The following is a 57671-nucleotide window of genomic DNA, read 5'->3' as shown; positions in this document are numbered from 1 at the left end:
CCGCCACTGCGAGCACCCGTTTCGGTGGCGAGGCGGACTGCATTGAGCAGCGGTAACGGCGCGGACCAGATTGATATTCGCGCGCAAGAGAGCGTTCTGTGCCTTCGACGCGGATGTTGAGCGGTTCTGACAGCTGTCCCTTGACGAGGTCAAGAACACGGCCATTTCTTACCATCAAGTGTTCCAAATTCGTCCTCCGATAGATATGTAGTCCTCGCATCGGCGCCGTCACTGGAAGTGCACGGACCGATGGCTTAGATTGAGTCCATGGTAAAAATTAAAAAATTCCATGCGAAGTGATTCTTTCTCATGACCCGATTCCTCAAAAGCATTGGGTAGTCACCTTGATCGATCTATCTATGCAGCGCGTCAATAAGAAATCAGACAGTACATATGTATAGGATTACATATCTATTGATATCCAGTATCAAAAAACAGATCGTCGGAGGGGAATGAACTGCCGGTCTTGATCGCCGTGCGCAGGCTCAGGTTGAGCGATTTGATGACAATCGTAACCGGCATGACATAGCCACTGACTCACGGTCCCGCGACGAACGGTTCAGGCATTTGGATGTGACCATCCGCGACAAGGGGTGCTGGGTAGCACTTCGGGTGGGATTGCGTTCTTTCACGTGAGCCGCGAGTTCGAATTAGCACTTGGCAGCCCCTGCGACCCGCTGGGTTGCGCAGTGAGCGCGAATCCGTCGCTGTCCTGCTGTCCCACCGGCTCCTGACAGTCATCTGAACGGGAGACGATCATGCCAATCCACTATGCGGTGGACAAAAGTTTTAATCCGATACCGAAGTAGCAGGCATTGGCGCGCGGTACGATGGCTTGACGGCTTACGAAGCTCGTAAGCAAGGATCGGTCTCTTGAGATCGACTTTGATGACGCTCCGGCAATCGCTGACAAGACACAGTTTTGAGTGTCCTAGTGCCCGCAAGCTATTGCTTGTCGGCCTGAACAGCTATCGGATGCTGCTTCCACGTGTACCTGAAAGCAACCACACGCTCATCAGTCCACAAGGCCAACCTTGAAGCGCTCTACAGCGAAGTCGACGAAAGCTCGGACCTTCGGTGTCATCTGCTTACTGCTTGGCCACAGAATCCAGAATACGGTCGACCGGGTCATGTGCCTGTCGAGCACCGTCTTCAACCGACCAGCGGCGAGTGCCTCTTTTATCGCAAAATCGGGAAGACACGTTATTCCACGACCGGCTTGCGCAAGGTAGAGCAGTGCTTCAAGGCTGCTAACCACCACGGTCATTGGCAATGCTAATTCTCCTGCGGCCGTTCGCGAGTGACGAACGGGCCAAGGCTCAAGCCTGCCAGAAGAGGGGTACCGGTAGTGCAAACAAGCGTGATTCGTTAGTTCGGCGGCCTTTGTTGGTTCACCTCGTTCGGCCAGGTAGGCTGGAGCCGCCACCAAATGCAGCCTGAACGCCCCTAGCCGCTTTGACATCAAGCGCGAGTCATTCAGTTCGCCGCCACGGATGACGACATCCAGGCCCTCATCAATGACGTCGGAGACGCGGTCGGTAATGTCCAGGTCTAGTTCAATGTCGGGGTAAGCCTGCATAAACGCCGAGATCACCGGTAATGGCAAGCCACCGGCCAACGGGAGACCTATTTTCAAGCGCCCGCGCGGCTCGTCCGACATGGCTGAAAGTTCGTTTTCCGCGCTGTCGATTTCTACCATGATGCGTTGGCATCGCTCCAGAAATACCTGGCCCTCCGAGGTGAGCTTGACGGAGCGCGTGCTGCGTTGAAAGAGGCGAACGCCGACCCGCTCCTCTAGCCGCGAAATACTTTTGCTGACAGCGGACGGGGTCAGACCTAAGGTGCGCCCCGCGCCAACGAAGCTCTCAGCCAACGCAGTCTGTACAAACACTTCAACGCCACTTAATTTATCCATGCTCTACCTTTAATGACAAAAACTCACTTAAATAATGAAGGGGCACCCACTTTATCTATCAGTGGCGTAAGCCTAGCATTGGACTTGGAAAAGGGCTATGCAACCTGGCCGCGGCAAAGAACGGGGGCGAACGTAAATGTCCGCCGTGGACAAAAACAGTCAGCATAGCCGTGAGCGTCCGAGGACGTCGTACGGGTCTCTCCGCCCGGTTCGAGGGTTGCGCTTTTGGCGACCCGGCCACAACCGCCGCCATCCTGAACATGGCGGACAGCCTAGAGTCCGCTGCGCGTGGCTTTGGGTTGGGGCACCATGCCGCAGATCGTTGGGGCTTATAGCGCTAAGTTCGCGACATGGCATTAATGGAAATGCGGGTCCATAGCGGCTCAAGGCGAATACGGTTCCGTGCCGAGCCTTCACTTTAATTCGAGAAGAGACTAATCATGAAAGAACAGCGTATTCGCGTCGGCATCATCGGTACCGGCGGCTGGGCCCGGTATGGCCACATTCCAGTCCTGCAGGCCCTTCAAGGCTTTGACGTTGTCGCTCTTGCTGGACGCAATAAGGAAAAGGTTCAGAAATATGCAGACGAGTTTGGCATCGGCATGGCGTACGGCAATGCTGAAGAATTGATCGCGCATCCCACTATCGACCTTGTCGTGGTGCTCGCGCCCACACCGGAGCATGGCCGACTATCCGCTGCGGCCATCGCCGCAGGCAAGGATGTGTATTCCGAGTGGCCCCTGTCTACAAGCACTGCCGAGTCGGAGCGGATCCTAGCGCAAGCCCAGGCGCAGGGCGTGAAGCATGTCATCGGCCTGCAACGGCGATTCTCGCCTGCGGTGCGCTATCTGAAGCATCTGATGCAGGAAAATTACGTTGGCACCTTGCGCGGGGTGCGCATGTCGGTTGGGGTAGACGCGTTCGGTCCGGTGATGCCGGACGCCGTCAAATGGGTGCTCGAGGACGCAAACTTCACACACCTGCTGCCGATCTATGGCGGTCATTTCCATGACGTCCTGTTCAGCACGGTGGGTTTCCCCAAGCAACTCGCGGCAATAACGAAGGTCCAATTTCCCATGACGACCCTTGCCGAAACGGGGCAGCAGGTGCCGTATTCGTGTGCGAACGAAGTTATTGTCATGGGGACGCTGGAGGGTAGCGCGCTCTTTTCGATCCAGCTCGAAGGTGGTCAGGCTCACCGTACCGGCCTGCAGATCGACATTACGGGCACCGAGGGCGTGCTCCGCATGACAAACCCGCACGCGTTCCAGAACCAGTCAGACCACAGGATTGAAGGCATGAAGCACGGCGCCGCAACTTTTGCGGAATTGCCGGTTCCCGCCAAATTTGCATTCTTGCCGATGGCCGGCATGGACGCCAGCGCCCGGGATGTCGCCTACCTGTACAGCGCGTACGCCAGAGACAAGGCTAATGGGACAAATGAGGCCACCAGCTTCGAGGACGCAGTGCGCCAGCACCGCCTGATCGACCGGATCAACGCCAGCTCGGCAGCATTCTTCGCGGCAAATGACGCGCCATGAGTGGGTGGCGAGCGCAGTCGGCTCGCCGCCAAATTGCGGGGTGGCCTACGTCTAATGAGGGGCTGAACCGGCCGATGCATTCGCCATCGCCGCTCCCGGATGCGTCGCACGTGAAATCGGCCGGATGGCGCGGGCCGTGCTCCGCAATCCACCTTAGTGGTTCCGTGCGGGGCTCGCATGCAATGGCCGCTAGCGAGCAGAACAGCGTGCAAATTGCTGTCCGGTTCATACCACCCTAGGTAGCCCAAAGGATACTGCCTTCCGATAGCAACATCCAGCTCCCGCACGCATCTGAAACTTCGCCAAACCGCGAAGTTCCGCGATGCGGCTAGCCAGATCCTATCTCGAAGCCGAGCGGTGAACCGCCGCCCCAGTTCGCCGCGAGGCCAGATGTCAGATGCTTGGCGCGAGGTTGTTAAACCTGCACTAAAAGATCGACGTACAGACAGCGATCGCACGCTGAACCGCAGGTAAAAATCGGCGGCCCATGCCGTGCACAAGTGCGAAGGTTTCCGAACCCGTCTGACTGACAATCTGGCGCGCAATGAGTGAGTCCGGAAAACCATCGAGACTCCACACAGGCAGGACACCGACACCAACATTGTGCTGAACAAGCGCAATGATTGCAGGCACGTCGGAGCTATCGGCAACAATGTTGCACTGGGCATCCACGGAACGAAATTCCTGAAGGACGCGTTCGTAGAAGCCGGGGCCGGAACTCCGCCGAAGAACAACCAGCCGCTTCCCTGAGAGATTTGCAAAACTAAGACTAGGTGCTCGTGCAAGGTCGTCGTTCGTTCGCCGATATAGAGCCGCGAACTGAAGCTCCGCCAAAGGATGAACGGCAAGTGCAGGATTTGACACGGGCAGGTGCGTGAGGGCGAAATCGATCGCCCGACGCTCAATCATATCTTCGAGCAAGCGTGGCTCGCCCTGATGGAGGGAGAAGGTGACCGACGGTAGCTCTGCACCTAGAGCTGCGACGGTACGCGCAACGGGCTCGATCCCTGCGGCGACGAACCCTATCCTGACTCGACCACTCACGCCCCGACCAAGGGCCGCCATTTCCTCGCCGATTTCGTTCGCACTATTCAACAGCTGACAAGCACGCTCGTAAAGCGCGAGTCCGGTGTCAGTCACCAAAAGCCCGCGGCCTGTGCGTTCAAACAGAGAAACGCCCCATAGCGCCTCCAGCTGTTTAATCGATACGCTCAAGGGCGGTTGCGCGATATGCAGCACCTCTGAGGCGGCCGCGAGCGATCGGTGCTCGACAACCGTTTTGAAGTACAGAAGCTGACGCAGATTCATCCCCAAGCCTCGTTCTGATGGGCAACGGTAATGATACCCCGAAGGAGCGCGCCGAAAGACCGCGTTCCGATTTTTATAAGGATGATTACAAGTTTCGTACTGGCGCAAACCTTCGCCAAAGCGTTACCTTGCCTGCATGAATGAGGAAAAAATTAACCACGCCCCCATGATTGCTTCGATTCAAACGCGTGCCGCGCACCAGCCGTCACTAGTTTTGCCAATAAGTGTCGCGACAGTTACCAACGGCCGAAACCTCGAATCCAAATGCGAGACCGCTATCGAGCTTCTGACTCACGAGGACGCCGGCTTCCCTCATGTCGCTCACCTAAGTTCGGGTGAGCTTCAGCTTGACACGCAGGGACGGCTACGCGTTGCGTTGTGGTCGTCGTCGCAAACCACCGCAAATCTTCGTCGCACATGTGTAACCACCTTAATGTTCGCTTGTCCTGATGGGCTCTATGAAGTTTGCTGCCGTTGTATTGCGTCCACGCTGCTACCGGGTCACGCTGCACTCCACGCTTTCCTCCTGCAACCAATAAGCATCCGGGACAAATCCGCTCCCTACGCGCAGGTGCTCTCGGGGATCCGTTATCGCCTCGTTGACCGCGATACCACTTTGCAGCGCTGGTACGCCGTGCAGGCTGCACTTTCCGGCTGTTTTTGACGCATCTGTGCCGTGCCATACGCGTTTCGTATCAGTGGTTATGGCAACGGTAATAGCCCCCCGACGACCTGGTCTCTAGAATCTTAATCAATCAGGGAGATCGTTATGAAACGCATCGTCGTGGGCATTACGGGCGCTACAGGCGCACCGGTTGCCGTGCGGATATTAAAGTTCTTGCGGGACATGGACGTCCAGGTGCATCTCGTCGTTTCTCAATGGGCGCGGGCAACACTGCAGCAAGAGTGCGGCATCAGTGTTCGGGCACTTTCAGAGTATGCACACACCGTCCACGACGCCCGGGACCAGGGCGCATCAATATCGAGTGGCTCGTTTCATACAGATGGAATGATCATTGTTCCCTGCAGCATGAAGACGCTAGCTGCAATCCGCGTCGGTTATGCAGACAACCTCATCGCCCGCTCTGCCGATGTCACCCTCAAAGAGCGTCGTAAGCTGATCATCGTGGCACGCGAAACGCCGCTTAGCTCGATTCACCTCGAGAACATGCTGCATCTCTCCAACCTTGGAGCGGTCATCTTTCCGCCGACCCCCGCCTTTTACAACAACCCAGCCAATCTCGACGAGATGCTGGACCACCTTGCGGTCCGCATTCTCGATCAGTTCCACCTGGATCACCCGGCCGCAAAACGATGGACGGGGATGAAACAGGTTCTTCAACAGGAGTAGAAAACACCATGGCATATCAGGACTTGCGCACCTATCTGGACGCGCTCGCCAAAGAAGGACAACTCATCCAGCTCAAGGATCCGGTTCTTCCCGAGCCGGATATCAGCGCGGCGGCCTGCGCGGTCAACAAGCTTGGCGAAACTGCACCTGCCTTGCTTTTTGACAACATCCAGGGCTACACGGACGCACGCATTGCGATGAACGTTCACGGTTCCTGGTACAACCACGCCCTTATGCTGGGCATGCCTAAAGAGACACCCCTAAAGGAACAGTTCCACGAGTTCGTCCGCCGTTACGAGACCTATCCCGGTGTCGTCGACGAACGCGAAACTGCGCCGTGGCAAGAAGTTGTCGTCGACAAAGACATCAACCTGTTTGACATCCTTCCGCTGTTCCGCCTCAATCATGGCGACGGCGGCTTCTATATCGACAAGGCGTGCATCGTGTCGCGTGATGTCACCGATTGGGAAAATCCCAACACACAGAATGTCGGGATGTATCGCCTTCAGGTGAAAGGAAAGAATCGCATCGGTATCCAACCGGTGCCTGCACACGACATCGCGATTCATCTGCGCAAAGCCGAGGAGATTGGCGAAGATCTGCCCATTGCAATCTGCATCGGTAACGACCCGCTGATCAGCACAGTCGCCGCGATGCCTATCCTCTATAACCAATCCGAATACGAGATGGCCGGCGCTCTCGCGCAAGAGCCGTATCCGGTCGTCAAAGCGCAACATACGGGACTGCAGGTTCCTTGGGGCTCGGAAATTGTGCTCGAGGGCAAGATCCTCTCGCGTGTGCGCGAAGGTGAGGGACCGTTTGGCGAGTTTACGGGTCATTACTCCGGTGCTCGCCAGATGCCGGTAGTCGAAATAACTAAGGTATCGCATCGTCGTAATCCTCTATTCGAGCATCTGTACCTTGGCATGCCGTGGACGGAAATCGACTACCTGATGGGTGTGAACACATGCGCTCCGCTACATGTCCAGCTGAAGGAAGCATTCCCGGAAGTACAGGCGGTCAACGCCCTGTACACCCATGGGCTCGTGGTCATCGTCTCGACGAAGCGACGCTTTGGTGGCTTCGCGAAAGGCGTCGGCATGCGTGTGCTGACAACGCCGCACGGCTTCGGTTACGCAAAGCTGGTGATCGTTGTGGACGAAACCATTGACCCGTTCAATTTGCCACAAGTGATGTGGGCGCTGTCGACGAAGTTCAATCCGCAGTATGACCTCGTTACGGTTCCGGGTCTGTCGGTCCTGCCGCTCGATCCCGCATCCGACCCGGCCGGTATGACGCACAAGCTCGTCATAGACGCGACGACCCCTGTTGCTCCAGAAGAGCACGGCCATTATTCACAGGAACTGAGCGATCCGATCAACACAGAAGAGTGGGTCGAGAAGTTGCGCAATATGCTCTCCCCGGCTTAAAGGAAAATAAAATGAGTAAGAAGCATGTCTGTCCCCGCTGCGAGTCCGTCAAGACGGAAACGTTGACGCAATCTCCCGTCCCCGGTGTGTGGGAGGTGTACCACTGCGAAGAATGCTTCTTCGCATGGCGCAGCACCGAGCCCGAGTTCATCACCGACCCGGCGAAGTACAACCCAGAGTTCAAGCTCAACCGTGCGGAGCTGGATAAGGCGGACGTAATGCCGGCAGTACCGCCGCTTCGCAACCTGTAACAGCTTGACCGCAGCTCATTGATAGATGCCCAGCGCTGCCTGGGCGTCTGAACGCCGGGAACACGGACGAATGACGCATGTGTCACCGTCTCATTATTTCAGAAACGTTTGAGGTTCCAAAAAATGAAGGTGCTTAACAAGGCAATCGCGGTACTTGGTGCACTGGTGCTGCCCGTTGCAGCTCTTGCGCAATCGTCACAACCCGTTTCCCGGGAGCAGGTCAAAGCCGAAATGTCTCAACTGGAGGCTGTCGGCTACAACCCCGCGAGCCGCAATGACGCCAGCTACCCGGCCGAAATCCAAGCGGCTCAGGCACGTCTCTCGGCCCAGGCAACCACGGCAACCGATACGACGATGTCTTCATATTCCCCACCGATCGTAGTCAATCATTAAACTGAATGCGGGCCGCCTCGAGCGGCTGCGCCATACAAAACCGCGCATTGCAGCTACCCTCATGATTTTTCGACATACCCAATCAAGGCCTCGCAGCGCATGCAGCGCAATCGCGTCTGAATTCGGAATACAATGCCCCCAGCGGCTGACAGCTACAACGGTATCCCGCAATGTCGGTGCGTTCAAATACGCCAACAGACCTGCAACCGATATGCATTTGAAGTGTATCGGCTTCTTCCGCATACACGCCTCAGCAACTACGAACCCTGATCGTTGACGTGCTTGGCGCTGCCCCCTGAAACGCGTAAGCGCACTATCAAGCACACCGAGGCGTCCCTCGGCGACACTGTGTTTTGATGCTGTAACCACCATCGTGCATCCCGCGGACACACACTCAAATCACTTGGCTAACGAGCCCCCGTGCGTGCGGATTTGGCAACCTAAGCCAAGTGCTTGGGCATCGCTCTTTTGAACGCAGGAAAATGCGCACCAGTCGGGGCAACATCGAGCCCAACACCCCGAATGAGGAGCCTGACCTGTATTCGGGCTTGATAGGGACTACGGCCAGCCCACCACGTTGCCAATGCTAGCCGTCTCTGTCGGTGCTTTCGGCACTATGCAGAACCGCGCTGCCGACCACAACTGATGAAATTTATCTTGAGATTCAATCCCACTTACCTTCGCCGCCCACTAGTTCTTTGCGCCGCGGCCGTCTCGTTGCCCGCATCCGCGCAAAGTAGTGTCACCCTGTACGGGAACGTCGACGAAGCCATCGTGTACGCGAACAATCAGAACGGCCATTCGAACTTGTACCTGCGTCAAGGCAATCTGTATGCGTCCAAGTTCGGGTTCAAGGGGATGGAGGTGCTCAGTCCGACGTTGAGCGCGATTTTCGACTTGCAGCAGGGCTTCGATTCCGGAACCGGCGCCGAGCAAACGGCCGGGCTGGCTTTCAACCGCTATGCGTATGTCGGACTGCAGGACACACAGGCCGGTACGGTGGCTTTAGGCCGTCAGTACACACCGTACTATCTGCTCGTAGGCACGCTAGGGCCAGTGACCTACCTGACCGGAGCGACCGGCGCACATCCCGGCGATATCGACGGGTTCGATATCGACATTCGCGCAAACAATTCGGTAACGTACGCGTCCCCGTCGATCCATGGGATTCGGGGCAGCGTGCAGTACGGGTTCGGAGGCGTGCCCGGCAGCGTGCAACGTGGCAGTCTCATCAGCGCTGCGCTGCGGTATGACGGCGGTCCGCTCGCGATCGGGGCCGCCTATCTCAGGATGTACAACACGGGCAACACTGTTGGATTCGACCCGAACGGCAGCTCGCAATTTCCTCACTCAGCGCTGAACAACGGCTATCTGTCGGCACGAGTCGTCCAGCAGGTCGCGGCTGCCGCCAACTATACAGTTGGCGATTTCGTGTTCGGTCTGAGCTATTCGAACGTGGTTTATCAGCCGGATGGCAATTCGCTTTTCGGCGATGCCGCCGTGTTCAACACCTACGGTGCGCTGGTGAGTTATCGGGTGAGCACCGCGGTCGATTTAGCCGCTGGCTATAGCTACACGCGCGCGTCATCCGCCAATGGCATCGACGACGCGGCCCGCTACCAGCAGGTCTCGCTAAAGGAGCTGTACCACTTTTCCAAACGCACGACTTTGTATGCTTTGCAGGCCTATCAGCACGCCTCGGGTAAAACGCTCGGTGTTGGCGGTAGCGGCGATATCATCGATGCACGACCGATCGTTGGGGACTCGCAGAACACGACGCCATCGTCGACGCCGAATCAGTTTGTCGCGATGTTCGGGCTGGCTATCGCTTTCTGATAAACCGGGAGCTCGTCACCCTGAATTGCGCGCTCGAGGCGTTTCGCGACGGCCGCAGCGTTATCATGCACACTGCGCGCGATCCGCGCATCGGCGAGATGCTGGACGCACTCTTGGCACAAGGCATGACCCGCGACGATGCGCGTCATCGCGGTGGCCGCACGCTCGGACAGCAGCTCGGAGGGATCGCGGATGCCGTGCTGAAGGCCCTGCAGTTGCGTCGTCTGATTCTGTAGGGCGGCGATACGTCAAGCCGAGTCACGCAGGTGCTCGGAACAGATGCGCTCGAAATCGACACGCGCCTGACGCTGGGGGCGCCCTTGTGTCGCGTGATCTCCGAAAAACTACGTCTGCGTGACCCCAAGGAGCACTGAGAGGCGGGCAGACAGGCGATGCGGGATTCTTCGTCGGTCGGGAGACGGGAATGTCACGTGATATTCGCCGAGTGACGCATGCGTTCACGGGCGGCGAGGTCCCTCTACATCGCCTTTTTTTCGTTCTCGTCAGTCGCGATTTCGTTGCGGCTGGCGTGCAGCCGTGTGCATCTGATCAATTTTCCTAAATCACCCACTCACCAACACCTAGGGAAGGTCTACACATCGCGTTTTCAGAGCGCCGATCTCTTGCCACTTGGACCGAGTCAGAGATGAGAATCTACCGACAGGTTGGTCGTCTGGCTTTTGAACCGCGACGCCCCTTGTTTGCTGAGACTTGTGGCCTCAATCTCCGAGCATTTCACGCTTTCCGCAAAGCCTTACGTGCCATCCACAGGTTGCCCAGCGCAAATAGTGTCGTGGTCTGGGCGGTGTTTTTCATCAACGCCCGGTACCGGGTCTTCGTGTAGCCAAACTGCTGTTTGAGGACTCGGAACGGATGTTCGACCTTGGCGCGGATGCCGGCCTTCAGACGTTCAATCTGATCGTATATCGCGTCCAGACGATCGTTCAGGTCCAGTTCTCTACGCCTGCCTGGCCGCATCGCGACATGCCAGCGAACCGCGTTTGCCTTGCAGCGCATTTCGATACCCTGATATCCGGCGTCAGCGTACACATCCGTTTCTTGGCCGTGCAACAACGCTTCGGCCGCGTTGATGTCGTGAACGTTGGCGGCAGTACCGATGACGGTGCACGCCAGCCCCGACTCTGCGTCCACGCCGACATGCGTTTTCATCCCGAAGTACCACTGATTTCCCTTCTTCGTCTGGTGCATTTCCGGGTCTCGTGTACCAGAGCCGTTCTTCGTCGAGCTGGGTGCAGAGATCAAGGTAGCGTCGACCGCCGACCCTGTTTTAAGCATCAAGCCTTTCTCGCTCAGGATCTCATTGACCAGCGTGAGCATCTGCGCAGCCAGGCCGTGCGTTTCGAGCAGGTGGCGGAACCGGAGAATCGTGCTCTCGTCCGGCAAACGCGTCATCCCCTCGTCCAGCCCCGCAAACTCACGATACACTGGTACGTCATAACGCGCCTCTTCCATCGCCGGGTTTGACAGACCAAACCACCGCTGCATGAAGTGGATCTGCAGCATCGTCGCAATCGGGAACGGCGGCCGTCCAGTCTTACCCTTCGGATAGTGCGGTTCGATCAACGCAATCAACCTCGACCATGGCACAACGCGCCTCATCTCGTCGAGAAATTCCCGTTTGCGTGTACGTTTCGTTGACAGATCCAGACCAAGACCAAGCTGCGTCATCGAAGAACCTCTTAGACTTTCCTATCTACCAGGATAGTCTACCCGTACGTCGGCGCCAGGACTTTTGCAGACCTTCCCTTGCCTTTTCTCATTTCCACTGCGGAGAAAACGGCCCTACGACAGGGAAATGCGTACAGGATTATCGTGAGCGCCGATCACGCAGGATGCCGGTGTATGTCGGACCATGCGCATACAAGCCGTCGACTTTACCTGAGTCGCGCCGTCCGGGAGGGCGACTCACCAAAGCGCTCCTTATAGCTCTGCGCGAAGCGTCCAAAGTGGGTGAAGCCGCAATCGAGTGCGATGCCCGCGATGCGTACGTCCGCAGACGTCGCAAGAATGAGTTCACGCGCGCGATCCAGTCGAATCTGCCGCAGATAGTGCATCGGGCTGGTCTGACGGAAGCGCATGAAGCCGTCGCATAACGTGCGTACCGGCACACCCACCGCGTCGGCGAGTTCGGCAAGCTGCAAAGGCGAGCCAAGGCGGGCGATCATCACGTCCTCGGCCCGGCGAACGAACCCCGGCGTGATGCCCGGGCGCAGCACGGAGGTGGCCGGAGCGTCGCGCTCGGCGGACCCCGCCGCGAGCAGATTGACCAGCAGCGACTCGACGTGCTCGCCGACGCGAGCATTGGCGCACGCGCTCGCGAGCAGATCCGGTGAACTGGCGATCAGCTTCAACTGGTCTTGCCACGCGCGCATCGCGCCGCTCGCGAAGCGCACGAGCGCGCCGCCCGGTTCCGCGCCGAGCGTCGCGTCGTGCGGCAAGGCGGCGGGATCGATACGTAACACGAGCTGCTCGCACTGTGGCGAGAGCTTCGCGCTGAAAGACTCACCGGGTGCGCGAACCACGCCTTGCCGGTCGTTGACTTCGATGGTACGGCCCGCCGCTTTCACCTCCGCGCTGCCGGACACGCAAAACATCAGCAGGTAATAGCCGTCCACCGCTTCGACGTCGACATGCATGCCGCTGCCGAAGCCGATCGTGCCGATTCCGAGCCGGCCGATCTTCACGAAATCCATATGCGAGCGCCCGCTGCCGTCGCCGAATGGCGCCAGCGAATGGGGCTGCATCACCCGCGAAATGAGTTCGCGCGTCTCGTCCAGGTCCTTCGACTCGAACAAACGATGATCGCGCAGCGCATGGGGACGGAAATCGGAACGGGTCATGGCGACGAAGGATAAGGTGCCCAGTTCCGGCCGCAACGGGTTTCGTTTAGAAAACTGCCTGAATCGGACAGGCGGCGCGAGTACTGCCAGAAGCGGATAGCACCGCTATTTTGGATCTCCAAAAATAAGTCCGCAGCCGTCAAAAAAACTGTTTGCAAGCGACGGTCCCTCATACAGGCAGTACCCAGCAATCTAGCGGAGTCATCAGCATGGAAATGGCCGAAACGCCCGTGCGCATTATCAGCAACAGGGATACGGATCACGTCGTGTTCCCGCACGACGACGGGTCGCGTGTACCGTACAAGGTATTCAGTTCGCAAGCAGTGTACGAGCGTGAGCAGGAGCGCATATACCGCGGCCCAACCTGGAATTTCGTTGCACTGGAAGCGGAAATTCCGCAAGCCGGCGACTATAAAAGCACTTTCGTCGGCGACACGCCGGTGGTCGTCACACGTCTGGAGGACGGTGCGCTTTCGGCGTGGGTGAACCGCTGCGCGCACCGTGGCGCTTCCGTGTGCCGCAAGGCGCGCGGCAACGCCACGTCGCATACCTGTGTGTATCACCAGTGGAGCTTCGACAATAGCGGCAACCTGCTCGGCGTGCCGTTCCGTCGTGGCCAGAAGGGCATGACGGGCATGCCCACTGACTTCGATCCGAAGAATCATGGCCTGCGCAAGCTGCGCGTGGACAGCTATCGTGGCCTCGTATTCGCGACTTTCAGCGACGAGGTCGTGCCGTTGCCCGAGTATCTGGGTTCGGAAATGCGCCCGTGGATCGATCGCATCTTCCACAAGCCGATCGAATATCTCGGCTGCACGAGGCAGTATTCGAAGTCGAACTGGAAGTTGTACTTCGAGAATGTGAAGGATCCGTATCACGCGAGCATGCTGCATCTGTTCCATACCACCTTCAACATTTTCCGCGTCGGCATGAAGGCGCGCTCGATCCCGGACGCAACGCACGGTCTGCATAGCATCATCACGGTGACGAAAACAGGCGAAGACACCTCGGCGGCGTACAAGCAGCAGAACATCCGCTCGATGGACGAGGGCTTCTCGCTCGAAGACGATACCGTGCTCGGCCACATCTCCGAGTACGAGGAAGACACGACGAACCATATTCAACCCATCTTCCCGCAGCTCGTGATCCAGCAGATCCACAACACATTGGTTGCGCGCCAGTTGTTACCGAAGGGTCCGAATAATTTCGAACTGATTTTCCATTTTTTCGGCTACACGGACGACACGCCGGAACTGCGGGCTCTGCGCGTCAAGCAGGCGAATCTCGTGGGGCCTGCCGGCTATATTTCGATGGAAGACACCGAGGCCACCGAACTCGTGCAACGCGGCACGATTCGCGACGGCGACGCGACGTCGGTGATAGAGATGTCACGCGGCAATCCCGAACAGCAGGACACGGTGATTACGGAAAGCCTGATTCGCCGCTTCTGGGTCGGGTATCAGCAATTGATGGGCTATTAAACAGGCATGCACATGGAAGCGATGAAATTGTGGTTCGAATTGCACATGCTGCAGAACCAGTACATCAGCAATCTCGACAACGACCGGCTCGAAGCATGGCCGACGCTATTCACCGAGGACTGCACGTACGAGATCGTGCCGAAGGAAAACGCCGACATGGGGTTGCCGATCGGCATCATTCACTGCACGAACCAGCGCATGCTGCGCGATCGCGTGGTGTCGCTGCGTAACGCGAACATCTATGAAGACCACACGTACCGGCATATGACGTCGGGCCTCGTCGTCACGGGAGAGAAAGACGGCGTGATCGAAACCGAGAGCAGCTACGTGGTGGTGCAGACGCGTTCGAATGGCGAGTCCGACGTGTATCAGGCGGGCAAGTATTACGACTGCGTGGTGCGTACGCCCGAGGGGCTGCGCTATCGCAGCAAGCGCGTGGTGTACGACACGTCGCGCGTGCAGACGCTGCTCGCCACCCCGATCTGACGGAGCCCCTATGGAACAGACACTCGAAAACTGGCAAACCATCGGGACACTCGACGATTTTGTCGAAGGAGAACCGGCCGCCATCATTGCAGGCGAGCGGCAAGTCGCGGTTTTCCGGCTCGGCGACGAAGTTTTCGCGCTGAACGATCTATGTTCGCATGGCCACGCGCGTCTGTCGGACGGCTATGTGGAAGACGGCTGTGTCGAATGTCCGCTGCATCAAGGGCTGATCGATATTCGCACTGGCGCGCCGCGTTGCGCACCTATCACCGAGCCGGTGCGTGCGTTCCCGATTCGTGTCGTCGATTCGCGGGTCGAGATTCATGTCGACTGATCGCCATGTGATCGTGGGCGCGGGCCATGCCGCGCGGCGCGCGGCGGAAACGTTGCGCGAACGTGATCCGAACGCGCGGATCGTCATGCTCGGCGAGGAGCCGCATGCGCCATACGACCGCCCGGTGCTCTCGAAAGACGCCTTGCTCGTGGAGGGTGGCGAACAGAGGGCGTTCATTCGCCGGCCAGACTGGTACGCCGCACATGATATCGAATTGCGACTGGCGACCACGGTCGAGTCGATCGACCGTGCGCGCAGCGAGGTGAGGTTGCACGGTGGCAGTCCGATCGGATACGACAGGCTGCTGCTTGCAACCGGGTCGCGCGTGCGCAGATTCGCCGGACCTGTGGATCACCGTGTGCCGCTTTACTACGTGCGCACACTGGCCGACTCGCTGGCGCTGCGAAGCGCGCTCGGGTCGGGCAGGAAGGTCGCGATTCTGGGCGGCGGTTTTATCGGGTTGGAAGTTGCCGCTTCGGCGACTCGGGCGGGTTGCGAGGCGACGGTGATCGAGCCGGCGGCGGCACTGCTGCAACGATCGCTGCCGCCAGCGGCGGCGCGTTTCGTCGCAGCACTTCACGCGCGGCACGGCGTGACGCTCAGGCTCGACGAAACGCCGTTGAGCATAGGCTACGAGAATGGCCGCGCACTGATTGAAACAGATCGTGGGACGCTCGAGGCAGATATCGTCGTGGTAGGGATCGGCGTGTTGCCCAACGTCAAACTGGCGCAAGAGGCGGGGTTGCAGGTGGACAACGGCATTGTGGTGGATGCCCGGTGCCGCACGGCCGACCCACGTATTTTCGCGGCGGGTGAAGTGACCATGCATTTCAATCCGCTGCTGGGTCGTCACGTTCGGATCGAGTCGTGGCAAGTGGCGGAAAATCAGCCCGCCATTGCAGCGGCGAACATGCTTGGCGTTGCGCAGGAATACGTCGAATGGCCGTGGCTTTGGTCCGATCAGTTCGACTGCAATATCCAGACGCTTGGCACCATCGATGCGTCGCACACGCTGATCGCGCGCGGCGACACGCATAACGGCCCGTTTAGTCTGCTCGCGCTCGACGCGGACAGGCGTTTGCGCGCGGTGGTCGCGATCAACTCGGGTCGGGATATGGGCGCCTGCAAGCGGCTCGTTGCGTCCGGCAAGGTGCTCGATCCCGCACTGCTTGCCGACCCTGCAGTGGGTCTGCGATCGTTGCTGTAACGTGAGGAAGGTGTGGCGATGTCAGGCGCGAAATTGCTGCATTCGCTCACGACGGCGCCGGTTTTCCGAATGCGCCCGGAAAAGACGCTCGGCCATTCGATCAGGTCTTCGGCCTGCTCGTCGAAATCGTCCCCCGACACATTCTCGAGATTGTTGCGAAAGAAGCGGCTGTCCTCGCGGAGGCTGGCCCCCGATCTCCAGCTATTTGCCGTTGCTGTCATAACCGGATTTTCGGGTTGGCAGGCCATTCCAAACTACGATTGCCTCAAATCGTGAACGATCCAATCGAGACATGACTGTGCAAGCTCGTCGAGACTCCGTCCGGCAAGCGTCAGCACCTGAAGACGGCGCTGCGTCAGAAGCGGATTGTCGAATGGAATGGCCTTCATTCGATCCACGGCAAGTCGCTTCGCGACGGAAACGTAACCTGACGGCATGATCGCCTCCGGCACCGCCAACTCGAAGCGGTACAGCGCGGCGACATACCGGCTCGTCATCAGCGGCGTGATCTCGACATTCTCGACGTTGCAGGCGATGTCGAAGAGCTGTCGATTCGTCGTGCCCTTATCCTGAAGCAATACCGGGTACGAACTGAGATCCTTGAGCGCGATCTTCGTCTTGCCCGCAAGCGGATGCGTCTCGTGCATCAACGCCATGACCGGCGCGCGCTGCGTGAACTGCACAACGACACCCGGTTCGGGTTTGAAGCTGAATGCGAGCGCGATCGACGCCTCTCCCGACAGAATCATCTGGCTGGCGCGCTCCGACGGCACGACTTCAAGCTGAATCGCGACATCGGGATGGTCCTGGCAAAACGCACCCAGTGATACCGGCAGAAAGTCGAATGCAAAACCTTCCGTGCAGGCAATCGTGAGCGTGCGCGCGCGCCGCCTCTCCTCGCCCTGAATTTCGTCGAATACGGCCTGCGCATCGGAAACGGTACGTTGCGCGTGACGCAACAGCAGGCGTCCCGCATGCGAGAGCACCATGCCGCGCGCATGACGCTCGAACAAAGGCACGCCGATATCGCCCTCCAGCTTGGCGATATGGCGGCTCAGCGCCGACACGGTCAGGCCGAGCTTCTCGGTAGCGGACGTGAGCGAGCCCGCCTGGGCCACGACCGAAAAGTAGTAAAGCGATGGCTCCATCAACTTGCGCATGGCGATGCTCGGAACGCGGGGAACCGATGAGGTTTGACGTACTCGCAAATGTACCTTGTTTGATTGCGAATACAAAAACACTTCGACGCGGCTAATCTGCACACAGCCGATCAAAAAACACGCAACCGATATGTCCCGACAAAGCGCCATCACCCAAGCCCACTCGCACTTCGACAGCGGTGCCTTCCTCGACACCCTTAGCCGCCGCGTCGCGCTCGCAACGGAAAGCCAGCGTGCCGACGCCGCACCACTCCTGCGCCGCTACCTTTCCGAAGAGATCGGAAGCCAACTAGGCTCGCTCGCCTTCACCTACGAAATAGTGGAAAACCCGGTGTCCGGCATGCCGCCATTTCTCGTCGGAGAACGCATCGAATCGCCGGAATTGCCGACCGTGCTCCTGTACGGGCACGGTGACGTGGTCGGCGGCGACGCGGCCAACTGGAGCCCTGGCCGTTCACCCTGGCAAGTGAAGGTCGAGGGCGACCGGTGGTACGGACGCGGCATCGCCGACAACAAGGCGCAGCATTCGATCAACCTCGCCGCCCTTGCGGCTGTCTTCGCGGAACGCGGCGAACTGGGCTTCAACGCGAAGATCATCTTTGAGATGGGCGAGGAAGTGGGCTCGCCGGGACTCGACGCCGTTTGCGCGACATTGCGCCAGCGACTGAGCGCCGATGTGTTGATCGCCTCCGACGGCCCGCGCCAGCGAGCCGCTTCGCCGACCGTGTTCCTTGGCTCGCGTGGGGCGCTGCATTTCCGGCTGGCGCTGACCAATGCGTTCGGCGCGCGCCACTCCGGCAACTGGGGCGGCGTGCTCGCCAATCCGGCGACCGTGCTCGCGAATGCGCTCGCGAGTCTCGTCGATGGTCACGGCCGCATACGAATCAACGGCCTGTTGCCGCCCGCTATTGCGCCGCAGATACGCGCGCGCGTCGCGCATCTGGAAATCGGCAACGACGAGGGCGATCCGCCTCTGTCGCCGAATTGGGGCGAACCCGGTTTGACTCCCGCGGAGCGCGTCTTCGCGTGGAACACGCTCGAAGTGCTTGCGATGCAATCAGGCAACGTCGCCAACCCTGTCAGCGCGATTCCGCAGTCGGCTGAAGCGGTGTGTCAATTGCGCTTCGTCGTGGGCACGGACTGGAAACGCGCCAGGGAACTGATCGAAGCGCATCTCGCGCGGGAAGGCTTCGATGGCGTCGAAGTCACCATCGAGGCATCGGGCGCGGCAACGCGCCTCGATCCAGATAACCCTTGGGTGGCGTTCACCGAACGGTCCATAGAAACCTCGACCGGCAAACCGGTCACCCTGCTGCCGAACCTCGGCGGCACGATCCCGAATGAATCGTTCGCCGACACGCTCGGACTGCCGACCATCTGGATTCCTCATTCGTATCCCGGCTGCCGTCAACACGCGCCCGACGAGCACGTGCTCGCGCCCGTCATGCGCGAAGCGCTGGAACTGATGACCGGCGTCTTCTGGGATCTCGGCGAGCCCGGCGTGCCCCTCAACCGCTGACCGCTTTCCTCATCCCGACCTTTACCCCTCACCCGGAACACACACCATGGATTCGACTGTCATTGACGATGACGTGCGCCACCCGGACCCGAAACCCATGCGGCGCCTGATCGTCGCGACGAGCATCGGCAACGCGCTCGAATGGTTCGATTTCGCCGCGTACGGATTCTTCGCCGTCACCTTATCGAAACTGTTCTTTCCCGCGCACGACGAAACCGTCTCCCTGCTCATGACGTTCGGCACCTTCGGCCTGTCGTATGTGTTCCGGCCGCTCGGCGCCCTTCTGCTCGGACGCTATGCGGACCGGCGCGGACGCAAGGCCGCGCTCCTCGCCGCGCTCGCGCTGACGACCGTTGGCACGTTCATTTGCGCCGTCATTCCGACTTATGCGCAGATAGGGCTCGCCGCGCCGATCGGCTTGATGGCCGCGCGCATTCTCATCTCCTTCTCGACTGGCGGCGAGTTCGGCAGCGGTACCGCGCTGATGATCGAGCAGAAGAGCAAGCGCAAGGCGTATCTCGCGAGCTGGCAATTCTCGAGTCAGGGCATGAGCACGGTGCTCGCATCGTGCGCGGGTCTCGCCCTCAGCACGCAATTGTCGCCGGCGCAGATCGAGTCCTGGGGATGGCGCACGCCGTTTCTCTTCGGGCTGCTGGTCGCGCCGGTAGGCCTGTACATCCGCAAGCATATCGACGATACGCTGCCTGGCGCGGCACACGGCTCGGCTCATGCCACGGCACGCAATCAACCCGTGCGCGAGCTGCTCGCGCATTGCAAGGGCCGCATTCTACTGGCCGCGGGCATCATGGCCGTGTCGACGGCCGCGAGTTATCTCATGATCCTTTACATGCCGACGTACGCGGTCAAGCAACTGCATCTGCCGGCATCAACAGGCTTCGCCGCGACCGTCGTCACCGGCGCCATCCTGATGCTGTTCACGCCGATCATGGGCCATCTTGCCGATCGCTACGGGCGCAGCCGCATGATGCTGCTCTCTGCCGTCGCCACGCTCCTCACGATCTATCCATGCTTCGCCTGGCTGTTGTCGAGCCCGTCGTTCTCCGTGCTGATGACGATCATGGTCCTTGCGGGCGTGTTGAAGGCGATCTACTTCGGCCCGCTCGCGGCGGTGTTGTCCTCGCTCTTTCCGACCCACATGCGAAGTACAGGCCTTGGATTCAGCTACAACATCGGCGTGATGGTGTTCGGCGGATTCACACCGTGGCTCGTCACCGCGATGATCGGCGCGACGCACAACCCGCTGTCGCCGGCGTTCTACCTGATGGCGTGCGCGGTTTTGAGCCTCGCCTGCATCGCGATTTATCACTACAAGCTCACCAAGCACATCTGAAACATGAACGACCCTCTGAATGACCTCACATCCGATTTCAGCGGCTGGCTGATGTATCACTCGGTTGGCGTCTATCCGGGCCACCGCGAAGCGATGAAGCAGGCGCTCGCGGACTTCGCCACGACATGGTGCGCACCCGACGACACACGCTGGGACGCCGCCCTCGCGGCACGCGCAAAACTGTTGTCGGACTGGGCGGCGCTGATCGCCGCGCCGGACGCGAACGTATTCGGCGCACAGAACGTGACCGATGCCTTCGCACGTTATCTCGACGGCCTCGCGAACGACGTTCTGCGCAACCGCACCGTGCTGGTCGCGGCGGACTGCTTCCCGAGCCTGCATTTCCTGCTCTCGGGCCTGGCAGAGCGGCGCGGCTTCACGCTTCGCACCGTGCCGGTACGCGAAGGCGAAGATTACGTGCGCGACGAAGACTTCATCGAAGCCTGGAGCGGCGATGTCGCGCTCGCTCTGGTCACATGGGTGTCCTCGCTGACCTCGAAGCGCGTGAACCTTGCCGCGATGTGCGAGCAGGCACGCCGTCGCGGCAGCTTCGTGGCGCTCGACGTGACGCAGGGCATCGGCATTCTGCCATTCGATCTGAAAGAGACGCCTTTCGACTTCGTGTGCGGGTCAACGCTGAAGTGGCTGTGCGGCGCACCCGGGACCGGCTTGGGCTATATCGCGCCGGACACGCTGCAAAGAGGCGCCAAACCAGCGGTGCGTGGATGGTTCAGCCAGGAAGATCCGTTCAACTGGAACATCGACGCCTTCACGTATGCCTCGGATGCGCGCCGCTTCGATACCGGCACGCCCTCAGTGCTGCCGTTCGTCGCATCGCAGCCGGGCATGACGTGGATGCGCGCCCAGCCCAAGGGCAGCGTGCGTGCGCACAACCTTGAACTGTGTCATGCGCTGATCGCGCTCGCCCACGAAAAGGGTTATCGCCTGCTTTCCCCACGCACCGACGACGAACGCGGCGCGAGCATCATGGTCGAGCCGCCCGCGCATCTCGATGCGGCGAACATTGTCATTCAACTGAAGAGCGCGGGCCTGTTCGTCGATTCGCGCGGCCGCACGCTGCGTTTTTCTCCGGGCGTTTGCTCGACGCAAGCGGGCCTCGCGAGACTGGCGCAATGTCTGCCACGCTGATCACAGCGCGCACCTTCTCGCGGGCGCCGCGGCGCATGGGTATTGCCTGCGTGCTGACAGGGCCGCCGGGCTGCGCGAACCGCTAGCCACCCGCCCTTTCATCACTGAGACGAATTTCCATGACCTCATCCTCTATCAATCGCGCTTCCACCGACGCCATCATCGAAGGCGTGCGCGGCATCGTCATGCCGATGCATTGCACCGATTTGCCCACCACGATGCAGTTCTTCATCGCTTGTCTGGGCTTCAGGCTCGACGCGATCTTTCCGGCCGACGCCCCTCGCACCGCCATGCTCTCGCGCGACGGCTTCACGTTGCGACTCGGACTCGACGTGGTCAATGGCATCGACACGCTCCAGGTGCTCTGCGACGATCCCGCGCAAATTCCTGGCGAAACGCGCGAGATCATCGCCCCGAATGGCGTAACGGTGCGTCTCGTGAATGCCAGCCCGCCGATGGTGCTGCCGCCGACGCGTCAACAGTTGGTGTTGTCGCGTATGGACGGCGACGCGCACTGGAGTGTCGGCCGCGCGGGCATGCGCTACCGAGATCTGCTCCCCGAGCGGCATGGCGGCGCGTTCATCGCATCGCACATCCGCATTCTCCAGGGCGGCCCGGTGCCCGATTACGTGCATTTCCACAAGATCCGCTTCCAGACCATTTTCTGCCGCAAGGGCTGGGTGCGCCTCGTCTACGAAGGACAAGGCGAGCCTTTCCTGCTCGAAGCGGGCGACTGCGTGCTGCAGCCGCCGGAGATCCGTCATCGCGTACTGGAAAGTTCGGCGGGCGCGGAAGTCATCGAGCTCGGCAGTCCCGCCGAGCACATCACGATGGCCGATCATGCGATGACGTTGCCCTCGACTGTCTACGACCCCGAGCACGATTTCAACGGTCAACGCTTCGTGCGTCATGTCGCGAAGCAGGCGACGTGGACGCCGTGGAAATCCCCCGGATTCGTGGTGACAGACACGGGAATCGGCGCTGCGACACAGGGCCTCGCCGGCGTGCGCGTGGTTCGTCCGCAAGGCGAAGGACAGGAGGCATCGCGCATGCACGACACCGAGTTCTGCTTTTTCTTCGTGCTAGCAGGCAGTCTCGAAGTCGTTCAGGGCAACCAGACATGGCATCTGCGCGCCGATGACAGCATCGCGATTCCGGGCATGTCGACTTATGCATTCCGCCGGTGCAGCGCGGATCTCGAACTGCTTGAAGTCACGCTGCCGGCCGATTTCTCACTAGTTTAAAGGTCTGGAGAAGCTTCCCATGATCGATCGCCATACTATCGCCTTCGTCTCAGGCGCGAACCGCGGCCTTGGGGCGCAGTTCGTCGCGCGGCTGCTTGCGCGTGGCGCCGGCAAGGTCTACGCCGCATCGCGCGGGGGTCTTGTCGAACACGATGATGCGCGTGTGATTCCAGTCACGCTCGATATCACCGATGAAACGAGCGTGGCGAATGCCGCACGTCTTGCCGGTGACACCACGCTGCTCATCAACAATGCAGGCGTGAACCACCAGTCCGCATTTTTGTCGCCGTTCGCAGTCGAGCATGCCCGCACCGAGATCGACGTCAATTTCCTGGGCACGTTGCGCATGGCACGCGCGTTCGCACCGGTTCTGATCGGCCGGCGCGGCGCGATGATCAACGTGTTGTCGATACTTGCGCGCGTCAGTCTGCCGGCAATGGGCTCACTGTGCGCATCGAAAGCGGCTGCGCTACGCCTTACCGAATCGATGCGCGCGGAACTCGCACCGCATGGCGTGAGCGTGCTCGCCGCGTTGCCCGGCGCCATCGACACCGACATGAGCCGCGACTTCGACGGCCCGAAGCTCGATCCCGCCTTTACCGCCGATTCGGTGCTCGACGCCTTGACGGGCGAAACGGGCGAGGTCTATATCGGCGCGATGGCGCAAGGCCTCGCGCAAGATCTGGCGCTCGACCGTGCCGCGACGCAGGCGCGAATTCTTTCCTTACCTTAAGGCGGACGGCAACATGGGTTCCTATATTGACATCGACAGTCACGACGGCCGGCGCTTTCGTGCTTATCACGCGACGCCGGCCCAAGGGTCCGCACCGGGCATCGTGCTGTTACAGGAAATTTTCGGCATCAACGGCTATATGCGGGAGATGGCGGATCGCTTCGCGGAAGAAGGCTATGTGGTGCTAGTGCCGGATCTGTTCTGGCGTATGAAGCCGGGTGTCGAACTGGGCTACGGCGAAGCCGACTTCCGTGAAGCGCTCGGCTACAACGAAAGACTCGATGTCGATCTCGCGATAAGCGATATCGGCTCGACACTGAAGGCCTTGCGCGCACTGCCGATGCTGGCTGGCAGAGTTGGCGCGATCGGCTACTGTCTCGGCGGCAAACTCGCGATGCTTGCCGCCGCACGACTCGATCTGGATTGCGCCGTGAGCTACTACGGTGTCGGACTCGATGCCTACGTCGACGAAGTTCCGTCGATTCGCTGCCCGATGCTGTTCCACTTCGCCGGCGAGGATGCCCACTGCTCACCGGATGCGCGCGAAACGATGCTTGCAGCGTTCGCCGACCGTCCGCAACTGGATGCCCATGTATATCCGGGCTGCGAGCATGCCTTCGCGACACCGGGGCGCCCACACTTCGACAAGCCCGCAGCAACGATGGCTTACTCGCGCACGGTCGCGCTATTGCGCGGCACGCTGGGGCCGATTCACGACCTGAACATGCTTTGGGAGCGTCACTGCTACTATGAATTCGCGACCCGTGACGTCGATGCCATTATGCCGACGATGGTCGCGCAACCTTATGTCAACCATGTACCGACCATGACCGGCGGTGTCGGTCATGACGAACTGCAGCGCTTCTATCGCTATCACTTCGTGAATTCCAATCCGGAGGACACGCGGCTCATACCCATTTCGCGCACGATCGGCGCGGACCGCATCGTCGACGAATTCGTGTTCTGTGCGACGCACGATCGCGAGATCGACTGGCTGCTGCCGGGCCTTGCGCCGACGGGAAAATACTTTGAGGTGCCGATGCTCGCGGTCGTCTGCTTTCGCGGCGACAAGCTCTATAACGAGCATATCTATTGGGATCAGGCTTGCGTGCTCGTGCAAATCGGTGTGCTCGATCCCACCGGATTGCCGGTTAGCGGCATCCAGACCGCGAAGAAGTTAATCGACGAAACACTGCCGACGAATTCGCTCATGTCCAACTGGCCATCGAGCGAAAACAAGCCGATCTGATCTGGCACTGCCCCCGAAAGGCGCGTTGTCCGCATGCGGCAACGCGCCTTTCGTCATTTACGCCGCAGTATGAAGCGTTGCGATTCCCGCAAATGCAGCTTGATAGATTTCGAATACCAGAATGTTTTGACGCAAGTAATGTTGCGTGAGCGGTCAGTGCTGCTTGAACCCCATCCTCAATCGATCCTCACAACCCACTACTTCGCCATGCTAATCAAAATCAAGACGTTATCCGCCACCGCATTGATCGCTGCATGCGGTGCCGCCCACGCCAACGCCAGCTCTGTCACGTTATACGGGTTGATCGACTACGGCGTGAATTACACGAGCAATAGCGCAGGCGGGCGCGTGATCGGCGGCGCGAGCGGCATCATGCAGGGCTCGCGGTGGGGCTTCAAGGGCGTCGAGGATCTGGGCAGCGGACTATCCGCCATCTTCCAACTCGAGAACGGCTTCGACCTCGGCAAAGGTACGGCCTTGCAGGGCGGCGCGCTGTTCGGCCGGCAGGCGTATGTGGGGCTGGCAAGCAAGACATACGGCACAGTGACGCTCGGGCGTCAGTACGACTCGCTCGTGACCTTCGTCGAATCGCGCATGAACTCCGCGAACTATGCCGGCGGCACGACCGCGCATCCGGGCGATCTGGACAACCTGAACAACAGCAAGCGCGTGAACAACTCGGTCAAGTACACGAGCCCCGAGTTCAGCGGCTTGACCGTGGGCGGCGTGTATGGTCTGGGCGGCCAGGCTGGCGACTTCGCGCGCAACCAGATCTGGTCCGTCGGCGCAGGCTATGAGTACGGCGCCTTCTCCGCGGGCGCCGCGTATATGAACGTGCGCAACCCGAATCAGTCATTCTTCACGGCTACGCCGACCAATGTCGCGGGCTCCGCTCTCAACAACATGACCGCAAGCCCGATCTACAGCGGCTACGCGTCGGCGCACTCGTATCAGGCCGTCGCCGCCGCCGGACGCTATACGCTCGGAGCGGCCACGTTTGGCCTCGTCTACAGCAACGTGCAGTTCAAGAATCTCGGCGACACTTCATCCGGCTCGAATCCGTTGCGGCTCACGGGCACCGCGAAGTTCGACACCGGTGAATTCAACCTCACGTACTTCTGGACGCCGTCCCTTGCCAGCGAGTTCGTCTATAGCTACACGCATGGCTCAGGGGCGGGGACCATCGGCAGCTCGGCGTACAACAACCTCTCGATGTCGCTCGACTACTACCTGTCCAAACGCACCGACATCTATGTCCTCGGCAGCACGGAGTTCGCGAGCGGCACCGATTCCACCGGTCACGCGGCGCGTGCGACGCTCAACGCGCTGACAGCGTCATCGACGAACCGGCAGACCTTCGTCCAGTTAGGGATTCGGCACAAATTCTGACGTATCGTCAAGCACATCGTGTAGCAAGGTGAGCGCAGATGTCGGTCACCGCCCTGTTTCACTAAAGCGGAGCGGTGGCTACGCGAATTCCGACAGAGTCCGCCATGAACCAACTGATCGATCGTCGGCTCTCAATATAGCAACGGCCGCGTCGACGGCGGCCGCATTGTTTGTTGCCTACTTCGTTACACCCACAGGGCAGGTGAAACCGTCAGCCAGTTGCAGCGCCGTTGCGCACGTGGGCGGGCGGCGCAGCTTCGCCAGCGGTGGCTGAGTCATGGTCGGTCGTGGCGGGCAGCGAAGCAATTTCCACGCGTCCCAGCGAAATCACGATGGCCGCCAGCACCAGCGATCCGGCAAAGAGCGCGAACGTGTAGAACGGATCGGGATTGACCGACGCGACCACGCCGACGATCACCGGCCCAAGTATGCCACCCACGCGGTTCAACCCGACGGCAACCCCCATCCCCGTGCCGCGCACTTCGGTCCGATAGCTCATCGCCTGATAGTTGTTGAGCACTGCCTGTGCGCCGAACACGAAGAAGCCTGTCGCTGCGATCAGCGCAATCGCTTCGGGCTTACCGAGCATCGTCGTCAGACTGCCCATGAAAACAGCCGCCAGGGCGAAGCCGATGATCATCGCGCGAATCCGGCTGCGCAGTCGGTCTGCGAGCCAGCCCATCGAGATGCCGCCGAACACCGACGCAATCATCACGAGCGTCCCATAGCCGAACGCCGACGACACACCCTGCCCTTTGGCCACCACGAGCGACGGCAGCCACCCGGTCAAACCGTGAATGCAGAACAGGCTTAGCGAACCGACGATCCAATGAACGATCGTATTGCGACGGTATGTCGGCGACAGCAGTTCGCTTATCGCCCCTGCACGCGCGGCGTTGGCCATAGGCAGGATGCGGGCTTGCGCATAGTCATGCGCCTTCTCCGGGCGTGCCTTGCAAAGCAGCGTTAGCACCTCGTCGTACCGGCCGCGCAGGGTGAGATATTGCGCGGATTCCGGCAGCCATTTCATGGCCGCAAGCGCAACCCCGGCGGACAGCAGCCCGACGAAATACAGCGATTGCCAGCCGAACAGCGGCGTCAGCGTAATGCCTGCGATGCCCGCGAAAATGCCGCCCGCCGAAAAGCCGAACTGGAATACCCAGGTGGCAAACGTATTGGCGTTGCGGCGCGGCGCCCATTCGTTGATGCAGGTCAGCGCGAGCGGCGTAACCATGCCGAGCGCAGTACCGAGCACCAGCCGGACCACCGCGAAACTCAGCGCCGAATTGACTACGGTGGCGAGCAGGCCGCTGGCCGCCGTCAAGGTCCACAGTGCGATCAGCATCACCTTGCGTCGGCCGATCCGGTCGGCGAGCAGTCCTTGCAGCACCGAGCCGATAGACAGGCCGACAATACCGCTCGACAGCATGATGCCGATCATCGATGGGGACGGATGCCAGAGCTTGCGGATCAGAGGAATGACGTAGGCGGCGTTGAACAGATCGTAGCCGTCGAAGAACATGATGAACGCAACCAGGACTGCGAAGCGCAGATGGAATTTCCCGACACGTGCTTGCGCAAGTTCCTCGCGCACATTGATGAGCGTAGCCAAGATTGTCTCCGTTAATTTTTCAGGCGTCGCTTCTGTCTGCGACTTGGCCTTCATTCTTCCCGGGCGGATGGCTACACGAGGTGGCCATCCGGATGCCTATCCGTGAAGCGTCGCTTCCAGTTGCGCGAGTTCGGCTTCGAGTGCGCTCGCGCTACCTGCCACGCCATACACGTAATGATCGGGGCGCACGATCGCCGCACAGCAACCCTGCCGATCGAACCAGCCCGCCAGTACGCCATCGAGTTCGATCAACGCGGGACGCCCGTTTTCGACTACGGCATGATGCACGTCACCATCGGGCGCCAACTCGATCAAACGTGCACCGAGCCTTTCAGCCGCCGCGTGCACCTGTTGCGTTGCCGGCGCGCCGCCAAGTGTTACAACGCGCCATCCTTCCCCCACCACGACGTCGAACAGCGCATGCGAGTCGCCATGTGCGACACGGGGCTGCGGAAACAGAGTCCCGTTGGCCGCGTGCACGTGACCGGACAGCAGACCGCCTTCCAGCTTCGGCACGATCTCCTGACGCGTCATGGTCTTGATCACACCGCCCGCTTCACGCAGAAGACGTGCATCGCGCTCGCGCGCCGCCACGGGATCGCGCTCGCAGATCAACCGGCCGATATCCTTAATACGCGAGGTCAACTGTTTGACGTGCGCACTGCGCTCGACCTGATACGTATCGAGCAGCGACGGCGCCGCGTCTTCGCGCATCACCGCGTTCAGCTTCCAGATCAGATTGACGACATCGCGTACGCCCTGGCACATGCCTTGGCCGATGAACGGCGGTTGCTGGTGAGCAGCATCGCCCGCGATAAAGACCCGGCCATGACGCCACTGTTTCGCGACCAGCGCGTGAAAGCGATAGCTGGCGGCGCGCCATAGTTCGCCATCGGCCTGCGTCAGCCAGCGGCCCAGCAGTTTCCACACCTGCTCGTCCTGCTGCATCTCGCGCGGATCTTCGTCGGGCATCAACATGATCTCCCAGCGACGATGTCCGCCCGGACCGACAATGTAGGTGCAGGGCCGCGATGGTTCGCAATACTGGATCGCAACTTTCGGCAGCTTTTCGATGCCCTGCTCGTTGACGCGCACGTCCACCACCAGCCACGGTTCGTCGAATTCGAGGTCTTCGTAGCCGATGCCGAGTTGCGTGCGCACGGTGCTCGACGCCCCATCGCAACCGATCAGATAGTTGCAGGTCACCATGCGGGCCGCGCCGGTATCGTCCTTCAACTCGACCGCGACGCCGTCAGCCGTTTCCTCGAAGGCGACCAGTTCGGTGCCGAGCGCCACTTCCACGCAGTCGTAGGCACTGGCATGCTCACGCAGCGCAGCCTCGACGGGCGGCTGGGTGAACACCATCGTCGGCGTATAACCAAGCGGGTACGGCTTGGGCACCGTGTCGATCCGTTTGATCAACTGACCGTCCACGCCGTAATACTCCGACGGCGGAAACACGGCCACGTGTTGCGCAATCTCATCGACGACACCCAGGCCCTGGAACACCCGCATGATCTCGTGATCGACCGCGATCGCGCGTGGCTTGTCATACACGGTCCGCGAGCGATCGACACATAAGGTGCCGATGCCCAGTTTGCCCAGCAAACCAGCGGCCACCGCCCCCGATGGACCGAAGCCGACTACGACTACATCGAAATGGCTCTTCATCGTGCTCACCGCGCCGTTGCTTCGTCCTGAACCGTGTTCTGCAGGCGGCCCACGCTTTCGATGTCGACCTCCACCCGGTCACCGTGCTTCATGAAGACCGGCGGATTGCGTGCGAAGCCCACGCCCGCAGGCGTGCCCATCACGACGACGTCGCCCGGTTCGAGCGTCAGACACTCGCTCAGCAGCTCGATGGTTTCGGCGACGCCCCAGATCATGTCGGACGTGTTCGCCTGCTGCATCACCTCGCCGTTCAGGATCAGGCGCAGCGACAGACCTGCTGCTCCCGGCGGCAGTGCGTCGGCGCTCACGAGCCACGGACCGAATGCGCCCGTGTTGTCGAAGTTCTTGCCGATCGTCCATTGGCTCGTGCGCTTCTGGTAATCGCGTACCGAGACGTCGTTGAAACACGAATAGCCGAACACGTAGTCGAGTGCCTGCTCGCGCTTGACGTGGCGAGCGCGCTTGCCGATCACCATCACCAGTTCCGCTTCGTAGTCGAGCTTGTCGGAGATCTGCGGGCGAATCACCGGGTCTTCGTGCGCGATCAGCGACGATGCGCCGCGGAAGAAAATCAGCGGATAAACCGGCTTGAGATTGCCGCCTTCTTTCGCGTGGTCGTAGTAGTTGTGGCCGAGGCAGACGATCTTGCCCGGCTCCGGCAGCACCGGCGCAAGCGTCAGCGACGCATACGGCACGCGATGGTCCGAACCCGCCGCGATGACGCGCTTCGCGGCCGCGACCACGTCGACGCCGGCCTTGAGGGCGGCGCGCAGGTCTGCCGGCACGGACGGATCGGCCTTGTTCAGGTCGACCACGTCGTCGCCGTCGATCACACCGAGGCGAGTCGTGTCGCCGGATTTGAAGGTAACCAGTTTCATTGTCTATTCCGAGGATTGAATGATGTAAAGCGGTGCGTCGTGCGCACCGGTTATTCCCGTGCAGAAGCAGATGCGTGGAAGAAGATCGATTTCTGGGCCGCTTTCATCTTCTCGGATGGCGGCTTGCCGATACCCCACTGATCGATCCGGCCAGGCGGCCATTTCCAGTCGTCGGGACCGCCGGTGCGATAGGTGTCGTCCACCTGCTGCACTTCGGCGGTGTATTCGATGACGAAGTCGAACGGCCCCAGGAAATACGCGAATGCGTTGTTGCCAGGACCATGACGCCCCACGCCCCACTCGATCGGATAGCCCGCGTCGTTCATGCGGCCACCGCCGCGCATCACCGAGTCGAGGTCCGGCATCAGGAACGCGATGTGATTGAGCGTGTTCTCCTGCGAGTCCGCGAGCGCGATGCTGTGGTGATCGCTGCAGCAACGCATGAAGGCCATGATGCGCGTGCGATCCGACAGGCGGAAGCCGAGCGCCTTCTCGAAGAACGCCTGCGCCACCGACACGTCTTCGCTATTCAGCACGACGTGCGTGATCTTGATGGGACGGTCCTTGATCGGCTCGTCATTCGCATGACTACGGTCGCCCGCGATGAAGCGCAGCACGCGGCCTTGCGGGTCGAGTGCTTCGAGCAGCGTGCCGCCGCCGGGCATTTGCGTCGGCGCCGGACCGGTCAGCACCTTGCCGCCATGCTCCGTGACAGCGGCGGCGATCGTGTCGAGGCTCGCCACTTGCGCGACGCTGAACTCGATTGCGCGTACATCGGCGCGTTCGCTTTGCACCAGCGTGAGGATGTGGTGCGCGGCACCCGTGCCACGGAAATACACCGCGTTGGGCCGGCGCGTCAGTTCCGTGAGATGCCATGTATCGGTGTAAAAACGTGCGGCTGCTTCGAGATCGGGCACGCCGATTTCGATGCCTCTCAAGCCTGTGACAAGGCACTGGTTCATGTATTGCTCCATCAACTGATTGCCAGAAACGCCTGAGCGTTTCGATAGATGAGGCGTTCGACAGTCGGCTCGTCGAAGTGCATCGACTCGATCTGTCCAACAGGATTTTTTTCGCGGAACGCGAACGGGTAGTCGGTGCCGAGCATAAGTTGCGATTCGCCAAACAGGGCGAGCAGGTGGCCAAGCGTGGCCGCGTCGAACACCAGCGAGTCGTAATAGAGCTTGCGGGCCTGTTCGACGGGCGACGCCTGCAAACTTTCACGCAGTGGGCCGAATACCTCGCTCGCCCGTTGCAAGCGGGGCAGCAGCGAGCCAAGCGTACCGCCGCCGTGACTGAATGCAATTCGCAGTCGCGGACGCCGAACCAGCAGATTGCTCGTGATGACCGACGCGGCGGCAAGACCGACGTCGGTGGGATAAGCGAGCGCCTGCAGCAGTTGTGCGGGTCCGACCAGGCGATCTTTGCCGGTCGGGCGCAAGGCGTGGACGAACACGGCGGCGCCGAGCGATTCGGCGGCTTCGAAGAAGGGATCGAACTGCGCCGCGCCAACAGGAACGCCATTGATATTGCTGCCGATCTCGACGCCCGCGAAGCCTGGCGTCTGCATCAGCCGTTCGAGTTCGCGGATCGCCAGATCGATGTTCTGCAACGGCACTGCGCCGAGGCCCAGCATGCGCCCGTCGCTGTCGTCCACCATCGTTGCAATGACGCCGTTCATGTATTGCAGCAGGGGCAATGCGTCGTGCGCGGTCATCCAGTAGGAGAGCAACTCGGGCATCGGCGAGATAGCCTGAATCGCCACGCGCTGGTCGTCCATGTCCGCGACCCGTTTGCCGGTATCCCAGCAACGGTCCGACACCGTGCGATAGACGCTGCCGTCGATCATCACGTGACGATGGCACTCGTGCGCCGCCGCCATCGACGGCCAGTCGCGCGGCACCTTCGCACCGAGGTAGGGCGGCAGATCGGCCGGCACGACGTGGCTATGCACGTCGATGCCGCGACATCGGCATGCGTATTTCAACTGGGAAGACATGGCGACCTTGCTTGCAGACTTAACGATAGGACAGCGCTGCGGCGCAAACGCCGTCGATGCAGATCTGCTCGTCTTCGTCACCTGTGCCGCCGCTCGCACCGATCGCGCCGAGCACGGCGCCGCTCGCCGAAGTGATGACAATCGCGCCGGTCTGCGGCACGAACTTCCCGGAGCTTGCTGCGCCGATCGCGCTGAAGAACACGGGATTGTCTTTCGCGCGCTCCAGCAGCGTGCGTGACGCGACGCCCATGCCGAACGCCGCCGCGGCTTTTCCGTGGGCGATATCGATACGCAGAGCGGTCGCACCGTCCTCGCGACTCGTCAGCTTGACGAGACCCGCTTCGTCGAGCACGACGACCGCCATCGGCCGAAAGCCGTGGCGACGCGCGCTGGCCAGCGCCTCGGCGACAATCCGGTTGGCTACATCCAGGGAAACGGTTTCCATTTTCGAGCTCGCGACATCAGGTTGAGAGCGATCATAATATATACAAAACGTCAACGTACAACGTTTTGTGTATTGTTATAGGGAAACCCCTTACTCGCTATCGTTTTTAACGCGGCACAGGGCTTCGGATATACTTCCGAGCAGAATGATCTACCTGGAGGTGTTTCTTGTCCCGCATCATTGCGACTCCCGGAGCCAGCACGGGCATGGCGGGCGCGCCAGCCGCCACGCTCGCGACGAACCTGTATGACCGCATTCGGGCGGACCTGCTCGACGGCAAGCTGGAGCCTGGGCGCAAGCTGCAGATCGAGTTTCTGTGCGATCACTATCAGGCGGGGCAAACGCCCATGCGCGAAGCGCTCAACCGGCTCACTTCGGACGGGCTGGTCGAGCGCCGCGACCAGCGCGGCTTCGCGGTAGCTGGCATCAGCGCCAGCGACCTGCGCGAAATCACGCGCACCCGTTGCTGGCTCGAAGAGGTGGCGTTGCGCGAGGCATTTGCGACACGCTCGGTCGAGTGGGAAGAACAGGTGGTGCTGGCCTATCATCGGCTGTCGAAAATACCCCGTTCGCTCAGCGAGAGCGAATACAAGGAAAACCCGGAATGGGAGCGGCTGCATCGCGCTTTCCACCGCGCGTTGATCGGCGGCTGTCAGTCGCGCTGGCTGATCAACTTCTGTGAGCAGCTTGCCGACCAGCTTTACCGCTACCGCCAGTTGTCGGTGCGTCGCGTCTACCCGAAACGGCATGAGCGCGAGGAACACCAGGCGATGCTCGAGGCGGTCGTTTCCGGCGATGCCGCCACCGCAATCGAACTCGTCACCTCGCATTACCAGAAAACCGCCGACATCATCCTGGCCGACGCGGACCTCTTCCCGCCGGTCAACTAAGCCCTCTTTGTCCACAGCCGGGTCATCGCGCAAGCGAAGGCCCAGCTCGCGCACGCGTACGCCGCACCCAATGCACGAATTGTGGATTTCCCTGGCTTTGTATATTTTTTGTTGACCTTCGATTCTTTATACACAAAACTCCTGAAAACCAAAAACGGCCGCAGCGCGGCCATCAGGAGACAAAATGAAAATCAGACAGGCGGCGCTGTCCGCACTTGCAGTGACCGCAGCATCGGTGACTCCTTCGGCTTTTGCTCAAAGCTCGATCACGCTTTACGGGATCATCGACGCCGCTGTGCAATACGCGAACACCGGCGGTCATACGGTGGTCAGGCAGGACTCAAGCTCCGTTGCGCCGTCGCGCTGGGGGCTGACCGGCACGGAAGACCTGGGCGGTGGCTACAAGGCGATTTTCAAGCTGGAAGACGGCTTTAATGTGAACACCGGCACCATCGCGGGCAACGGGGCGCTATTCAACCGGGAAGCGTGGGTCGGAATCCGCGGCCCGTTCGGCCAGATCCAGATGGGCAACAACTACACGCCGCTGTTCATCACCTATGTGAACTACTCGCTGGGTGAACTGAACACGCTGGCCTGGGGCAATGCCGCCAACAACTACGTGTTCATTCCGTCTGCCCGCACGGCCAACTCGGTGCGCTTTACGTCAGCGGTGGTGAGCGGCTTCACGCTGCGCGCGTTGTATGCGCGTGGCACCAACGGCGCGAGCGGGGTGCCCGCTTCACTGGGCGACACAGCATCGGCGGGGCTGAACTTCAAGGCCGGCAGCTTCTCGGCCGATGCGGATTATCTTCAGCAACGGTTTGCGCCCACCGCCACTCTCACACCGACCACCAGCGTACAGACCGGCCGCTACTACCTGTTTGCCGCTTCGTACGACTTCGGCTTCGTCAAGCCGTCCGCGCTTTATCAGATGCATCGAAACGCCGGGGGGCTCACCACGTCGATTTCGAGCGCCTTCGCGTCGCCGGATCACGATTTTTATGAAGTGAATGCGCTGTTTCAGAATGTGTTCGGCAGCTTCGGCTCGGTGCTGGTCAGCTTCGGCCAGTACATCCTCAAATCGAATGGTGACGGCGACTCGACTTCGTACGCGATCCGTTACGACTATCACCTCTCGAAACGTACGGGCGTCTACGCGGGTGTCGCCGAAGTTCGCAACCATAGCAAGGCGTCGTTTTCGGTGAGCAACGCGGGGGGACCCGGCATTTCGGTGGCTGCGGGCAAGAACATCACAAGCGGGATTGTCGGGCTCGTTCACATGTTTTAGTCGAAAGGTTGGACGCCCGCAGTCAGGTGATCGTATGTGCATTGCATGAGACGCACTGTGCCGCCGACTGAGTGTAGCCTGACAGAACGCCAGCAGGGCGTTTCGGCGGAAGGCAGCCGGAGTCGAACCGACCTGAGAGCGTCTGACGCCCTCAACTGGGTTTGAAGCCCAGCCGCACCACCGGATACGAATGCCTTCCTACGGTGATTGAACTACACGTCGCCGATCAAAATCGACGAAAGCCGATCAAAGCAGATCGAGCCAGCGACTATCCGCGCGCATCAGATGCAGCCCACGGTGGAAGCGAGTATACCCAACCCGGTCGAAGAATTCCAAAAGCTGAATAGCCCGTTTGCGCCCCAGTCCCGTCACATCGCGAAACGGTGCGGCTGCAACCGTACCGGCATTCTTTTGCGCCTCAGCGGCCGCAATCGAAGCCAGTTCCCGTATCACCTCCTGGTGATAAAACAGATCACGCACGACCTGAAACAATTCGCCTTGTCGCGCGAGCTTTCGCATGAGTTGACGCACGCGCTCTTCACCTACACCGTTCGCATTCGCCAGATCACGCACCCACGGCGGATCGAACCGTCCCGCTTTCACCGCTGGCAGCAGCGCCGCCGCGAGCGCGCGATCGGCGTCGTCGAGCGTCACTGTGTGGCCTGGCAAATGCAGCCAGGGCCCGCGTTTGACAATCTCACCACGCATAGCGGCATCGTCGACGAGCGCGCGCCACAACGCATCGTCCACCAACGGCGCCGCGATCCGCCGCAAGCGCGAGACATCCGGGCCCAATTCGTCCGGCGAGCGTTCATGGTACTCGGCGAGCGTGGTGGTCAATCGTGTATTGAGCGTTTGCCAAGGCGTATCAGCGACCAGCAATGCGTCCTCGCCAGGCATATCGACCACGTGCGTATCGGGCGGCAACGAAAGCGCAGCAGCCGGCATACCCGTCAAGCGTTCCAGCAGCGAGCGCGACAAACCATGCGGCGCTCTTGCGAAGATGGCGTCCAGCTTGCCGGTATCGAGCATGATCTGAAGCGCGTCGAGCCACGCGAGCCGTTCAACTGAACGACGCTTGCGCGACGGCGCGAACGGATCGAGCACATGGCCGCCGCCAATCGTGCGATCGGCCTGCGCGTTGCGCACTACGAAGCGATCGCCGGGCAGCGCACAGACCGGACGCTCGAACACCAGTTGAACGCGGGCACGCTGACCGGCGCCGAGTGTCTCCCCATCGAGCAACGCAACATGCGCAACCTGATGCTGCGTGCCCAGATGCACATGCAGCGGCGCCCAATGCTCCAGCGTGACCGATGCATCGGCGAGCAGCGTCAGCATGACGTCGACCCGCTCCGACGCCTGCGAGAGGCGTGGGTCGACGATCCAGTCACCACGATCAATCGCACTCTTCTCGATGCCCGCGAGGTTCAACGCGCAGCGCTCGCCGGCTCGCCCCTTCTGCGCCGCACGATTCTGCGCGTGAATGCTGCGCACGCGCACCGGTTGATTCTTCGGCGCGAGCAGCATCGTGTCGCCGACCGCCACGCTCCCCGATACCACCGTGCCGGTCACGATCGTGCCTTGGCCCGCGAGTGTGAAGACACGATCGACCGCGAGACGGAACAACCCGTCATCGCGCTTCATGCGCCATGCCGTGGCCGCCGCGAACAGATGCGCCTTCAGCGCAGCCACCCCGGGATCATCGGAATGCGTCGCGCAGGTGTCGAACACGGGCGCGTCCTCGAGCACACTGCCGCTCAGAAACGCGCTCACTTCGTCGTGCACTTCACGCAAACGCTGCGCGTCGACCCGGTCCACTTTGGTCAGCGCGACGGCGCCGCGCCGAATGCCGAGCAACTCGATAATGGCCAGATGCTCGCGGGTTTGCGGCATCACGCCGTCGTCGGCGGCAATCACGAGCAGCGCGAAATCGATACCGCTCGCGCCAGCGGTCATGGTATGCACGAGCTTTTCGTGGCCGGGCACATCGATCAGGCCGAGCACGTCGCCGTTGTCGAGCGGCACGTACGCATAACCCAATTCGATCGAGATGCCGCGCGCTTTTTCTTCCTTGAGACGATCCGTATCGACGCCCGACAGCGCTTTCACCAGGCTCGTTTTACCGTGGTCGATATGTCCCGCCGTACCGACGATCATGCGTGCGCGCCTTTCAGTTGCTCGATCAGTTGCGCTTCATCGGCGGCTTCAAGACAGCGTAGATCGAGACGCAACGCGTCGTCCGCAATTCGGCCGATGACAGGCCGCGCCATCTCGCGCAGCAGCTTTTCGAGCGCGAGCAATTGACGGCCACCTCGCTTGCCGTCCGCCATTCTGACGACGAGCCCGAAGCTCGGCAGCACATCGACAGGCAAAGCGCCACTGCCGATCTGACTGAACATGGGCTCGGCTGCCACCACATAGCGTTCGCCGAGCGCCCGCTGCAAGGCGGGCTGTACGCGCTGCGCAGCGAGCCGGATCTCGTCGGCGGGACGGGTGAGCAAGCGCAGCGTGGTGAGCCGCTCCGTGAGCTTCTCCGGCGTGCGATAAAGCTGCAGCACAGGCTCCAGCGCGGCGAGGGTCAGTTTGCCGACACGCAGCGCACGTTTGAGCGGATGCTTCTTGATCTTCGCGATCAGATCGCGCCGCCCGACGATCAACCCGGCTTGCGGTCCGCCCAGCAACTTGTCGCCACTGAAGGTGACGAGGTCGGCGCCGGCTTTGATGGTTTCACGCACGGTCGTTTCGCGCGGCAAACCCCATTGGCCCAGATCGACGAGCGTGCCGCTGCCGAGGTCCACGGCAACCGCAAGACCGCGTGCATGGGCGAGCGGCGCGATTTCATCCAGACCGACTTCTTTGGTGAAGCCGTTGATCGCGTAGTTGCTCGCGTGGACTTTCATCAGCAGCGCGGTTTGCGGGCCGATGGCTTCGTCATAGTCCTTCAGATGCGTGCGGTTCGTGGTGCCGACTTCGCGAAGCCTCGCGCCCGCGCGGCTCATGATGTCCGGAATGCGAAACGCGCCGCCGATTTCCACCAGCTCGCCACGCGACACGATGACTTCTTTCTTCGACGCCAGCGCGGAAAGCGTGAGCAGCACCGCAGCCGCATTGTTGTTGACCACGGTAGCCGCTTCGGCTCCCGTCAATTCGCAGATGAGTTCGTCGATCAGATCGTCGCGATCGCCACGCTTGCCGGTGTCGAGGTCGAATTCGAGGTTGGCGGGTTGCGTCAGCGCCTTCACGACCGCCTGCACGGCCTCGTCCGGCAGCAATGCACGGCCGAGATTGGTATGCAGCACGGTGCCGGTCAGATTGAAAACGCTACGCAAGCGCGACTGGTTGCGTTGGCGCAGCGCGGCTTCGACCGCGCCCTTCAGTTGCGCGGTGTCGAGCGCGCTCACGGACGCATCGCCCGACTGCGCGCTCGCGCGCCAGTTGTCGAGCGCCTCACGCACCGCGCCCAACACCTGCGTGCGGCCGTACTCGCCGATCAGCGCCACGAACTCGGCCGACGCCATCACCTTTTCCACTGACGGCACGCGCGCCATCAGGGCCCGCAATTCAGAGCCGCTTACATCGCTCACGAGGCAATCCCTTTTCTAGTCTAGTCGTGTCCAGTTGCTGCTAGTCGGACTCGCCGGAAGACTCCGCCGCACTGTCGGCCTGTTCGGGCCACAGCCACGGATGCGGCGACGCCCGCCGGTAACCTTCCGCGCCCATCAGCAGATCCAGCGTGAGACTGGCGAGATCGTCCGCGAACGGTTCGAAATCGTAGTCCTTCGACTGAATGCCGATCTTGCGATAAGTATGGCATTCGTCGCACGATTCGGCCTTCAGCGCGGCATTCTTCGATTCGGTTTCGCGCGTGGCTTCGTCGGCATCGGGCGAGCCGACCGTGTGATAGGCAATGCCCTTGGTCGAATCGCAGTTCGAGCACTTCGCGCGAACCATGTGCCATTCGGTCGAGCACAGCCCGCATTGCAGATAGCGGTAGTTATCATACGCTCCACCCACGCGCACGATGCTGGCCACCGGATGCGATCCGCACACGGGACACAAACCGAGGGTTTCGATGTATGGCACATCGCGCTTGTCGATATCGGCGGCAAGGTCGGTCCACACGACTTGCAACGCGGCGACGATGAACGGCGCGCTCGCCGGATCGACCTCTTCGAAGCGCTGCGCGAAGATCGCGTCGGCCTGGAATTCGAGCGCGGCGGTGTCAAGCGTGCGCAGGCGGGCGATCAGCGCTTCGAGCGGCGGCGTGAGCGGACCCGCTACCGCCACCTTGTCGAGCAGTTGGCGCAGCACGTCGCGCCATGCCGGATCACGCACGCCGGAAAGCGCCGGAATCAGCGGCATGGAGTGTTGCTGCGCGCTCGCGATCAATTCGGGGCTCGGCGGCTGTGCCTTGAAGTTCGCCATCACGGCTTGCTGCGCGTCGGCGAGCACCGCCATCAGGCGCAAATAACCGGCGATCGGATTGTGAAGCGCCGCGAGCTGGCGCAGGCGCGCAGCGCGCGCCGAAAACACCGCGAGCCGCTCCGGTGTGCGGATGCGCGGAATTGCCGAATGGTCGAGCGACTCGATATCGCCGGCTTCGAGAATACGTTGAACCACAGTATCGACCTCTGAAAACTGAAAAGCCGCCGCCCTTCATCGAACAAGGGCGGCGGCTCGGGTGCAGCACGCTTTGCATCGCGCTGCCTGGGTTGCCTGGGCGTGGCCCGCTATTTACCGATGATTTCCTTGAACCAGTTCGGATGATGCTTTCTCGCCCAACCGTAGGTCACGGTGCCGCGCGTCATGGCGCCGATCGATCCCTTGATCCACAACGCTGCATAGATATGCACGACGATGCCGACGATCAGCACGAACGCCGCCGCGGCATGCACCACGGCCGCGAGCCGGATAATCTCGATCGGAAAATAGAACGAGAAGTAGCGCCGCCAGATCACGATGCCGCTCGCCAGCAACAGCAGCAGGCAGATCACCATCGTGAAAAATAGCAGCTTTTGACCGGCGTTGTACTTGCCGATCGCGGGGAGCTTTTCCTCGCGATTGTTGAGCACGTCGTCGATCTGCCTCATCCACTGAATGTCGGCCTTGTCCAGATAGTTGTGGTGCCAGAAGCGCAACGCAAGAATCAGGAACGAGAGAAACATCACGCAGCCCACGAACGGATGCAGAATCCGCGTCCATTGCCCGCCGCCGAAGATCGCGTAGAGCCACGACATGGCCGGATGAAACATGGCGAGGCCGGAGAGCGCCAGCAGCACGAACGTGATGGCGGTGATCCAGTGATTCGTACGCTCATTGGGCGTGTAGCGCACGATCAGGCTGTTGCCCCTCACGTCCTTCAACTCGGTATGCTCAGGGTGCTTCATTGGATGCCTCCCGCGAACGGCGTGCTTCGTCGGCTTCGTGCTGGGCTTCGGCTTCTTCCGCCTCGCTCACCTCGTTCGGACCCACACGCGTGTAGTGGAAGAACCCGGCCACCGCCGCGAACGCGATACCCGCGAGCGCCAGCGGCTTGGCCAGTCCTTTCCACAGCCCGACCATCGCGCTGATCTTCGGATTCTGCGGCAAACCGTGATACAGGTTCGCTTTGTCGGCGTGATGCAGCACGTACATGACGTGAGTGCCGCCCACGCCGGCCGGATCGTACAAGCCGGCATTCTGGAAACCGCGTTCCTTCAGATCTTCCACCCGGTCGGCGGCCTGCTGCTTCATGTCCTCCTTGGTGCCGAACATGATCGCGCCGGTCGGGCACGTCTTCACGCAAGCCGGTTCCTGGCCGACCGCCACGCGGTCCGAGCACAGCGTGCACTTGTACGCGCGGTTGTCCTTCTTCGAAATGCGCGGCACGTTGAACGGGCAACCGGTCACGCAATAGCCGCAGCCAATGCAGTTTTCCTCGTGGAAATCCACGATCCCGTTCGTGTACTGCACGATCGCGCCCGGCGACGGACAGGCCTTCAGACAGCCCGGATCCTCGCAGTGCATGCAGCCGTCCTTGCGGATCAGCCACTCGAGATCGCCTTCGGTGTTCTCGTATTCCGAGAACCGCATGACGGTCCACGAATGCTCGCTCAGATCGCGCGGGTTGTCGTAGATGCCGGTCGTCGTGCCAACTTCGTCACGCAGATCGTTCCACTCCATGCAGGCGGTCTGACACGCCTTGCAGCCAATGCACTTCGACACGTCGATGAGCTTGGCGACCGTGCCCGTGACCGGCTCACGCACTTGCGGTTCAGGCAAGGTCGTGGCCGAGAGGCGTTTGATGTCCAGTGATTGCAGTGCCATCTCTTTTCCTTATGCCTTTTCGACCTTGACGAGGAACGACTTGAATTCCGGTGTTTGCGAATTCCCATCGCCCACGGAAGGCGTCAGCGTATTGACGAGATAGCCCGGCTTCGTGAGTCCCTTGAAGCCCCAATGCAACGGCAGGCCAACGGTCTGGACTTTCTTTCCTTCGATCATTAGCGGTTTGATCCGCTTGGTAACGAGCGCCACGGCAATGATGTGCCCGCGATTGGACGACACCTTCACGCGATCCCCGGCCACCACGCCCACTTCCTTCGCCAGATCCTCGCCGATCTCCACGAACTGTTGCGGCTGCACGATCGCATTCAGGCGCGCGTGCTTGGTCCAGTAGTGGAAATGTTCGGTCAGACGATAAGTGGTCGCGGTGTGCGGGAAGTTCTCGTGCGTGCCGAACGCAGCCTTGTCGTCGGGGAACACGCGTGCCGCCGGACTGCTGACCACCAGCTTGTTGTCCGGATGCAGCGGGTTGTAGCCGAGCGGCGTTTCAAACGGTTCGTAGTGCTCGGGGAATGGCCCTTCCACCAGACCGTCACGCGAGAAGAAACGCGCTACGCCCTCCGGGTTCATGATGAACGGATTCATGCCGTTTTCGGGCGGTTCGTCCACCTTGAAGTCGGGAACATCCGCTCCCGACCACGTCTTGCCGTTCCACGCGATCAGCTTGCGCTTCGGATCGAACGGCTTGCCGCTGACGTCGCAGGACGCACGGTTGTACAGAATCCGCCGGTTCGCAGGCCAGGCCCATGCCCAGTTGAGCGTGTTGCCGATGCCGGTCGGATCGGAGTTGTCGCGCCGGCCCATCTGATTGCCCGCCTGGGTCCACGAGCCGCAGAAGATCCAGCAACCGCTCGCGGTGCTGCCGTCGTCGCGCAACTGCGCGAAACTCGCCAGTTGTTCGCCCTTCTTCGCGAGCACCTTGGTTTTGTCGGTCGCGTCGGTGACGTCGGCGAGCGCCTTGCCGTTGAACTCCATCGCGATTTCTTCCGGCGTCGGGCTTTCCGGGTTGGCATACGGCCAGCTCATGTTGAGAATCGGATCGGGATACTTCCCGCCGTTCTTCTTATAAGCCTCGCGAATGCGCAGCCACAACCCCGACATGATCTCCAGGTCGCTCTTCGATTCGCCGGGGCCGTCCGCGCCCTGCCAATGCCACTGCAGCACGCGGCTGGAACTGACCAGCGAACCGCGTTCTTCCGCGAAACAGGTGGTCGGCAAACGGAACACCTCCGTTTGAATCTTCGACGGATCGACGTCATTGAACTCGCCGAAATTCTTCCAGAACTCGGACGTTTCAGTGGCGAGCGGGTCCATGATGACGAGCCACTTCAGCTTGGCCAGACCCGCGCCGATCTTCGCCTTGTTCGGCGCGGCGGCGAGCGGGTTGAAGCCCTGCGCGATGTAGCCGGTCATCTTGCCTTGATTCATCAGCTCGAAGACCTGCAGCATGTCGTATGACTTATCGAGCTTCGGCAGATAGTCGAACCCGAAGTTGTTCTCCGCGGTCGCGTTGTCGCCCCACCACGACTTCATGAAACTGACATGGAATGCGCGATAGTTGCGCCAGTAGCTCAACTGATTCGGCCGCAACGGCTGGCTCGCGCGCTTCGTGATGAAGGCGTCGAAGTCCTGCTCGGCTTCCAGCGGCAGCGTCATGTAACCCGGCAAGAGGTTCGACATCAGGCCGAGGTCGGTCAAACCCTGAATGTTCGAGTGACCGCGCAGCGCATTCATGCCGCCGCCCGCAATGCCGATATTGCCCAGCAGCAATTGCACCATCGCGCCGGTGCGGATGATCTGCGCGCCGATCGAGTGATGCGTCCAGCCGAGCGCGTACAGGATCGTACCGGCGCGTCCCGGCACAGCCGTCGATGCCAGCATCTCGCACACCTTGAGGAATTTTTCCTTCGGCGTGCCGCAAATTTTCTCGACCTGCTCGGACGTATAGCGCGAGTAGTGCTGCTTCATCAGTTGATAGACGCAGCGCGGGTGCTGCAACGTCGGATCGACTTTGGCAAAGCCGTCGTCGCCGCGTTCGTAATCCCACGAACTCTTGTCGTACTTGCGCTTCTCGGCGTCGTAGCCGGAATACAGGCCGTCGGTAAACGAAAAGTCCTCACGAACGATGAACGGCATGTCCGTGTAGTTCTTTACATACTCGTGCTGGATCTTGTCGTTGGTGAGCAAATAGTTGATCACCCCGCCCAGGAACACGATGTCCGAGCCGGTCCGAATCTGTGCGTAATAGTCCGCAACCGATGCCGTGCGCGTAAAGCGCGGATCGACCACGACCAATCTTGCCTTGCGGTGCGCCTTGGCTTCGGTGACCCACTTGAAACCGCATGGGTGTGCCTCGGCCGCATTGCCGCCCATCACGAGAATCACATCCGCGTTCTTGATGTCGACCCAATGGTTCGTCATCGCTCCACGGCCAAACGTCGGGGCAAGACCTGCCACCGTCGGGCCGTGTCAGACACGTGCTTGATTATCGAATGCGAGCATGCCAAGACTGCGGACAGTCTTGTGCGTCAAATAACCGACTTCATTGCTACCGGCAGATGCCGCGAGCATGCCGGTGGTCAGCCAGCGGTTGACCTTCTTGCCGTCTGCGGTTGTCTCGACGAAGTTGGCATCGCGATCCTCCTTCATCAATTTCGCAATGCGGTCGAGCGCGTCTTCCCACGAAATGCGCTTCCATTCATTCGAGCCGGCCGCGCGGTACTCCGGATACTTCAGACGGCTCGGGCTATGAATGAAGTCGATCAGGCTCGCGCCCTTCGGGCATAGCGTGCCGCGATTGACCGGGTGGTCGGGATCGCCTTCGATGTGAATGATGCTGGACTTCGCGTTCTTGGCGTTGTCGCCCAGTCCATACATCAGGATGCCGCAGCCTACCGAACAGTACGGGCAGGTATTGCGGGTTTCGGTTGTGCGCGACAACTTGTACTGACGGACTTCCGCTAACGCGGGCGTCGGTGAGAAGCCCATGAGGGCGAGACTCGATCCGGCTAGCGTGGTGGCGGAGACCTTCAGAAATTGTCGCCGGGACATATGGGGCATTGAATGGCCTCGGCTCTTTTTGGGATACTGATCATGATTATAGAGGCCGATATAAAGTCCTGCAGCGAGAACTTCTACCAACTGCGAGGCGAGCAAATATGAAGCGGAACAGCCGGTATCTCGACGCGGGGCATTGTTTTTGCTGAGTGTGTAAGTGACAAACCCACCCTCACTTGGATCCTTACCCACCCATGACCCACCATCCGCTCCATTCATCTCACGCAGGCAATTTTTGCAGCGCATTAAAACAGCGGCTGCCGCCAGCTGTCGCGTCATTTGCGCTCGGCTTGGCGATGTTCGCGTCCAGTCAATGCAGCCTTGCTCAGATCACTCAAGGCAGCGGCTCGTCGCAGCAGGAAAAGCGCACATCTTCAATGGGATCGGCGCCCGATTCGTCCGCGTCCATGGTTCATGAATCAAACAAGCCGCAAACGAAGGATGGCGGCTCGGCGAATTCACGCGGCAAGACCGCAGGGCAAGGACACAAGACGCAAGGCGCGGGCGGATTCGAGAACGGGCTCTACGGCACAGGGGCGGGCAGCAATAAATAGCGCGTCGACTCGCCGCGTCATGGCGGCGCGCTTTGCGCCGCTTCTCTGCGCGGAGAACGAACACCATTCATAATGCGGTGATTCGTAGCCTGAAATGTCCGCCACAATGACCGATACCCCCGCCCAAGCAAGCACGTCTCCCCGCCTGACCAGTCTGTCGCACGGCGGAGGCTGTGGCTGCAAGATCGCGCCTGGCCTGCTGGCCGATCTGCTCAAGCGCAGTGCACCATTGCCGTTCTTTCCCGACCTGCTGGTCGGCAACGACACAGCCGACGACGCCGCCGTCTACAAACTCAACGACGAGCAGGCGATCGTCGCCACCACCGACTTCTTCATGCCGATCGTCGACGACCCGTTCGACTTCGGCCGCATCGCCGCGACCAATGCGCTGTCCGACGTCTACGCGATGGGCGGCAAGCCGCTCATGGCGCTGGCCATCGTCGGCATGCCGATCAACGTGCTGCCGCACGACGTGATCGCAGCCGTGCTGAAGGGCGGCGAATCCGTATGCGCCGAGGCCGGCATTCCGCTCGCCGGCGGTCATTCGATCGATTCGGTCGAGCCGATCTACGGCCTCGTCGCCATCGGCGTGGTCGACCCGAAGCGCGTGAAGCGCAACGCGGGCGCACAAGCGGGCGATGTGCTGATCCTCGGTAAGCCGTTGGGCGTGGGCATTCTCTCGGCGGCACTGAAGAAAGACCGGCTCGACGCAGCCGGCTACGCGGCCATGATCGCCGCGACGACCAAGCTCAATCGCCCGGGCGCCGAGTTGTCGAAGCTCGACGGCGTGCATGCGCTTACGGACATCACGGGCTTCGGCCTGCTCGGCCATACGCTGGAACTGGCGCGCGGCTCGAACCTGACCGCCCGCGTGCGCTATGCGGACCTGCCGTGGCTGCCGGACGTGGTCGGCCTCGCGGAAGCCGGCATCTTCACCGGTGCTTCGGGACGCAATTGGGACGCATACGGTCGAGATATCGTTTTGCCCTCCTCATTGCCGGCGGCGGCGCGCACCCTGCTCACCGATCCGCAAACCTCGGGCGGCTTGCTGGTCTCGTGCGCGCCGCAAGCCGTCGACGAGGTCCTCGCCCTGTTCCACGCCGACGGGTTCGGCGCGGCGTGCGTGATCGGCGATATGGTCAGTGGCGAAGGCCGCGTCGAGGTGATCTGACCGAGCCGGCCGGCGCAAGCAATGGCCGGCGGGCGTATGTCCGGCAAGCTGTGCGGAATGCTCCGCCAGCCGGTATTTACGGCGCATGCGATAATTTCGACCTCCCCGCAGGCCTGTTTCGCCCCTAACTCCTTGAAAAACCTACTCGTCAGCCTCGAAAAAGCCGGTGATTTCGATGAAATCATCGATGTGCGCACGCCCCTCGAATTCGCGGAAGACCATATTCCGGGCGCGCTCAATGCGCCGGTGCTGAGCAATGAGGAGCGCGTGCTGGTCGGCACGACCTACAAGCAGGTGTCACCGTTCGAAGGCACGCGGATCGGCGCTGCGCTGGTCGCGCGCAATATCGCGCTGCATCTGGAAACCACTTTCGCCGACCGGCCGCGTAACTGGCGACCGCTGATCTATTGCTGGCGCGGCGGCAAGCGCTCCGGCTCGGTGACCACGCTGTTCAATATGATCGGCTGGCAGGCGCGTCAGCTGGAAGGTGGCTACAAGAGTTACCGGCGGGCCACGCTGGACACGCTCGACACGTTGCCCGCAACGTTTTCATACATTGCGCTGGTGGGCCCGACCGGCAGCGGCAAGACACGCCTGCTGGCGGCCTTGAACGCGGCGGGCGCGCAGACGCTGGATCTCGAAGCGCTGGCCTCGCACCGCGGCTCGCTGCTAGGCGCGTGGGCCGGCGTGCCGCAGCCGTCGCAGAAGCGTTTCGACACGCTGCTCGTGACCGCCCTGCGCACGTTCGATCAGTTACGGCCGGTATTCGTGGAAGCGGAGAGCCGGCGCATCGGCTCCGTCGCATTGCCGCTCGCGCTGCTCGACACGTTTCATCGGGGCCGCTGCGTCGAGGTGATGTCGAGCCGCGAAGATCGCGCGGCGTTTCTGCTGCACGACTATGCGCATCTGTTCGACGATCCCGAGTCGCTGAAGGGACAACTGCAAAGACTGATCGGCTTGCACAGCCGGGAACGCGTCGCGGGCTGGCAACGGCTCGTCGACGACAACCGGCGCGCCGAACTCGCGCATGAGTTGATCGAGCGGCACTACGATCCCGCCTATGCGCGCAGCAGCCATGAACATTTCGTTCAATTGCCGCACGCCCTGAAGTTCAATTTCCGGCCCAACGGCGCCGATGTCGTCGACCAGGCAAGCGCACTGCTTGCGCAGGTCGACAGCAGCGCGCTCACTGTCATCTGATTAAAACCAACGCTTAAGACCACCATGCAATCAACCCTTCGACAACCGCGCGTCGCGCTTGGCTGGATCGTGTTTCTGCTGATTGCCGTCGTCGGCCTCTTTTATGTGAAGTGGTTCCCGTACTACAACCGCGCCTTCGTTGCCGCGAGCCAGCACTCCATCGGCAAATCCATTCTGATGGGTACGTCGGCGAGCGCACCGGCGGCGTCATGGCAGGCGGCAATCGATTACGCCCTCGCCTACGGCAAAGCGATCTGGCAAGCCATGGTGCTAGGGCTGCTGCTCGGCTCGGCGGTGCAGGCGCTGATCCCGCCGCAATGGGTCGCGCGTGCGCTCGGCCGGACCGATTTCAGCAGCGTGGTGAAAGGCGGCCTGATGTCGCTGCCGGGCATGATGTGCACCTGCTGCGCCGCACCCGTCGTAGCGGGCTTGCGCGCACGCCAGGCGGCGCCGGGCGCGGCGATCGCGTTCTGGCTCGGCAATACCGCTTTGAATCCGGCTACGCTGATCTTCATGGGCTTCGTGCTCGGCTGGCAGTGGATGGGCCTGCGCCTCACGCTGGGCATCGTGATGGTGTTCGGCCTCGGCTACCTGGTGAATCGCATGGTCACGCCAAAGGAAGCCGAAGCGTCACGCGAAGCCATGGCGCAACTGATCTCCGCCGATGTGCCCAGCACGGCATTCGCACGCTGGGTAAAAATCCTCGGCACGATGACGTTGCGGCTCATTCCCGAATACATCGTGCTGGTGCTGATTCTCGGCGCAGCGCGCACATGGCTGTTTCCGCATGTCGGACCGGAGATCGACAACAGCCTGCTGTGGATCATCGCGTTGTCTATCGCCGGCACGCTGTTCGTGATTCCGACCGCGGGCGAAGTGCCGATCATCCAGGCCATGCTCTCGTTCGGCATGGCCGCCGGTCCGGCGGGCGCGTTGCTGATGACGCTGCCGTTGGTCAGCGTGCCTTCAATGGCCATGCTCTCCCGCTCTTTCCCGCGCCGCGTGCTGACGGTCGTAGCCTTGGCCGTGGCGGTGTGCGGCGTGGTCAGTGGGTTGCTGGCAGTCGCCTTGGGGTTTTAAAGCATGAAACGTATCGCCGCATTTGCAATGACGAGCTGGTCGGCCGCCGGCCTGCTCTACTTCGGCCAGCATTCGGTCGCGCTGATCGTGGTGAGCGGGGTCGTCGCGCTGGCGGGCTTCGATCTGCTTCGCCCGTAACAGCGCGCTGCATCCGCTCTGAAAAGGCGCGAGACCTGATTGCTGACGCGAAGGTCTCGCAATAGCGCTGGGCGTCGTTTCGAGCGGATACCTGTCCAGCGCCTGAACGATCGCACGTGCGCCACGCTGATGACGAGGTGGAGATAATACGGAAAGGGAAGACCGACAGGACAGCGGCACGATCAAGCAGTGCGCCGAGGTAATGCGAGAACCTGACAGTAGACGAAAGCGGAGCCGCTTTCGTCTACGTCAAGGATGCGTTGGTAGGCTCGATTGGATTCGAACCAACGACCCCCACCATGTCAAGGTGGTGCTCTAACCAACTGAGCTACGAGCCTTTAGAGGCGCGAATTATAGAGAACCTCTGCGCCCTGCACAAGCCCCTAACGCCACTTAAGTTGGCGAGCGCGTGGCAATCAGTTCGTGAGTGCCCACTCGGTCTGCGCATCCAGCGGATACACCGGCCGCTTCACGTGCTCGAAAGCGAACAGCCCGTAATCCGAACTCGTCACGCCGCGGCTGTCGCATTCCACCAGCGCTGCGGCGATCGGCACGAAAACCGGTCGGCAGTACATGCGCGATTTGAGCAACAGGAAACGCGCGCGACGCGGATCGATGCCGACGCTCTCGAATACGCCGAGGTCCCATGGTTCGTGCGTGCGCTCGGTGATCACGAGCTTGATGACGCCGGTGTCGAGTACCGCCGCGTGCCCCATGAAAGCACGCTGTCCGGTGTAGGTCGGGCCGCTGATGATGTACTCGCCGTCGGTCAGCGCACGCACCACACCCGTCACGGCAAGCGGCAGGCGCGGCGCTATCGCATCGCTCGCAACCTTGTTGCCGATGGTCACCGTCACCGTGCTGCCGACGCCGGCCGCCATCAACGCCGCGACCGCTTGCGGGTCGCACAACGGCCCGCTCACGATTCCATCGAGCTTCTGCTTCAATGCTTCTTCGAGCAGATCCATCGTGTCGCATGTGCCGCCCGACATGCAGTTGTCGCCATGATCGAGCAGGAGCACGGGCTTGTCGGCGTCTTTCGCGAGCGCCGCCGCTTGCGCGACGGATTCAGCAAGCGGCGCGCTGCGATACACGAAGTCTTCTCGCTCACTCCAGATCTGTCGAGCGATCCGCTCCGCCACCGCGTCTGCTTCGCCGCGCTCACCGTTGCCCACCACCACGACGCTGATACACGGCGCCGTGATATCGGCCAGCGAGAAGCCAGATAGCACCGACACCGCGAGCATGCCCTCGGCTTCGGCTGCGCGCGCGGCGTCCACGGCACGTTTCATCGCGCCTTCGGCAGTCGCGCTGCGCAGCGTATGCGTGAGGAGCGGCGGCTGGCGCCACGCAATCACGGGCTTCGCCTTGCCGTGCACCAGGTCGAACATCAGACGCGCCGCATGCGCGCCGGTCTCGTACATATCGACGTGCGGATAGGTCTTGAAGCTGACGATCACGTTGGCGTTGTCGATCATTTTCTGCGTGACATTGCCATGCAGATCGAGCGCGACCGCGATCGGCGCGTCCGGCAGCAACGCACGCACGCGTTCGAGCAGGTCGCCTTCACCATCGTTCGAATTCTCGGCGACCATGGCGCCATGCAGATCGAGCATGACGGCGTCGCAACCTGCCGCGGCCGACACGATCGCCTCGCAGATCGCGTCGTAAGCGGCGGCCTCAACGGGTCCGCTCGGATTCGCCGACGCCGACACGGGCGTCACGATCTGCGCATGCTCCTTTTCGGCGGCGTCGATGAACGCGGCCATCGCCGTTTGCATGCCTTTGTTCTCGTTGAACGCGTCTTGCCCATAGCTCGGGCCGTTACGCCCGAACGCGGCCAACGGCGTGGCCACCGGTGAAAACGTGTTGGTCTCGTGATTCATCCGCGCGATGAGGACTTTCATGCGTCTGCGCTCCCCGCTTTCTGCGCGGCGCTCAGCATGGCCTGCAACAGCACGTTGCAACCGGCTTCGAGATGGTCCGCGCGCGCGTCTTCGATCTCGTTGTGGCTGATGCCGTCTTTGCACGGCACGAAGATCATCGCCGCGGGCGCGACTCTCGCAAGATAAACGGCGTCGTGGCCGGCGCCGCTGATCACGTCCATCGACGAAAAACCGAGCGTGTCGGCGCCCTGCTTCACGGCGCCGACCAGTTCCGCGGCGAACGGTTGCGGCGGGAAATACACGACCTGCTCGACGCCTACCTCGATGCCGGCTCGCTCGCCCGCCAACGAGCATGCGGCGCGCAACGCGCTATCCATGGCCGTGAGCGTGGCATCGTCGGCGGCGCGCAGATCGACGGTGAGTGTCACGCGGCCCGGAATCACGTTGCGCGAATTCGGATGCACGTCGAGCCAGCCGACCGTGCCGCGCCCATGAGGCGCGTGATCGAGCGCAATGCGGTTGACGGCATGAATCAGATCCGCCGCGACGAGCAGCGCGTCGCGGCGCAGTTCCATCGGCGTCGGGCCGGCGTGCGCTTCCATGCCCTGCACCGTCACGTCGTACCAGCGTTGGCCGAGCGCGCCCTGCACCACGCCGATTGTTTTGTCATGTGCTTCCAGCACCGGCCCTTGTTCGATATGCGCTTCGAAGTAGGCGCCGACGGCGTGCGGCTTCTCGTTCGCGCCGGCATATCCGATCTGCGACAGTGCGTCACGCACCGTGACGCCTTCACGGTCGCGCTGTTCGAGTGCGTGCTCCAAGGTGAACGCGCCGGCAAACACTCCGGAACCCATCATCACCGGCACGAAGCGCGAGCCCTCTTCATTGGTCCACACCGCGACTTCCAGCGGCGCGAGCGTCCGCACATTGGCATCGGCGAGCGTGCGCAGCACTTCGAGACCCGCGAGCACGCCGTAATTGCCGTCGAACTTGCCGCCCGTGGGCTGTGTATCGATGTGGCTGCCGGTCATGACCGGCGGCAGATCATCACGCAAACCGGCACGGCGCGCGAAGATATTGCCGATCGCGTCGACCCGCACGCTGCAACCAATCTCCTTCGTCCACGCGATAAAAAGGTCGCGCGCCTCGCGGTCCAACTCCGTGAGTGCGAGGCGGCATACGCCGCCTTTATCGGTCGCGCCGATTCGCGCGAGTTGCATGAGACTGTCCCAGAGCCGCGCGCCGTCGACTCGCAGATCGGCGAACGTCGCGACGGTTGTTGATTCATGAACTTGCATCGATGCTTCCTCGTGTTGAAGACTGCTGCGCGTCAGACCACGCCGACGCCGAGATAACGGTCCTTGATCGAATCGTCCGCGGAAAAGGACGCGTTATCGCCTGAATAGACGATCACGCCTTGCTCGATGATGTAATGGCGGTCGGCGAGTTGCGTGCAAACTTCGAGGTTCTGCTCGACCAGCAGAATTGCCACGCCCGCCTCGCGGATCAGCTTGAGTTGCGCGACGATCTCTTCCACGATCACGGGCGCGAGGCCTTCCACCGGCTCGTCGAGCATCAGCAAACGCGGGTGATTCATCAGCGCGCGGCCGATCGCCAGCATCTGCTGTTCGCCGCCGGATAGCTGCGCGCCCCCGTTGGTACGCCGCTCTTTGAGGCGCGGAAAAATGCGGTAGATATCGTCGAGCTGCCACGGCGAATCTTTGCGTGCGCCAAGCCGTAAGTTTTCCTCGACCGTGAGCAAACGAAAGATACCGCGATGCTCAGGCACGAAACAGACACCTCGTGAGGCGATCTTGTGCGGCGGCAGGCCGCTGATTTTGGCGCCATTGAACGTGATCGCGCCGCGCTGCGGTGCCACGACGCCGGCAATCGCTTTCAGCGTGGTCGACTTGCCGGCGCCATTGCGGCCCAACAGCGTCACCGTTTCACCGTCGTTGATCTGCAGGGACACGCCTTGCAGGATATGGCTTTTGCCGTAGAAGCCGTGAATCTGCTGCACGTCGAGAATCATGCGCGGCCTCCGGTGATCATGTTGCCGAGATAGGCGCTGCGCACGCGCTCATCGCCGCGAATGTCGTCGGGGCGCCCCTCCACCAGCACACGCCCTTGTTGCATGACGGTGATCGTGTCGGAAATGTCCATCACGATACCCATGTTGTGTTCGATCAGCACGACGGTGTAATCGTCGCGCAAGCCGCGAATCAACTGCTTCATATCGTCGAGGTCGTCGATACCCATGCCCGAGGTCGGCTCATCCAGAAAGATCGCCTTGGGTCGCGCGGCGAGCGCCATGCCGACTTCCAGCCGCCGCTGTTGACCGTGCGAAAGCGCGCCTGCCGATACCTCGCTGAAACGCTGTAGTGCGAGCCGTTCGAGAACACTGTCGACAGTGTCCGAATGAGTGAGCGCACCATGCGGCGGCGTCCACGCATTGAGCGCGCGTACCGCGTCCACACCCTGCGCGGCGAGCCGCAGATTTTCTCGTACGCTCAGATTGGCGAACAGGCTCGTCACCTGAAACGAACGCGCGACGCCGCGCCGCACACGTTTATGATCCGGCTCACGCGTCACGTCGTGGCCGTCGAATACGATCTTGCCTTCGGTGATCGGCAGCGTGCCGGTCAACACGTGAAACAGCGTGGTTTTTCCCGCGCCATTCGGACCGATCACGGAATGCACCGTGCGCGGCATGATGTTCAACGTGACGTCGGAGAGCGCCGTGAATTTGCCGTAGCGCTTCACCACACCACTCGCTCGCAGAATGGCTTCGCTCATACGGGCTCCTTGTCCGCGGCATTATCGGCATTGGCGGATGATTGGCGGCGCAGCGATTGCCAGATGCGCTCGCCCAGTCCCCACAGCCCGCGTTGCATGAACAGGCTGACGGCGATCAGCACGATGCCGAGCAGCAACAACCAGCGCGGCCACAAAGTGGAGAGCCAATCGGCGAACAGCACGTAGAACGCGGCGCCTAGTACGGATGCGAACAGATTGCCTGTGCCGCCGATCACGGTCATCACGAGGATCATCTCGCTCGTGTGATAGTCGATGTTCGAGAGCGGCGCGATGCCGGTCATCAGCGCGTGCAGCGCGCCCGCGAGCCCGGTGACCGCGCCGGAGATCACGAACGCCATCAGCTTGAAGCGTTTGACGTCGTAGCCCACTGCGGCCGCGCGGGCTTCGTTGTCGCGAATCGCGAGCAACGTACGGCCGAATACGGAGTGCGATACGCGCATCAACAACCAGAACACCACGAGAAAGAGCACGGCGACGAAGCCGTAGTATTGCCACGGTGAAGTCAACGGCAAGAGTGTTTTGCCAAACAGCCCGAGCGCTGGGCGCGGGATGTCGAGTAACCCATTGTCGCCGCCGGTCAGATCGGGCGTGGTGTAGGCGAGGAAATAGAACAATTGCCCGAACGCGAGCGTCAGCATGACGAAATACGTGCCGCGCTGACGAATCGAAAACCAGCCGACGAGCGCCGCAGCCGCCGCGCCGATTACAGCCGACGCAAGCAACGCCACGGGCACAGGCAACGCCGTTTTGGTCAGAACCAGTCCCGCGCTATAGCTGCCCAGTCCGAAGAAAATGCCCTGCCCGAACGAAAGCAAGCCTGTGTGGCCGAGCAGCAAATTGCAACCGAGTGCGGCGAGCGCGAACACCAGAACTTCTGTGGCCAGCGATCCGGAGCGCAGCGTCAGCGGCAAAATGCAGACCACCAGCAGCGCAAGCAACAGGAAGCGATAGCGATGCAGTGAATGCTTCAGGCCCGGTTGAGTTCTTGCCGATGAAGCGCTTTGCACAATGGGCTTCGAGGAATCGATCATGCCGCCCTCCCGAGCAAACCATTCGGTCGCAACAACAGGACGGCGGCCATTGCGACGTAGATCATGAGTCGCGCACCTTCCGGCCACAAGGTACTCATCACGCTTTGCACGATCCCAACCAGTAGGCCGCCGACCAATGCACCCAAAAAATTACCCATTCCGCCGACCACCACCACGACGAACGCGACGCTGAGCGCTTCGATGCCCATGAACGGATCGACGCCGCGAATCGGCGCAGCAAGCACGCCGGCCAATGCGGCCGTCGCAGCGCCAAGCGCGAATACGAGGCTGAAAACGCGCAATACGTTGATACCGAGCAACGAGACCATCTCAGTCGATTCGCTGCCCGCGCGCACCGCACTGCCTAGTCGTGTGCCTTCCAGCACCCACCACAAAAGCGCCGCTAATACCGCCGTGAAGCCGATCACGAAGAGGCGGTATTTCGGATACACAAAGCTGCCCCAGATCACTACGCCGTTCAGCATGTCGGGCACGGCTACATTGTCGCCCAGCGGCCCCCAGATCAGGATCGCGCATTCCTGCACGACGAGTGCGAGACCGACCGTCACGAGAATATGGAACTCATGCTGCTGCGCGTAGACGTGCCGCAGAATCAGCTTCTCCACCACCCAGGCGAGCGCGCCCACTACGATGGGGACGACCACGAGCGCGGCCCAGAAACTCATCGACCATTGCATCGCCTGATAGCAGAAGTACGCGCCGAGCAGGTAGAACGCACCGTGCGCGAAATTCACGAAGCGCAGCAAGCCGAACACGATCGACAGACCGACCGCGAGCAGGAAATACAGCATTCCCACTCCGATGCCGTTGACGACCTGCAGGAGATAAACGTTCATGGCGTCCGTCTAAAGGATGGTGCGAAGGGGCACGCGCTGTGGCGCCGCTGTGCCGCGATGTGCATACCGCGCTCGCCTGCGCCAGGGCAGGCAGGCGTCAAGCCATCTTGCAACCGGTCTTGTCGAGCGGCAGGAACGACTGGCCGGAGCTCACGATATCCGCGTAGTCGTCGGCGTTTTTCATCTTGTTCTTCGCCTTGCCCTTCAGCAGATAATAGTTCTTCAGTACCTGGTGGTCGCCTTTACGGACTTCCTCCGGGCCTGTCAAACCGTCGTATTTCATGCCTTCAAGTGCGGCGACCACTTTCTTCGGATCGACGTTACCTGCTTTCACGATACCGTCGAGCAGAATCTTCGTGCAGATATAGGAGCCCGCGAGGCTGTAGTTGGGGTTCGCTTTGAAAGCAGCATTCGTGCGCTTGACCAGATCGCGGTTGAGCGGCGAATCGATGTCGTGCCAGTACTGCGCGCCGAAATAGACGCCTTCGCAAAGGTCCGCGCCAAGCGATTCGAATTGCTCGAGTCCGGATGCCCACGCCAACAGAATCGTGCAATTGTTCTTCATGCCAAAGCTCACGGCCTGGCGCAACGTATCGGACGACTGCGAGCCGAAGTTCAGAATCAGCAAAACGTCGGGCTTCGCCGCAACTGCGTTCGTCAGATAGCCGCTGAACTCCTTCTCATTGAGCGAGTGGTAGCTGTTGCCCACATGCTCGATGCCCTTCTCTTTGAAGATGGCCTTGGCGGCCGACAGCAAACCATCGCCGAACACGTATTGCGGCGTGATGGTGTACCAGCGTTTTGCTTTGGGCAGCATCTGGATCAGCGGACGCACCGTTTGCTCGATCGCGCCGTAGGTCGGCACCGACCAGCGGAACGTGGCGTCGTTGCAGTCCTTTCCGGTGATTTCGTCCGCACCTGCGGTGGTGATGAATACGCCCCCGGCTTTCTGGACTTCCTTGCCCATTGCCAATGCTTCGGAGGACAGAATACCGCCGGCAAAGAAGCGTGCATTCTTCTGCTGCGCGATTTCCTGCACACGGCGCACCGCAGTTGCCGGCTTGCCCTCAGTGTCGAGCACCGTATACGCGAGCGGTTGACCCAGCACCTTGCCGTACTGCTCGATAGCGAGCTTCATGCCGAGGTCGGCATATTTGCCGTTTGCCGCAAACGGCCCCGACATGGGCACCGGACAGGCGAACTGCAAGGTGCCAGCCTGCGCGAACGCGCTTCGCGCGACCAGCGAGCCCAACGTCCCCGGAACGGCCGACAACGCGGCCAGCTTCAACATATTTCGGCGATTCAAAATGACGCTCCTTAGGAAAGAGACACGCACTGACCGACTACGAAACTGCACGCATTGCGCGAACGACTAGATCGACTACTTGGCTTGCTGGCCGTCGTGAAGTTTTCCACCACACCGGCTTTGTTCTATTTATCATGATAAATAGGTTGGACTCGATCGTAGGTACAATAAATTCGAGTGTCAATAAGGCAAAATTCCTGGCAGCATGAGGCGACCTTCCGGGCTGCGACGGCGGCGGCGGGTCGATCGAGGATCGTGCAGGACAATCTAGGGAGCATCGACTATGGCCATGGACCGCGCCAAGGCTGGCGCCGCGATCGAGATCAAGCAGCAGAAACGCGGCGATCTGGTCGCGGAGGAGATCAAGCGGCTCATCACTGAGAAAGACCTGAAGCCAGGCGACCGGCTGCCTCGCGAGGTGGAGTTGCAGCAACTCTTTTCGGTAAGTAAAAGCACGATCCGCGAGGCGTTGAAATCGCTTGAAGTGCAAGGTCTCATCAAAGTGACCACGGGTCCGAGCGGCGGCGGCATGGTGGTCGAGGTGCCGCTCGATCGTACGTTACAACTTCTGCAGAACTACCTGTTTTTCAAGGATGTATCGATCGATGACATCTACACCGTACGCAAATTGCTGGAGCCCGAACTCGCGGCGGGGGCCGTGCCATATCTGACAGAGCAGGACTTCGAGGCACTCGACGCGAGCATTGCATGTTGCGATCGACCGGCTTCGTCACATGGCGGTCAGGACATCGTGCGGCAGCGTCAGGAAGACGTGAATTTCCACGATATCCTCGCGGCGGCGAATCCCAACCCGTTCCTGCGCTTCAGTTGTGAGCTGATCAACGAAATGATCCGGCAACTGATCGAGTTTCGTAACGATACTCCGCAGTCCGAACATGAGCGCTTTGGTCAGGCTAACGTCAAGATTCATAAAGCAATCACGAAAGCGGCACGTGAGCGTGATGCGGAGAAAGTGCGTGAGTTGATGGTGATCCATATGACCGAGGCGCCACGCTATGTGAAGCGAATGAAAGGAAAACTGCGTGGGCGTCTGATCCTGGATTCGGAAATTCGTCGGCGCGTACGGGCGCGAAGCGTGACGCCGCCTGATGAGGGCCATGACGAGTTCGGTGACGTTTGATGCAGGTTGCGGGCGGGTGGTAAATTGCAGATTGCAGATTGCAGATTGCAGGTGGCAGGTGGCAGGTGGCAGGTGGCAGGTGGCAGGTGACAGGTGACAGGTGTCGGGTGGCAGGTGTCGGGTGTCTGGTGTCGG

General features: G+C 61.1%; 50 protein-coding genes and 2 tRNA genes. 26 read left to right on the top strand and 26 right to left on the bottom strand.

Annotation, left to right across the window (positions count from 1 at the left end):
* Window positions 1–1015: 1015 nt before the first annotated feature.
* Entirely contained in the window at window positions 1016–1915 is a 900-nt protein-coding gene (locus P0D68_RS22125; RefSeq protein WP_408302922.1) for a LysR family transcriptional regulator, read from the bottom strand.
* A gap of 440 nt (window positions 1916–2355) precedes the next feature.
* Between P0D68_RS22125 and P0D68_RS22120 the strand changes: the two genes are divergently transcribed.
* Complete coding sequence (locus P0D68_RS22120; protein ID WP_408302920.1) at window positions 2356–3456, top strand: Gfo/Idh/MocA family protein; 1101 nt, start codon at window positions 2356–2358, stop codon at window positions 3454–3456.
* A 426-nt stretch (window positions 3457–3882) separates the two neighbouring features.
* Here the strand turns inward: P0D68_RS22120 and P0D68_RS22115 are convergent, their stop codons facing one another.
* Complete coding sequence (locus P0D68_RS22115; protein ID WP_408302917.1) at window positions 3883–4764, bottom strand: LysR family transcriptional regulator; 882 nt, start codon at window positions 4762–4764, stop codon at window positions 3883–3885.
* 769 nt (window positions 4765–5533) lie between these two features.
* On the opposite strand from P0D68_RS22115, the gene P0D68_RS22110 reads away from it, so the two are divergent.
* From P0D68_RS22110 to P0D68_RS22085, 6 genes are all read left to right on the top strand, one after another.
* Window positions 5534–6115, top strand: coding sequence for a UbiX family flavin prenyltransferase (locus P0D68_RS22110; protein WP_408184756.1), 582 nt, complete (start codon window positions 5534–5536; stop codon window positions 6113–6115).
* Window positions 6116–6123: 8 nt separating this feature from the next.
* Window positions 6124–7545, top strand: a complete 1422-nt coding sequence (locus P0D68_RS22105) for a non-oxidative hydroxyarylic acid decarboxylases subunit C (RefSeq protein WP_408302914.1) — start codon at window positions 6124–6126, stop codon at window positions 7543–7545.
* 11 nt (window positions 7546–7556) lie between these two features.
* Window positions 7557–7796, top strand: coding sequence for a non-oxidative hydroxyarylic acid decarboxylases subunit D (locus tag P0D68_RS22100; protein WP_408184758.1), 240 nt, complete (start codon window positions 7557–7559; stop codon window positions 7794–7796).
* A 123-nt stretch (window positions 7797–7919) separates the two neighbouring features.
* Window positions 7920–8189: a DUF4148 domain-containing protein gene (locus P0D68_RS22095; protein ID WP_408302909.1), complete on the top strand. Its 270-nt coding sequence runs from the start codon at window positions 7920–7922 to the stop codon at window positions 8187–8189.
* A 645-nt stretch (window positions 8190–8834) separates the two neighbouring features.
* Window positions 8835–10025, top strand: coding sequence for a porin (locus tag P0D68_RS22090; protein WP_408302907.1), 1191 nt, complete (start codon window positions 8835–8837; stop codon window positions 10023–10025).
* Between the two features lie 65 nt (window positions 10026–10090).
* The gene (locus P0D68_RS22085; protein ID WP_408302905.1) at window positions 10091–10261 is read left to right on the top strand and encodes a hypothetical protein; all 171 of its coding nucleotides are present in this window, start codon (window positions 10091–10093) and stop codon (window positions 10259–10261) included.
* Window positions 10262–10760: 499 nt separating this feature from the next.
* On the opposite strand, the gene P0D68_RS22080 is transcribed toward P0D68_RS22085, so the two are convergent.
* A complete protein-coding gene (locus P0D68_RS22080; RefSeq protein ID WP_408302903.1) occupies window positions 10761–11714 on the bottom strand; it encodes an IS5 family transposase in 954 nt (317 codons plus the stop codon).
* Window positions 11715–11920: 206 nt separating this feature from the next.
* Window positions 11921–12886, bottom strand: a complete 966-nt coding sequence (andR, locus tag P0D68_RS22075; RefSeq protein WP_408302901.1) for an anthranilate 1,2-dioxygenase regulatory protein AndR — start codon at window positions 12884–12886, stop codon at window positions 11921–11923.
* A gap of 209 nt (window positions 12887–13095) precedes the next feature.
* Between andR and andAc the strand changes: the two genes are divergently transcribed.
* Genes andAc through andAa form a run of 4 tightly spaced genes read left to right on the top strand, consistent with a single transcriptional unit; the run spans window position 13096 to window position 16394 of the window.
* A complete protein-coding gene (gene andAc, locus P0D68_RS22070) occupies window positions 13096–14367 on the top strand; it encodes an anthranilate 1,2-dioxygenase large subunit AndAc (protein ID WP_408302899.1) in 1272 nt (423 codons plus the stop codon).
* Window positions 14368–14379: 12 nt separating this feature from the next.
* The gene (andAd, locus tag P0D68_RS22065; protein WP_408302897.1) at window positions 14380–14853 is read left to right on the top strand and encodes an anthranilate 1,2-dioxygenase small subunit AndAd; all 474 of its coding nucleotides are present in this window, start codon (window positions 14380–14382) and stop codon (window positions 14851–14853) included.
* 10 nt (window positions 14854–14863) lie between these two features.
* Window positions 14864–15187, top strand: a complete 324-nt coding sequence (gene andAb, locus P0D68_RS22060) for an anthranilate 1,2-dioxygenase ferredoxin subunit AndAb (protein WP_408184766.1) — start codon at window positions 14864–14866, stop codon at window positions 15185–15187.
* Window positions 15177–16394, top strand: a complete 1218-nt coding sequence (andAa, locus tag P0D68_RS22055) for an anthranilate 1,2-dioxygenase system ferredoxin--NAD(+) reductase (protein ID WP_408302895.1) — start codon at window positions 15177–15179, stop codon at window positions 16392–16394. Before andAb ends, andAa begins: the two co-directional genes overlap by 11 nt.
* Before the next feature lie 254 nt (window positions 16395–16648).
* On the opposite strand, the gene P0D68_RS22050 is transcribed toward andAa, so the two are convergent.
* Window positions 16649–17554: a LysR family transcriptional regulator gene (locus tag P0D68_RS22050; protein ID WP_408184768.1), complete on the bottom strand. Its 906-nt coding sequence runs from the start codon at window positions 17552–17554 to the stop codon at window positions 16649–16651.
* Between the two features lie 130 nt (window positions 17555–17684).
* Between P0D68_RS22050 and P0D68_RS22045 the strand changes: the two genes are divergently transcribed.
* From P0D68_RS22045 to P0D68_RS22015, 7 genes are all read left to right on the top strand, one after another.
* Window positions 17685–19073, top strand: a complete 1389-nt coding sequence (locus tag P0D68_RS22045) for a M20 family metallopeptidase (RefSeq protein WP_408302892.1) — start codon at window positions 17685–17687, stop codon at window positions 19071–19073.
* Window positions 19074–19119: 46 nt separating this feature from the next.
* Entirely contained in the window at window positions 19120–20424 is a 1305-nt protein-coding gene (locus tag P0D68_RS22040) for an MFS transporter (RefSeq protein WP_408184770.1), read from the top strand.
* 3 nt (window positions 20425–20427) lie between these two features.
* Window positions 20428–21573: an aminotransferase class V-fold PLP-dependent enzyme gene (locus tag P0D68_RS22035; RefSeq protein ID WP_408302890.1), complete on the top strand. Its 1146-nt coding sequence runs from the start codon at window positions 20428–20430 to the stop codon at window positions 21571–21573.
* Between the two features lie 119 nt (window positions 21574–21692).
* A complete protein-coding gene (locus tag P0D68_RS22030; RefSeq protein WP_408302888.1) occupies window positions 21693–22817 on the top strand; it encodes a cupin domain-containing protein in 1125 nt (374 codons plus the stop codon).
* Window positions 22818–22836: 19 nt separating this feature from the next.
* Complete coding sequence (locus P0D68_RS22025; RefSeq protein ID WP_408302886.1) at window positions 22837–23550, top strand: SDR family NAD(P)-dependent oxidoreductase; 714 nt, start codon at window positions 22837–22839, stop codon at window positions 23548–23550.
* 13 nt (window positions 23551–23563) lie between these two features.
* Window positions 23564–24799: a dienelactone hydrolase family protein gene (locus tag P0D68_RS22020; protein ID WP_408302883.1), complete on the top strand. Its 1236-nt coding sequence runs from the start codon at window positions 23564–23566 to the stop codon at window positions 24797–24799.
* A 207-nt stretch (window positions 24800–25006) separates the two neighbouring features.
* On the top strand, window positions 25007–26188 hold the full coding sequence (locus P0D68_RS22015) for a porin (protein ID WP_408302881.1): 1182 nt from the start codon (window positions 25007–25009) through the stop codon (window positions 26186–26188).
* A gap of 211 nt (window positions 26189–26399) precedes the next feature.
* On the opposite strand, the gene P0D68_RS22010 is transcribed toward P0D68_RS22015, so the two are convergent.
* The 6 genes from P0D68_RS22010 to P0D68_RS21985 all read right to left on the bottom strand — a co-directional run bounded on the left by P0D68_RS22010 (window position 26400) and on the right by P0D68_RS21985 (window position 32793).
* Complete coding sequence (locus P0D68_RS22010; RefSeq protein ID WP_408302879.1) at window positions 26400–27800, bottom strand: MFS transporter; 1401 nt, start codon at window positions 27798–27800, stop codon at window positions 26400–26402.
* Window positions 27801–27896: 96 nt separating this feature from the next.
* Window positions 27897–29471 carry a bifunctional 3-(3-hydroxy-phenyl)propionate/3-hydroxycinnamic acid hydroxylase MhpA gene (gene mhpA, locus P0D68_RS22005; protein WP_408302877.1) on the bottom strand — a complete coding sequence of 525 codons (1575 nt, stop codon included), beginning with the start codon at window positions 29469–29471 and terminating at the stop codon, window positions 27897–27899.
* A gap of 5 nt (window positions 29472–29476) precedes the next feature.
* Window positions 29477–30349, bottom strand: coding sequence for a fumarylacetoacetate hydrolase family protein (locus P0D68_RS22000; RefSeq protein ID WP_408184777.1), 873 nt, complete (start codon window positions 30347–30349; stop codon window positions 29477–29479).
* Window positions 30350–30399: 50 nt separating this feature from the next.
* Complete coding sequence (locus P0D68_RS21995; RefSeq protein WP_408468748.1) at window positions 30400–31311, bottom strand: VOC family protein; 912 nt, start codon at window positions 31309–31311, stop codon at window positions 30400–30402.
* 11 nt (window positions 31312–31322) lie between these two features.
* Window positions 31323–32348: an amidohydrolase family protein gene (locus tag P0D68_RS21990; RefSeq protein WP_408302873.1), complete on the bottom strand. Its 1026-nt coding sequence runs from the start codon at window positions 32346–32348 to the stop codon at window positions 31323–31325.
* A gap of 19 nt (window positions 32349–32367) precedes the next feature.
* Window positions 32368–32793, bottom strand: coding sequence for a GlcG/HbpS family heme-binding protein (locus P0D68_RS21985; RefSeq protein WP_408184780.1), 426 nt, complete (start codon window positions 32791–32793; stop codon window positions 32368–32370).
* Between the two features lie 167 nt (window positions 32794–32960).
* Here P0D68_RS21985 and P0D68_RS21980 point away from each other — a divergent pair, with 167 nt between their 5' ends.
* Together P0D68_RS21980 and P0D68_RS21975 are read left to right on the top strand one after the other, a co-directional pair.
* Window positions 32961–33683: a GntR family transcriptional regulator gene (locus tag P0D68_RS21980; RefSeq protein WP_408302869.1), complete on the top strand. Its 723-nt coding sequence runs from the start codon at window positions 32961–32963 to the stop codon at window positions 33681–33683.
* 184 nt (window positions 33684–33867) lie between these two features.
* Complete coding sequence (locus tag P0D68_RS21975; RefSeq protein ID WP_408184782.1) at window positions 33868–34971, top strand: porin; 1104 nt, start codon at window positions 33868–33870, stop codon at window positions 34969–34971.
* 106 nt (window positions 34972–35077) lie between these two features.
* On the opposite strand, the gene P0D68_RS21970 is transcribed toward P0D68_RS21975, so the two are convergent.
* From P0D68_RS21970 to fdnG, 7 genes are all read right to left on the bottom strand, one after another.
* Window positions 35078–35170 (bottom strand) — tRNA-Sec (locus P0D68_RS21970).
* Between the two features lie 47 nt (window positions 35171–35217).
* Window positions 35218–37131, bottom strand: coding sequence for a selenocysteine-specific translation elongation factor (gene selB, locus P0D68_RS21965; RefSeq protein ID WP_408302867.1), 1914 nt, complete (start codon window positions 37129–37131; stop codon window positions 35218–35220).
* Window positions 37128–38558 carry an L-seryl-tRNA(Sec) selenium transferase gene (selA, locus tag P0D68_RS21960; RefSeq protein WP_408302865.1) on the bottom strand — a complete coding sequence of 477 codons (1431 nt, stop codon included), beginning with the start codon at window positions 38556–38558 and terminating at the stop codon, window positions 37128–37130. Before selA ends, selB begins: the two co-directional genes overlap by 4 nt.
* Before the next feature lie 40 nt (window positions 38559–38598).
* Complete coding sequence (fdhE, locus tag P0D68_RS21955) at window positions 38599–39594, bottom strand: formate dehydrogenase accessory protein FdhE (protein WP_408302863.1); 996 nt, start codon at window positions 39592–39594, stop codon at window positions 38599–38601.
* A gap of 110 nt (window positions 39595–39704) precedes the next feature.
* Window positions 39705–40361, bottom strand: coding sequence for a formate dehydrogenase subunit gamma (locus P0D68_RS21950; RefSeq protein WP_091804199.1), 657 nt, complete (start codon window positions 40359–40361; stop codon window positions 39705–39707).
* Complete coding sequence (gene fdxH / locus P0D68_RS21945; RefSeq protein WP_007176169.1) at window positions 40348–41280, bottom strand: formate dehydrogenase subunit beta; 933 nt, start codon at window positions 41278–41280, stop codon at window positions 40348–40350. The genes P0D68_RS21950 and fdxH overlap by 14 nt, the downstream gene beginning before the upstream one ends.
* A 9-nt stretch (window positions 41281–41289) precedes the next feature.
* On the bottom strand, window positions 41290–44358 hold the full coding sequence (gene fdnG / locus P0D68_RS21940) for a formate dehydrogenase-N subunit alpha (protein ID WP_408302860.1): 3069 nt from the start codon (window positions 44356–44358) through the stop codon (window positions 41290–41292).
* 191 nt (window positions 44359–44549) lie between these two features.
* On the opposite strand from fdnG, the gene P0D68_RS21935 reads away from it, so the two are divergent.
* The 5 genes from P0D68_RS21935 (at window position 44550) to P0D68_RS21915 (ending at window position 48498) form a co-directional block, all read left to right on the top strand.
* Window positions 44550–44909, top strand: a complete 360-nt coding sequence (locus P0D68_RS21935; RefSeq protein WP_408302858.1) for a beta-xylosidase — start codon at window positions 44550–44552, stop codon at window positions 44907–44909.
* A gap of 106 nt (window positions 44910–45015) precedes the next feature.
* A complete protein-coding gene (gene selD, locus P0D68_RS21930; protein WP_408302856.1) occupies window positions 45016–46080 on the top strand; it encodes a selenide, water dikinase SelD in 1065 nt (354 codons plus the stop codon).
* A 132-nt stretch (window positions 46081–46212) separates the two neighbouring features.
* The gene (gene mnmH, locus P0D68_RS21925; RefSeq protein ID WP_408302854.1) at window positions 46213–47280 is read left to right on the top strand and encodes a tRNA 2-selenouridine(34) synthase MnmH; all 1068 of its coding nucleotides are present in this window, start codon (window positions 46213–46215) and stop codon (window positions 47278–47280) included.
* A 24-nt stretch (window positions 47281–47304) separates the two neighbouring features.
* Window positions 47305–48360 carry a permease gene (locus tag P0D68_RS21920; protein WP_408302852.1) on the top strand — a complete coding sequence of 352 codons (1056 nt, stop codon included), beginning with the start codon at window positions 47305–47307 and terminating at the stop codon, window positions 48358–48360.
* A 3-nt stretch (window positions 48361–48363) separates the two neighbouring features.
* Window positions 48364–48498, top strand: coding sequence for a hypothetical protein (locus P0D68_RS21915; protein ID WP_286162130.1), 135 nt, complete (start codon window positions 48364–48366; stop codon window positions 48496–48498).
* Window positions 48499–48759: 261 nt separating this feature from the next.
* Here the strand turns inward: P0D68_RS21915 and P0D68_RS21910 are convergent.
* The 8 genes from P0D68_RS21910 to P0D68_RS21875 all read right to left on the bottom strand — a co-directional run bounded on the left by P0D68_RS21910 (window position 48760) and on the right by P0D68_RS21875 (window position 56395).
* Window positions 48760–48836 (bottom strand) — tRNA-Val (locus P0D68_RS21910).
* A 78-nt stretch (window positions 48837–48914) separates the two neighbouring features.
* The gene (locus tag P0D68_RS21905) at window positions 48915–50405 is read right to left on the bottom strand and encodes a M81 family metallopeptidase (protein WP_408302849.1); all 1491 of its coding nucleotides are present in this window, start codon (window positions 50403–50405) and stop codon (window positions 48915–48917) included.
* Window positions 50402–51682 (bottom strand): Zn-dependent hydrolase, encoded by a 1281-nt coding sequence (locus P0D68_RS21900; RefSeq protein WP_091804216.1) that lies wholly within the window; start codon window positions 51680–51682, stop codon window positions 50402–50404. The genes P0D68_RS21905 and P0D68_RS21900 overlap by 4 nt, the downstream gene beginning before the upstream one ends.
* Before the next feature lie 32 nt (window positions 51683–51714).
* Entirely contained in the window at window positions 51715–52416 is a 702-nt protein-coding gene (locus P0D68_RS21895) for an ABC transporter ATP-binding protein (protein ID WP_408184790.1), read from the bottom strand.
* Window positions 52413–53180: an ABC transporter ATP-binding protein gene (locus P0D68_RS21890; RefSeq protein WP_408184791.1), complete on the bottom strand. Its 768-nt coding sequence runs from the start codon at window positions 53178–53180 to the stop codon at window positions 52413–52415. The genes P0D68_RS21895 and P0D68_RS21890 overlap by 4 nt, the downstream gene beginning before the upstream one ends.
* Window positions 53177–54232, bottom strand: coding sequence for a branched-chain amino acid ABC transporter permease (locus P0D68_RS21885; RefSeq protein ID WP_408302845.1), 1056 nt, complete (start codon window positions 54230–54232; stop codon window positions 53177–53179). The genes P0D68_RS21890 and P0D68_RS21885 overlap by 4 nt, the downstream gene beginning before the upstream one ends.
* Window positions 54229–55089, bottom strand: a complete 861-nt coding sequence (locus P0D68_RS21880) for a branched-chain amino acid ABC transporter permease (protein ID WP_091804229.1) — start codon at window positions 55087–55089, stop codon at window positions 54229–54231. Before P0D68_RS21880 ends, P0D68_RS21885 begins: the two co-directional genes overlap by 4 nt.
* Window positions 55090–55186: 97 nt before the next feature.
* A complete protein-coding gene (locus tag P0D68_RS21875; RefSeq protein WP_091804232.1) occupies window positions 55187–56395 on the bottom strand; it encodes an ABC transporter substrate-binding protein in 1209 nt (402 codons plus the stop codon).
* 283 nt (window positions 56396–56678) lie between these two features.
* On the opposite strand from P0D68_RS21875, the gene P0D68_RS21870 reads away from it, so the two are divergent.
* Window positions 56679–57536: a FadR/GntR family transcriptional regulator gene (locus P0D68_RS21870; RefSeq protein WP_091804235.1), complete on the top strand. Its 858-nt coding sequence runs from the start codon at window positions 56679–56681 to the stop codon at window positions 57534–57536.
* Window positions 57537–57671: the final 135 nt, after the last annotated feature.

Source organism: Paraburkholderia sp. RL17-380-BIE-A, from assembly GCF_046028085.1.
GTDB lineage: Bacteria > Pseudomonadota > Gammaproteobacteria > Burkholderiales > Burkholderiaceae > Paraburkholderia.
The sequence above is the reverse complement of the archived record's forward strand: the minus strand, read 5'-3'. Positions and strand labels throughout refer to the sequence as shown.

Coding starts and splice junctions, on each gene's coding strand:
- P0D68_RS22125 (WP_408302922.1), bottom strand. CDS start 1,915: ATGGATAAATTAAGTGGCGTTGAAGTGTTTGTACAGACTGCGTTGGCT.
- P0D68_RS22120 (WP_408302920.1), top strand. CDS start 2,356: ATGAAAGAACAGCGTATTCGCGTCGGCATCATCGGTACCGGCGGCTGG.
- P0D68_RS22115 (WP_408302917.1), bottom strand. CDS start 4,764: ATGAATCTGCGTCAGCTTCTGTACTTCAAAACGGTTGTCGAGCACCGA.
- P0D68_RS22110 (WP_408184756.1), top strand. CDS start 5,534: ATGAAACGCATCGTCGTGGGCATTACGGGCGCTACAGGCGCACCGGTT.
- P0D68_RS22105 (WP_408302914.1), top strand. CDS start 6,124: ATGGCATATCAGGACTTGCGCACCTATCTGGACGCGCTCGCCAAAGAA.
- P0D68_RS22100 (WP_408184758.1), top strand. CDS start 7,557: ATGAGTAAGAAGCATGTCTGTCCCCGCTGCGAGTCCGTCAAGACGGAA.
- P0D68_RS22095 (WP_408302909.1), top strand. CDS start 7,920: ATGAAGGTGCTTAACAAGGCAATCGCGGTACTTGGTGCACTGGTGCTG.
- P0D68_RS22090 (WP_408302907.1), top strand. CDS start 8,835: ATGAAATTTATCTTGAGATTCAATCCCACTTACCTTCGCCGCCCACTA.
- P0D68_RS22085 (WP_408302905.1), top strand. CDS start 10,091: ATGCACACTGCGCGCGATCCGCGCATCGGCGAGATGCTGGACGCACTC.
- P0D68_RS22080 (WP_408302903.1), bottom strand. CDS start 11,714: ATGACGCAGCTTGGTCTTGGTCTGGATCTGTCAACGAAACGTACACGC.
- andR (WP_408302901.1), bottom strand. CDS start 12,886: ATGACCCGTTCCGATTTCCGTCCCCATGCGCTGCGCGATCATCGTTTG.
- andAc (WP_408302899.1), top strand. CDS start 13,096: ATGGAAATGGCCGAAACGCCCGTGCGCATTATCAGCAACAGGGATACG.
- andAd (WP_408302897.1), top strand. CDS start 14,380: ATGGAAGCGATGAAATTGTGGTTCGAATTGCACATGCTGCAGAACCAG.
- andAb (WP_408184766.1), top strand. CDS start 14,864: ATGGAACAGACACTCGAAAACTGGCAAACCATCGGGACACTCGACGAT.
- andAa (WP_408302895.1), top strand. CDS start 15,177: ATGTCGACTGATCGCCATGTGATCGTGGGCGCGGGCCATGCCGCGCGG.
- P0D68_RS22050 (WP_408184768.1), bottom strand. CDS start 17,554: ATGCGCAAGTTGATGGAGCCATCGCTTTACTACTTTTCGGTCGTGGCC.
- P0D68_RS22045 (WP_408302892.1), top strand. CDS start 17,685: ATGTCCCGACAAAGCGCCATCACCCAAGCCCACTCGCACTTCGACAGC.
- P0D68_RS22040 (WP_408184770.1), top strand. CDS start 19,120: ATGGATTCGACTGTCATTGACGATGACGTGCGCCACCCGGACCCGAAA.
- P0D68_RS22035 (WP_408302890.1), top strand. CDS start 20,428: ATGAACGACCCTCTGAATGACCTCACATCCGATTTCAGCGGCTGGCTG.
- P0D68_RS22030 (WP_408302888.1), top strand. CDS start 21,693: ATGACCTCATCCTCTATCAATCGCGCTTCCACCGACGCCATCATCGAA.
- P0D68_RS22025 (WP_408302886.1), top strand. CDS start 22,837: ATGATCGATCGCCATACTATCGCCTTCGTCTCAGGCGCGAACCGCGGC.
- P0D68_RS22020 (WP_408302883.1), top strand. CDS start 23,564: ATGGGTTCCTATATTGACATCGACAGTCACGACGGCCGGCGCTTTCGT.
- P0D68_RS22015 (WP_408302881.1), top strand. CDS start 25,007: ATGCTAATCAAAATCAAGACGTTATCCGCCACCGCATTGATCGCTGCA.
- mhpA (WP_408302877.1), bottom strand. CDS start 29,471: ATGAAGAGCCATTTCGATGTAGTCGTAGTCGGCTTCGGTCCATCGGGG.
- P0D68_RS22000 (WP_408184777.1), bottom strand. CDS start 30,349: ATGAAACTGGTTACCTTCAAATCCGGCGACACGACTCGCCTCGGTGTG.
- P0D68_RS21995 (WP_408468748.1), bottom strand. CDS start 31,311: ATGAACCAGTGCCTTGTCACAGGCTTGAGAGGCATCGAAATCGGCGTG.
- P0D68_RS21990 (WP_408302873.1), bottom strand. CDS start 32,348: ATGTCTTCCCAGTTGAAATACGCATGCCGATGTCGCGGCATCGACGTG.
- P0D68_RS21985 (WP_408184780.1), bottom strand. CDS start 32,793: ATGGAAACCGTTTCCCTGGATGTAGCCAACCGGATTGTCGCCGAGGCG.
- P0D68_RS21975 (WP_408184782.1), top strand. CDS start 33,868: ATGAAAATCAGACAGGCGGCGCTGTCCGCACTTGCAGTGACCGCAGCA.
- selB (WP_408302867.1), bottom strand. CDS start 37,131: ATGATCGTCGGTACGGCGGGACATATCGACCACGGTAAAACGAGCCTG.
- P0D68_RS21950 (WP_091804199.1), bottom strand. CDS start 40,361: ATGAAGCACCCTGAGCATACCGAGTTGAAGGACGTGAGGGGCAACAGC.
- fdxH (WP_007176169.1), bottom strand. CDS start 41,280: ATGGCACTGCAATCACTGGACATCAAACGCCTCTCGGCCACGACCTTG.
- P0D68_RS21935 (WP_408302858.1), top strand. CDS start 44,550: ATGACCCACCATCCGCTCCATTCATCTCACGCAGGCAATTTTTGCAGC.
- selD (WP_408302856.1), top strand. CDS start 45,016: ATGACCGATACCCCCGCCCAAGCAAGCACGTCTCCCCGCCTGACCAGT.
- P0D68_RS21920 (WP_408302852.1), top strand. CDS start 47,305: ATGCAATCAACCCTTCGACAACCGCGCGTCGCGCTTGGCTGGATCGTG.
- P0D68_RS21915 (WP_286162130.1), top strand. CDS start 48,364: ATGAAACGTATCGCCGCATTTGCAATGACGAGCTGGTCGGCCGCCGGC.
- P0D68_RS21905 (WP_408302849.1), bottom strand. CDS start 50,405: ATGAAAGTCCTCATCGCGCGGATGAATCACGAGACCAACACGTTTTCA.
- P0D68_RS21900 (WP_091804216.1), bottom strand. CDS start 51,682: ATGCAAGTTCATGAATCAACAACCGTCGCGACGTTCGCCGATCTGCGA.
- P0D68_RS21895 (WP_408184790.1), bottom strand. CDS start 52,416: ATGATTCTCGACGTGCAGCAGATTCACGGCTTCTACGGCAAAAGCCAT.
- P0D68_RS21890 (WP_408184791.1), bottom strand. CDS start 53,180: ATGAGCGAAGCCATTCTGCGAGCGAGTGGTGTGGTGAAGCGCTACGGC.
- P0D68_RS21885 (WP_408302845.1), bottom strand. CDS start 54,232: ATGATCGATTCCTCGAAGCCCATTGTGCAAAGCGCTTCATCGGCAAGA.
- P0D68_RS21880 (WP_091804229.1), bottom strand. CDS start 55,089: ATGAACGTTTATCTCCTGCAGGTCGTCAACGGCATCGGAGTGGGAATG.
- P0D68_RS21870 (WP_091804235.1), top strand. CDS start 56,679: ATGGCCATGGACCGCGCCAAGGCTGGCGCCGCGATCGAGATCAAGCAG.